Source organism: Desulfosporosinus sp. SYSU MS00001 (assembly GCF_049943955.1).
In the GTDB taxonomy this organism is placed as follows: Bacteria; Bacillota; Desulfitobacteriia; order Desulfitobacteriales; family Desulfitobacteriaceae; genus Desulfosporosinus.
On the sequence record NZ_JBNFTW010000016.1, the window covers coordinates 1 to 44,686 of the forward strand.

Genomic DNA, 44,686 nt, shown 5'->3' on the forward strand with positions numbered 1-44,686 from the left:
GACTGCCAAATATGGCAGTCTATCTGTGTTTCATGAAAGAAATGAAAGATATCTACCGGGGTTACACCCGTTCGGATCCACATTGCAGGAGAATGTTTCACAAGTCGCAATGTGGCGAAAACCTCGTACTTCGCCACAAAGTGATTCTCTGGGGCTGGTGGCTCGGCGAAACCCTCCACCGGAGGCTTTCGTGCTTTTCGTATACCGAACACGGAAGTTAAGGGTCCACACTGCAGGAGAATGCGTAACGGGACGCAGTGTGGCGAAAGGCTCATCAGCCTTTCGTTCCAGGGTCGATAATACTTGGGGCATAGCCCCTGGGAAAGTAGGTCATCGCCAGGTAAAACACAAAAGAGACTGTCTCTGCCGAGGTAGTCTCTTTTGTGTTTTATTATAATCTATCTGAGCTTATTAAAACTAAACGGCTTTGCGAGAACAAGATGAAACGAAATCTAGAGTAACAAAATGCTCTGGATTTTTACTTATATAGGCAATAAAAGGAGACAATGATAATTTTTCAAACAATTTGTTCTGGTACAATGGTATAATTAAATTCGGATGAGATATTAGGCGTAGGTGCAAAAAAAAATAGTACTATAGGAGAAATTCGCAACAACATTGATTAAATTTGGATAGAAGAAAAACGTTAGTGTAATATGTAAAGGCAGAAGAAAGCTATAATCGAAATTTATCTAAGAAAAAGGATCACATTTATGATTTTAAAAATACTATTTCTTATGAACCTGTCGATTTATCTCGTGGTAGCTCTATCAATGCTGATTTATTGGAAGACCCAAAAGACCTACCCTGGTTTTGGCTCCTGGACAGTGTCACACATTCTAGCAGCTGTAATGTGCTTCCTCGTTCTTGCACGTCCTATAATTCCAGTGTTCTTTTCAATCGTTGTAGGAAATTCCTTAGCTGTTTCAGTAATGCTAGTCCGTTATGAAGGAGTAAGACACTTTACAGGCAAGGTAGAATTCGATAAACGAAACCTTATCTCTTTACTAGTTTTTATAGTTATAATTACTTATTACACTTTTGTCGATAACAGTCCGCTTTTTCGTTTATTCTCGCTTTCTTTTTGGCTTACATGCTATGCAGGACTTATTGCCTTTAATCTCATTCAAAAAAGCACTTCTTCTAATAGGTTGACATCGTGGACCATTGGCTTATTACATTTAGTCTATTGTATATTCCTAAATGCTCGTACTTACTTATGGATAATCAATCCTGCTGACCGAGATACTTTAGCCCCGGTGCCTATAAATATCATATTCAGCTTTGCGGAACATATTTTGGTAATAATGATTGCTATTTCCTTCCTGATGTTGAATATTCAGTGCTTGACAAGTGACTTATTTGAATCCCAAAAAGAGTTGGAAAAACTTGCAACCACCGACTCCCTCACAGGAATCAGCAATCGCCGGAAACTCATTGAGCTAGGGAAAAACGAGATGATACGTTCATGTCGTTTTCAGCACCATTTCTCAGTTGTAATGTTTGATATTGATCATTTCAAGAATATAAACGATGCCTTTGGTCATCCTGCAGGGGATAAGGTTTTGATCGAGTTAACCAATATATTACAAGCAAATATCCGTGAAAGTGATTATTTTGGACGCTTAGGGGGGGACGAATTTCTAGTGCTTTTCCCCGAAACAGATATTCACGAATCCTATTTGATTGCTGAACGCTTACGTCTTTCAATAGGAAACCATTCTCTTCAATGGGAAAACAATCAACTCTGGGTTACTATAAGTATTGGCATAGTAGAATTATCCGAGAATGATCTAGATTTCGATCAACTACTTAAACGTGTAGACGCAAACCTTTACAAAGCGAAGCTAAAAGGTCGTAATACCACGTTCGGTGTATATTGAGTCAACATTAGTGACCTAGGACAATGTCAAAATAGAGTTTGGTGCCGGCTGTCATCAGTCCGTACTTTATGCACTAGAGCAAGAGGAGGCAGATGATTCAAAGTGCATTGTAGGATTAACATGCCCCTCGGCACGTAAATTCATTAACTAAGATCTTTCATTCAGTATTCTTTAATAACGTTTTTTAGCTTTAGAAGTGCAAGTCAATGAGAGCTTTTTGACAAAAGAAACGTGGTTACCAATTGCGTTATGGGTTGAATAGTTTTATCTATTGGATATTTCAGGTGCTAACTTAAACTCTTCTGGACAAATTTTGAATTCTTTGACAAGGAATTTAGAGATTTGTGGCGAATTCTTAATTATTAAGGATCGTTGAGGAGTTTGATGGATGAAAAAGAAGTTATTTTTATATAAGTCAGCAGTTGTAACAACAGTCGGTACCTTTTTACTCGTATCTTCAGTTATTCCAGTACAAGCAGATGATTTGCATCAACAGTTAATTCAATCACAGCAGCAAGTTGAGTCATTAAATGGGACCTTGAGTGCACAAAAAGACAAAGTTTCAAAAGCTTCGGCACAAGTCTTAGGCCTCAAACAATCTGTTCAAGTTTTAAATGACAGCATTGCTCAACAACAAAAATTATTGAAGCAAGAGCAGAGTCATCTTCAGGATTTAGAAAATCAACAACAGAAACTTGAAGATCAACGTCAGGAACATGTAAAAGCTTTGGGGCAGTTCGTAAAAAGCAATTATGAAGATGGTGTAACGACTTACATTTCTGTTTTGCTTGATGCTACCAGTTTATCGGATTTCATAGATAGAGCAGAACAGGTTAAAATGATCGTAGGAACATATGGTAAAATCCAAAATGAAATAGCCACTCTGAATAAGTCCTTAGATGGCCAAAAGGACTTAATAAATCAAAAGAAAATGTCTATTCAATCGACAATCCAAGAAAAAACACAGTCTCAACAGTCTGTTCAAGTAGCTTTAGCCAAGCAGCAGCAAATTCTTTCACAGTTAAGTTCAGAGGAAAAAGCAACGCTCACCCAATCTGTAAATGCAAAGGCAAAAGTTAACAGGATTCAACAATTAATACAACAACAAGAGATAGAAGCTGCTAATGCTGCGAGAGACCCAGGGGCTATTGGACGGGGTGATGCTGGTGGGGTATCTGGGACAGTTGCTGTTTCCGGCGGCGCAGGGCAAATCATAAGCTATGCTTCTCAATTCATGGGAATTCCTTACGTCTGGGGAGGGACTTCTCCGTCTCCAGGATTTGATTGTTCGGGATATGTTCAATATGTATATCGTCATTTTGGCATTTCCTTAAGTCGTACTTCTGAAGGACAGTTTACAAATGGAGTAGCCGTTTCCAGATCAGATTTGCGTCCAGGGGATTTAGTGTTTTTCCATACTTATGCCTCTGATGCATCACACGTTGGGATCTATGTTGGAAATAATACAATGCTTAATTCTTCTAACGGCGGTGTTTCTTATGATGATATGACAAATTCATATTGGTCAGTACGTTACTTAGGAGCTCGTCGTGTAATCGCTCAATAAAATTTGAACACGCCTAAAATTTCATGAGATTGTAATTTGCTCATTGAAATTTAATGGCGTGTTATTTTTTTAGGCACTCTGAAATCAAGAGTGCCATTTTAAATACCATATCTCGTATGACGGGAACCACTGACAACAATAGGAAGCATGTCTTTTCGGCGATTTATGTTATAATTAAACGTATACTTAATATTTAGTCAATAATTTATTCGATCATTTTAAGTTGTCAGCTGATATAGGCTGATAGGATTAATTATCGAAGGAGGATACGTTTGAGAGTACTCGTTATAAATCCAGGGTCGACATCGACGAAAATTGCGGCTTTTGAAAACGAAACATGTCTCTGGAAAACGGGAATTGACCATCCGGCTCAAGAAATTGAAGGTTTTGCTCGGGTTGGAGACCAATACGAATATCGAATTACAGCTGTTTTGAAAACTCTGGCCTTAAAAGATGATGCCCTGGAAACTTTTAACGCTATAGCGGGACGAGGTGGCTTGCTTGCTCCCCTGATCGGCGGCACTTATTTTGTAGATGATAACCTTGTCCGCGTTTTACAGGATGCACCGGGCGGAGAACACGCATCGAATCTAGGGGGAATTATTGCCTACCATCTCGGTCGACGGATTAATGTACCTGCTTTTATTGTTGACCCAGTTGCTGTTGATGAAATGGAGCCTCTTGCACGTTTTTCCGGGCTGCCGGAATTACCTCGTATAAGTCTGTCACATGCCTTGAACATGAAGGCTGTTGCCCGTAAGGTTGCTCGTCAGATAGGAAAAACTTATCAGGAAGTCAATTTTATTGTAGTCCATTTAGGTGGAGGGATTTCTGTTGCCGCTCATTATAAAGGCAGGATGATTGATGTTAATAACGCCAATAGTGAAGGCCCATTTTCTGTGGATAGATGCGGTACTTTACCTGCTTATCAACTTGTAAAACTCTGTTATTCAGGTAACTATAGTGAACAGGAAATGCTGAACAAAATTACCAAAGAAGGCGGCATGTTTGCGTATCTTAAGACAAAAGATGCCCGTTTGGCGGAAAAGCGGATGAGCGAAGGTGACTCTCAGGCAAAATTGGTATTAGAAGCACTCTGTTATCAAGTTTCTAAGGAAATCGGCGCTATGGCCGCCGTTATGGCCGGCGACGTGGATCGAATCGTATTGACCGGCGGACTTGCTCATTCACAATTCATCATTGAAGAAATCAGTCGACGAATAGCTTTTATTGCCAAGGTAGAAGTGGCTCCTGGAGAAGAGGAAATGGAAGCTCTGGCTTTAGGGGCTTTAAGAGTTTTAAAAGGTGAAGAACAGGCGCTGGTTTATCAGGCATAAATCTATGGCGTGAACCTTTGGACTGAAAATGGAGTGATAACATTGCGGTATTCCGGGTTTGAGTCCCTGCTCGAAAAAGCAAAAAGTATGGGGCGGACGAAAGTAGCAGTTGCTGCCGCCGCTGATAAAGAAGTTTTAGAAGCAATTAAGCTTGCCGAAATAGAAGGCCTTATTTCTCCTCTTCTGATCGGGGATACAGAAGTCATTAAACAATATGCCGCAGAAATAGAATTTAGGTTAGACCAGACAGAGCTAATCCATGAACCAAATCCTATTCATGCGGCCCATAAAGCGGTAGATGCTGTCATTGACGGACAAGCTAGTTTTTTAATGAAAGGCTTAATTAATAGTTCTGATTTTCTTCGGGCAGTTTTAAGACCGGAAAGGGGGCTAAGAACAGGCCGTCTGCTCAGTCATATGGCTGCCTTTCAAATACCGGGTTATACCCGCTTGCTTTTTGTAACGGATGGCGGAATGAATATTGCTCCGGACTTAAAACAAAAGAAAGAAATTTTAGAAAATAGCCTATTGTATTTAGAAGGAATTGGAATGGAATTGGTCAATGTTATTGTTTTAACTGCCAATGAAGTTGTAAATCCTAAAATGCCGGCAACCGTTGATGCTAAGGCATTAGAAGAAATGAACCTAAACGGAGAGTTTCCCAATGCTGTGGTGGAAGGCCCTCTAGCCCTTGATGGTGCAGTCAGCGCAGTTGCTTTAAAGCATAAAGGAATTTCCAGTAGGATTAATGGAAATGTTGACTTGTTTTTAGTACCTTCGATTGAAGTTGGAAATGTCATGGGGAAGTCTCTGGTTTATTTCGCAGGCGCAACGATGGCCGGAATTATCCTGGGTGCTCAAGTTCCCATAGTTTTAACGTCACGAAATGATACTCCAAGAAGTAAACTAATGGCCTTAACGATGGCTGCCTTAAGTCAAAAAGGACAGAGGTTGCTCTGACTAAGATCAGTCAACTAACTTTTACTGGGGGGGTAAGTGTACGTCAGAAATAAATCTACTTGATCGCAGAATTGTAGTTTTAATGGGAGGATATGGTGCCGGCAAAACCCAGCTGACCATAAATTTAGCGTACCAATGGGCAAAAAAGAATCAACGAGTAGCTTTGGTAGATCTTGATTTGATCAATCCTTATTTTCGTTCGCGGGAAGCTGCAATTCCTTTGGAAAACGCTGGAGTTGAAGTGATCCGTCCACAAGGTGATTTAGCGTTGGCTGAAAATCCCTCGCTAACTCCCCAAATTGAAGGTGCCTTAAGAGATACGAACAAGCGAGTTCTCCTTGATGTTGGAGGGAATGAAACCGGCGCGACTGTAGTTGGACGATATCACACCTTTTTGGAGAGAGAGGATGTTGCAGTTATTCAGGTCCTTAACGTGTTTCGTCCCTTCAGCAGTACTCTGGAGGAAATTGAAAACTTGAGACGAGACATGGAACTTAAATCGCACTTGAAGGTTCAAGGGTGGATTAATAATTCTAACCTGCAAGAGTGGACGACAGTAGGAGATTGGCGTAAATCTGAAGAACTTTTGCATGAACTAGAGGCTCAAACTAAGATACCAAAGGTTGCCTGCGGGATGAATCCGCAATGGGCTGAGAACGTGGGTCTTCCTTGGGAAGCTGATTGGATTCCCGTTCAGCGGTTCTTAAATCTTGGCTGGAAAACTCCGGGGAAACGTTCATCTATCGAGTAAAGGAGGAGAGTTTGATGAAGAATCTTGTTAAAATTAACGTGGAACGCTGCAAGAGTTGTGGCCTCTGTGTCCATACTTGTCCTAAGAAGATCTTAAAGATCGGTGACAAGGCAAACAGTAAGGGCTTTTATGCTGTAGAAATGACCGATCAAAGCTTATGTATAGGTTGCGCTTTTTGTGGTTTAATCTGTCCTGACCTGGCTTTAGAAATTTATCGTGAGGAGAAAGGAGAGTGAGTCTGGTATGGCAATGTTAATGAAGGGAAATGAAGCAATCGCCGAAGCTGCGATTCAAGCGGGCTGCCGCTTATTTTATGGGTACCCGATCACTCCTTCAACTGAAATTCCGGAATATATGTCCAAAAAAATGAAAAACTCAGGTGGAACCTATTTACAAGCGGAGAGTGAAGTGGCTGCCATAAATATGGTCTATGGTGCAGGAGCAGTCGGCGAACGAGTCATGACAGGAACCTCAAGCCCCGGCTTTAGTTTAATGCAAGAAGGACTTTCCTATCTGTTTGCTGCAGAAATTCCTTGTGTCATTGTAGATGTTATGAGAAGCGGGCCGGGATTAGGTGGTTTAGGTCCCACACAAGCAGACTATTTTCAACTAACAAAAGGCGGCGGTCATGGAGATTACCACAGTATCGTTTTAGCCCCCGCATCAGTTCAGGAAATGGTGGATTTAACGAAAGAGGCCTTTGATATCGCAGACTATTATCGGAATTTAGTGATTATCGCTGTCGATGGGATTTTGGGACAAATGATGGAACCGGTGGAGTTTCCCCCTTATCATGGTAGAACGCTAAGTCCGAAAACCTGGGCTGCAAGCGGAGCTGAAGGGCGGCCCAAAAATAATGTAATTAGTTATTATCTCACCCCGGATCTGGGCGAATCGGAAAACCTTCGCTGGGGTCAAAAAATATCCCTAATGAAAGAATCCGAACAACGTTTTTCTGAGTATCTCATGGATGATGCCGAATTTGCATTTGTGGCCTTTGGGACAAGTGCCCGTATCACTGAAACAGCTGTGGACATGCTGCGGGAAGAAGGCATAAAAGTTGGTCTCTTCCGGCCCGTTACATTATGGCCTTTCCCTGAAAAAGGTCTTTCAGCTCGATTACCTCAGATTAAAGGTTGGATGAGTGTAGAGCTCAGTTCTGGGCAAATGGTGGAAGACGTAAAGCTGATCGTAAACGGTCAAGCACCAGTTGGCTTATGTAAACGTCAAGGCGGTATGACTCCCGAGCCGGAAGAGGTTGTAGATGCCTTTAAGAAACAATTATTAGGGAGGGGACAGGGATGAAAACGATTTTCGCTAAGACGTCAGGTCTAACTGAACGACCCTTTCATTATTGTCCAGGATGTACCCATGGGATTATTCATCGCTTGATCGGTGAATTATTGGAAGAAATGAATCTAATTGAAAAGGCGATAGGCGTAGCTCCTGTGGGATGTGCCGGTTTTTGTGAAAACTACTTTTCTTGTGATATGATCGGTGCTGCACACGGACGTGCGGTTGCGGCAGCGACAGGAGCTAAAAGAGCCCGTCCTGATCGTTTTGTTTTTACCTATCAGGGAGACGGTGACGGTGCCTCCATTGGACTTGCTGAAACGGTATCTGCAGCAGCCCGCGGCGAAAAGATAAGTTCCATTTTTGTCAATAATGCCATCTATGGAATGACAGGAGGACAAATGGCCCCAACCTCTCTGGTAGGACAAAGAACATCGACCTCTCCGTACGGTCGAGATGCGGTAACGATGGGTTTCCCATTAGATCTCCCAAAGATTTTGACCCAAGTCGAAGGGGCAGTTTACGTAGCTTCAGTATCTGTCGAAAGTCCACAAGCTATTAAAGAAGCAAAAAAAGCTCTGAGAAAAGCCTTCCAAATTCAGTTGGATGGTTTAGGATACTCTTTCGTCAGTATACTTTCCACCTGTCCTACCAACTGGGGTGTTGATCCGGTTGAAGCATTAGATTGGTTAACGACAAAAATGAAACCCTATTTTGCCTTGGGTGAGCTGAAAACTCCAGCTCTGGAAGGAGGAAGCAATTCATGACTTCTGGAATAACAAAATATTTATTCGCGGGGTTTGGGGGCCAAGGGGTTTTGTTTATCGGCAAAGTTATGGCTCAGGCCGCTATGCTCGCTAAGCGTCAAGTTACCTGGATTCCTGCTTATGGACCAGAAATGCGCGGCGGGACTGCTAACTGTTCGGTAATTATCTCTAATAAACGGATTGGTTCTCCGACCGTGGGTAAACCTGATATCGCTCTGGTTATGAATGAAGCGTCCTATCAAAAATTTATTGCCAGCGTGGTTCCTGGAGGAACATTATACGTAAATTCCTCAATCGTACCGGATTTGCCGGGCAGAGACGATATTCAAATTGTTCGCGTTCCAGTGAATGATATTGCCCATGAAATAGGAGAGTCGAAGGTAGCCAACATTGTGATGCTGGGAGTTATACAAGCCTTGACTCCAACTCTTGAGGATGAGATTCTAATTAAGGCATTGGTTGAATTGGCTGGTAAAAAGCCCGAGCTAGCTGATTTGAATTCCAGAGCTTTCAAAGCTGGGATTGAGTACGCTCAAAAACATTTTTAAATGATCACTTTGTAAAATTAAACAAATAAACAAGTAAACAAAAAGTTTAGTAAGCCTTCCAATTGTATCAGTAGTAAAATTGGAAGGCTTGCTTTTTAATTTGCTTTGTATTTTCTTTCTTTATAAATAATCCAGATCCAATATTTCAAATACGGCCTCGCTATTATCCAGTTTTTAGGGACCCCCACTTCTATAAGTGGGGGTGGGTACTTCGTTAACTTCAGGTGGGGTAGAGTCCTCCTTCGCCGCTAAGTATTCCTATTGGGAAAGGCGACTCGGCAATACTGTCCACTGGACATTATTGTATCTGAAGTCCCGATGTTCAGCTTTTGCGTAAGCGAGTTCACTATGATTCTTGTTCCTTGGGATTGGCAGTAATCTCTTTTAGTCGGCCCGTTTTACGGGCTGCGTCACGGAGCAAATATTCCATATGGGCATTGACACTACGAAATTCATCAGCAGCCCATCGCTCTAGGACGGCATAGAGTTTAGGATCTATGCGAAGCAGAAATTGTTTCTTACTCATGGTTATCCACATCCGATGCTCCTGAATTAATGCGCAAGGATTAAGAATACACTGTTCCGGTATTTACGACGGGTTGAATAGAACGTTCAGATACTATGGATACAAGGAGATTATTAACCATTGATGCTTTGCGCTCATCATCAAGATCTATAACGCCTTCTTTTTCAATTCGCTCGATAGCCAGCTGCACTAAGCCAACTGCCCCTTCAACGATGATTTGGCGAGCTGAAAGAATCGCTGAAGCTTGTTGGCGCTGTAGCATTGCCCCTGCTATTTCTGTGGCATAAGCCAGATGGGTTAGACGAGTTTCGCTGACTTCAACTCCAGCAAGGATGAGCCGCTGTTGAAGTTCTTTCATCAATTCATCGGATACCTCTTCCGGATTCCCGCGTAAGGAGATATCATTACCTTCGAAATTATCATAAGCATAGCGAGTTGCGACATGGCGTAAGGCGGTTTCACTTTGAATTTCTACAAATTGTTCATATTTTTCTACGTCGAAAATGGCCTTTGCAGTGTCAACTACTCGAAAAACAACAACGGCTGCGATTTCAATCGGATTCCCTTCGATATCATTAACTTTTAAGGTTTTACTGTTAAAGTTGCGAACCTTTAAGGAAATCCCTTTACGTGAGGCCAAGGGAATACTTAGCCAAAGCCCCGGTTTACGAATAGTGCCAAGGTAATTTCCAAAAAATACGAGGGCATAGGCTTTATTTGGTTGTACGACAATAATCCCTGTTCCCAATATAAGAGCTGTGATAAGGAGCACAGTCCCAATTAGGTTCTTTTGGATTATTAGGGCGATTCCTCCAATTAAAAGGGCAAGCATACAAATTAGAGCCAGATACCCGTTGACAGCCCAAGCCTTTTTCTCAAACATAGTGATAAACCTCCTTAAACTAGGTATGGATACCTTAGAATTTTTTGCATCGCAAGTCTTTCGATACCAATATGATATCACTTTTATATAACAAGATAAAGCCTTAATTTTATTAAGTTTTTAAGACCCCCACTTCTATAAGGGGGGGGCCCTTGTTAACTTCAGGTGGAGTAGAGTCCTCCTTCGCCGCTAAGTATTCCTATTGGGAAAGGCGGCTCGGCAATAATGTCCACTGGGCATTATTGTTCTGAAGCCCCGATGTTCAGCTTTAGCTGAACGAGTTCACTCTGATAAATGGAAGAATTTAAGCGAGAGATAGTCCATAGAAAGAGGATTAATAATGACCATAATTGGTCATTTTATTATCGTTCAATCAATGGGAAAAACGAACAATAAGAAAGGAGTCATTTAAATGACCCAGGGTAAATTGCCAAAACCGACCTTTCCGGCCCAGCTTCAAGAACAGCAGCCTGGCCTCGAGACGTTAATGAATCCATTACCTTTGGCTGAAGATCCGGCTTATAAAGGCAATGGCAAGTTAAAAGGAAAAGTAGCTATTATTACGGGTGGAGACAGTGGCATTGGAAGAGCTGTCTCTATAGCTTTTGCCAAGGAAGGCGCCGATATTGTCATTGTCTATTACAATGAACATCTGGACGCGAATATAACGAAAGCCCGAATCGAAGAATTAGGAAAACGCTGCTTGCTTATAGCTGGTGATATTGGCGATGAATCGTTCTGTCAAGGGGTTGTAAATACTACTCTTCAGACCTTTGCTCAAATAGACATTTTGGTGAATAATGCCGGAGAACAACATCCTCAAAACAGTTTGCTTGATATATCGAGCAATCAGCTAGAGCGTACATTTCGCACAAATATATTTGGCTGTTTTTATTTAACTAAGGCAGTATTACCTCATCTTAAATCTGGAAGCACTATTATCAATACGACTTCGATTACGGCTTATGAAGGGCATGACCAACTCATTGATTACGCCGCTAGTAAAGGGGCCGTGGTTTCTTTCATCCGTTCGCTTTCCGAGTCTCTGTGCAAATTGGGAATCCGAGTTAATGGCATCGCTCCCGGTCCAATCTGGACTCCTTTAATTCCATCCACGTTTCAAGCGGAACAAGTAGCTGTTTTCGGCAGTACGGCACCGATGCAGCGAGCGGGTCAGCCGAAAGAATTAGCTCCAGCCTATGTTTTTTTGGCATGTGAGGATTCTTCGTATATTTCTGGACAGATTTTACATATTAATGGCGGTACAATAATTAATTCTTAAGTTTAGTATTATTATCATCAGGGCGATTTATCAAATAGTAAGAGAGGCTGTTTCAAAATGCATAAACGCCCCTCATTAAACAAGACCCTGCATAAATTGTGGTTTAAATCCACTTATATGTAGGGTTTTATTATAAAAACCGATAGATAAGTCTATCCTTCAGCGCGATAGCATTTCTTATTGGCCAGGCGCTTTCAGCGAAACTGTACATAGGACACTTTCTATGACAAATGCCCCTTAAAATTGTGACTTGTATCACATACTTTTAAAAACTTATTTGTTATAATAAGCTTTGATTGAATTATATCTTAGAAATGAGGGATTCCATGTTTTCTAAACTTAAAAATCCTATGTCATGGAGACATGGTGTTCAATTGTTCTTTGCGCTTATAGTAGCTTATATTGGTATTGACTTTATCATGTTTGTAAATCAAATAACAAAGCAGTCATCGGCAATTATAAATAGACCCCCCGGAGTTGAAGCCTTTCTGCCTTTAAGTGCTTTGGTTGGTCTGAGGGCATGGTTAGCAACAGGAAGATTCGACCCTGTCCATCCGGCAGGTTTAGTAATTTTTCTGGTAATCCTAGTAACTTCGCTTTTGTTTAAGAGAACATTTTGTTCCTGGATCTGTCCAATAGGAACCCTTTCTGAGGGGCTTGGAAAGATAGGACGAGCTTTATTCGGCCGAAATTTTAAAACACCTGTTTGGCTTGACCTTATTTTGCGTTCTTTGAAATATGTTCTCCTTCTCTTTTTTATGTTAGCCATTTTCTGGGGAATGAGTGGGACAGATGCCGCTTCCTTTGTTCAATCACCGTACAATAGAATATCAGATGTCATGATGCTCGAATTTATAGAACATTTATCTATTATTGGCTTTTCAGTGTTCGGAGTTTTGGCATTGCTTTCGGTCTTAATTGAAAATTTCTGGTGTCGATATCTTTGTCCCTATGGCGCTCTTCTGGGGGTGATTAGTTTTCTAAGTCCTGTTAAAATTACTCGAAATCAAAATACTTGTATCGAATGTGGAAAATGTACGAAGAGTTGTCCAAGCCGCATAGATGTTGCACATGAAAGTCGTGTCTTTTCTCCCGAATGTACGGGTTGCCTCAATTGTGTTCGGCAATGTCCTGTTAAAGATACATTAACATTGAAGGCATCTTGGGGAAAGAAAACACTTTCTATTCCTTTGCTTACAATAGCTATCCTTTCCCTTTGGTTGTTGGGCATTGTTATTGCTAAACTGACAGGTCATTGGAGATCTGATATGACTGTAGAAACCTATAAACAATTGTTGTTGATGCTTTAATCAATCCATGATTGTATTATCTATGCGGATTATAATATAATCATAATAAAGGATTAGGCAATGCTCGACAGTCGCGTACCTTGACTGTTGAGCATTATTTTTTACATAACAGTCATATTTTGGGGAATTCCCGAATAGTATTTTTGTTATAAGACTAGCTGATGACGACGACTTCGACAGAATAAATAGAATGTTATCTAAAGACTGAAAATTAAAGCTTAATTTATTGTCCAAAAAGAGGTATAATAAGATTAAAGTGGCAAGGTATGTACATGAATATCGAGGAAAGGGAGAGGAACTAAGAGATGGAAAACAAGTTCAAAGAATCACTACTCGACAAAAATACATTGTCAGTAACTTGGGAGCTTGTCCCGGGAAGAGGTGCCAATGAAAAACCCCAGGAAGTTGCCATTGCCTCAGCGGAACAAGCTGCTAAGGGAGGGAGAGTGCATGCTCTAACCATTACAGATAATCCAGGGGGTAATCCGGCAATCCTCGCTGATTATTTAGGAATGGATATTCTGAAACTTGGGATAGAGCCTCTTGTACACTTTACTTGCAAGGATAAAAATCGGAACCAAATGGAAAGTCAACTTTATGCTTTAGATAGAGCCAACATCCGTAATCTTTTAGTAATGACAGGTGACTATCCGGTATCCGGATTTAAAGGGCGTCCGAAACCTGTTTTTGACCTTGATCCTATAAATGCGCTTCAACTTATTACGGATATGAATAAGGGCCTAGAAATTCAAGGCATGAAAGGACCAATTTATCACAAAGCAAGTGATTTTTTTGCCGGAGCGGCAGTTTCTCCCTTTAAAGCTGCAGAGGCTGAACAAATGGTTCAATATTATAAAATGAAAAAGAAGATTGCCGGCGGAGCGCAGTTTATTGTCTGTCAACTTGGTTATGATGCACGAAAGTTCCACGAAGTTTTGCAGTTTCTAAAAGTTAACAACTACGATACGCCTGTCGTCGGCAATATCTATATCTTACCCTATGGTGCTGCTCGAATCATGAATCAAAACCAATTACCGGGATGTGTTGTAACCGATAAATTGTTAGCTGAGCTTGAGGCTGAAAAAGGTGCCCCGGATAAAGGGGTTGGAGCACGTATGCTGAGAGCGGCCAAAATGTATGCTCTCATGAAGGGAATGGGCTTTGCCGGTGTGCATATTGGAGGACATAATATCAAATATGAACAGGTTGAGTATATCATTGATCAAGGGGAAGAGCTAAGCAAAAATTGGCAGGATTATATTCGTGAATTCGACTATCCACAAAAGAATGGTTTCTATTGTTTCGAAAAAGATGAGAAGACAGGTTTAAATAGCGATCGTCCAACGAATCGTGCTAACCTGCCGCTGGATGCGCCTGTAAATTTTGGTTATACTATGATGCGCGGTATGCATGCCTTGATGTTTACTCCCAACAAAAAGTTATTCCCTGTCATGCGAAGTTTTTACCATGCTGCAGAAGGAAAGAAAAAGAGAGAAAAACGTCTGCATGCTCTTGAGCATATTGCCAAAGTCGTTATGCTTGATTGCAAGGATTGCGGAGATTGTGCAATGTTTGATATAGCCTATTTGTGTCCAATGTCCCAGTGCCCTAAAAATCAGCGTAATGGTGCATGTGGAGGAAGTTTAAATGGTTGGTGCGAAGTATTCCCAAATGAGAAAAAATGTATTTGGGTAAGAGCTTACGCCAGACTTAAAAAGTATGGGGAAGAAGCCAGTATTGATGTCCCTCCGGTTCCTCCAGCTAATTGGGACCTCTATCAGACGTCTTCTTGGTCTAATTTCTTTTTAGGGAAAGATCACTCTGCACCTATTTTAGGAATAAAGCGCCCAGAAAGTAAAGTTCCTCAGACTAAGAAATAATTCTGACAAAGTAAGGAGGGCATTTATGGCAACGGGAGTTATAAAAAGCGGTATTTGTGGCTTTACAATAACTGTTAAAGCATCGAGCGAGGGCGATGAGCATGTAAAATTGGAAATAACAAGTGATTGCCCAAATTTCCAAAAAATAGCCCCAGAATTAACGGAAGTCGATGCTTATCAAGAAATGTTTCATAAACTTCACACTGGGAAAGTTTATGAAGTGTTTGCCAAATATAGCCCTCACCCCAGTTGCCCTGGGCTTTCTGGGATTCTTAAGACAATTGAGGTTGCTTCTGGTTTAGCTCTTCAACAAACTGCAAGCATTACTATTTCCAAAGAATAATAAAGCGCGCTCCCTACTTGTAGTTGATAATCCTAGTAGGGAGCGCTTTTCTTTTTCAAAGAGTCGAATATAAAAAATGAATAGTGAACTCGTTCAGTTAAATCTGAACATCGGTGCTCCGGTGATGAAAGTGTCCTGTGGAAAGTTTTGCTGTAAGCGCCTAGCCAATAACAAATGCTATCGTGCCGAAGGAAGGATAGATTCTACCTCCACCGAAAAAATCGAAGGAATAGTAACCGTCATTATAGAGGTGAGGGTCTTAGAAGGATAAAAACTGAACTATAACTTTAAGAAACATAAAAAGGAGGGATTATGATGCATCTAAGCAGATAATCCCTCCCTAGAATTTATAGTGTTGTTATAATTAGAGCATGAACAACATTTGAGAATAGGTAGGCATTGGCCAGAGATCTGCATCAATCATAGTTTCAAGAAGGTCTCCGTCTTGACGCAGATCATTCATAGCTTTGAAAACAACATCGCGATAGAAAGAGGCTTGTTTAAAGGCATCTTCATTCTTGTCTGCTGCTTCTTGGGTACTTTTCTCCAGAACGTTCAATTTTGCTTGGAAGGATGCGAGCGTGGAGGAGACATTATTAAGCAGAGATTCTTGGACTGAAACATCGGCGGCACCGGAGGCTGATTTAATCGCATTAATTGAGTTCGCCAATTGAGTGGAGTATTTTACTCCCGCGGGAATAATTTGATGTTTAGCCATGTCAATCATGGTTAGTGCTTCGATATTGATCTGTTTGATATATTGTTCCATATTAATTTCGAAGCGAGATTCAATCTCGGTTTTATTCAGAACCTTGTGTTTTTCGTACAAGTCAATCGTTGATTGACGCTTAAGAACGAGTGAAGCATCAACGGTAGACGTAATATTGGGTAATCCGCGGCGTTTTGCTTCTTCAACCCACTCATCGGAATAACCATTGCCGTCGAAGAGAATCCGTTTGTGGTTTGTAGCTGTCTCACGGAGAATTTGCTTAAGTTCTGCGTTAAAGTCAGAAGCCTTTTCGAGACGATCAGCAAATTGGGAGAGGACTTCAGCTACAATCAAATTAAGAACAACGTTTGGCCCTGAAATTGATTGTGAAGAGGCCACCATACGGAACTCGAATTTGTTTCCGGTGAAAGCGAAAGGTGAAGTGCGGTTGCGGTCGGTAGAATCTTTACGGAAAGAAGGAAGTGTTTCAACACCACTTAATAGTTTATCGCCCTGGAGAGATCTCTTGAGACCGCCGTTTTGCAGCTGATTAAAGATATCGGTGAGTTGATCCCCTAAGAAAATTGAGATAATGGCAGGAGGAGCTTCATTCGCACCAAGCCGATGGTCATTTCCAGGAATTGCAGCAGATAATCTTAAGAGTTCAGCATAATCGTCTACGGCTTTAATGACTGCAGAAACAAAGGTGAGGAATTGGTAATTTTCATGTGGGTTTTTACCTGGGTCAAGAAGGTTGCTTCCATCATTGGTAGACATCGACCAGTTGTTATGTTTGCCTGATCCATTGACACCGGCAAAGGGTTTTTCATGGAGCAAGCAGACCAAGTCATGCTTAAGAGCAATTTTTTTCATGGTATCCATGATGATTTGATTATGGTCGGTGGCAATGTTTGTGGTAGTAAAGAGTGGGGCAATTTCAAACTGTCCAGGAGCAACTTCGTTATGTTGTGTTTTAGCGAGAACACCCAACTTCCAAAGTTCTACATTGACTTCACGCATGAAGGCGGCGACTCGTGTTTTAAGACTGCCAAAGTAGTGATCTTCAAGTTCTTGTCCCTTTGGAGCCATGGCACCAAACAAAGTGCGGCCTGTTAAAATAAGATCAAGTCGTTTATCAAAAAACTTTTTATCAACAAGGAAATACTCTTGCTCCGCACCGACTGTACTGGTGACTTGAGTGGAAGTAGTATTGCCGAAAAGCTTTAACATACGGATAGCTTGTTTTGAAAGTGCTTGCATGGAGCGCAAAAGAGGTGTTTTTTTGTCTAGAGCTTCTCCGGTGTAAGAGCAGAAGGCAGTAGGAATACATAATGTTAATCCACCGCCGTCCTCTTTAAGAAAGGCCGGAGAGGTGCAGTCCCAAGCCGTGTATCCTCTGGCTTCAAAGGTAGCCCGAATTCCGCCGCTGGGAAAGGAGGAAGCATCAGGTTCACCTTGGATGAGTTCCTTACCGGAAAACTCCATTACAACTCGTCCGTCACTTGTTGGAGAAATAAATGAATCATGCTTCTCAGCAGTTATGCCAGTCAGCGGCTGAAACCAGTGGGTAAAATGGGTAGCGCCTTTCTCAATTGCCCAATCTTTCATGGCATTAGCAACAACATCAGCGATGCTAGGGTCCAGAGGGAGTCCTTCTTCAATAGTTTTACGTAAGGATTTATAAGCGGCCTTCGGTAGACGTGCTTTCATAACTGTGTCATTAAAAACGTTTTCCCCAAAAATATCCATGTCTGTCTTTTCCCCTTCCTAAACTAGCAAAATTTCCTCAGATAAACAAAAAGACTCCCCCCTAAAGATTGAATTTCAAATCTTTAAGAAGAGCGTCATTGCTCCATCCAATATAGTCTTAATTTATCACGTTACATAAGATCTGACAAGAGTGAAATCAAAATAATACTGTATCCCTAAACAAAGGGCATGGTTTTATCCGGTTTTTAAGACCCCAACTTTTATAAGTGGGGGTGGGTCCTTCGTTAACTTCAGGTGGGGTAGAGTTCCTATCTGAAGCCCCGATGTTCAGCTTTAGCTGAACGAGTTCACTCTATGTAATAATAAGTGTATTTTAACAATCGTAAGAGGGGTAGAGTCCATCCTTTAGTGCGCGAATAGAATTTGTTATGGGTAAGGCGCTTACGGCGAAAGTATCCAAAGGACGCTTTCGTCACCGAAGCCTCGATGCTCACTTTTTAATAAGAAGAAAGTAGAGGATTTTGTTGATGATGCAAATTTAAGCTAATGTTTTGCACCAAGCTGCACACTTCGTTATAATGAGTGAGTATGATGAGCGAGAGGGGCTGGGTAGATGGCCGCAACGTTTGCCGTCGTAGATGATGATCTGGCGTCCCAACGTATGCTTGCGGATATTTTAAATACCAGAGGGGACGTAATTGCCGAATTTTCTTCAGGCCATGAGGCTCTGAGATTTTTTGAAAGTGGTCGCAGAGTAGATGTTTGTTTTATTGATCTCTTGATGCCGGACCTCTCAGGGATTGAAGTCGTTGAAAAAGTTCTCTCTATGTTTCCGGAGACCTTGTTTGTTATGATCTCCCAGGTTGAAGCAAAGACCTTAATGGCCAAAGCTTATACAGTAGGGATTGAGTTTTTTATTCATAAACCGATTAATCGTAACGAAATATTAGCAATTGCAGAACGTGTATTAGAAAAACAGCGTTTAAAATCCACTCTTGATCAGATCGAGAAATCGCTGGCGGAAATACGAGCTCTTAAACCAGTTAAAAGCTATCAACCGGATGAACAGATAATAAAGAAGAGGTTTCAAGGCATCTTCGCCGATTTAGGGATTGTTGGTGAAACAGGAAGCCGGGAATTACAAGCCATTGTTTTACGCTTCAAAGATCATGAAGAAGAGCTGGTAAATCTGCCCCTAAGATCAATCTATCAAGCAATTGCTGGAAATGAAGAAGAGATACAAAGCATTGAACAAAGGATTCGCAGGGTTATAAAACAAGCACTTGGAAACATTGCTTTACGAGGTCTGGAAGATTTCTATGATGAATATTTTGAACGGTATGCCTCGAAATATTTTGATTATGCTGAAGTCCGCGACCGTGTGCTGGAATTACGTCAGAAGCGAACAAGTTCGGCAAGAATCAATATCCGCAAATTTTTAATAGCTTTATATATGGATGTGCTTCATGATATCTAAATCTTATGCCTCCGGTAATGTTTGTCAGTTCCTGTAGGATTCTGTAGTCCTCATTGTATAGTGTTATCAGAAACTTTCGCAAAATTATTATCAGGGGGGGTTCTGATGACGGAACGAAAAAAAGTGGGACTGGCAACAAAAATCATTATTGGTTTGGCTCTTGGTGTTCTCTATGGATATTTTTTCCGCAACTATTCAGGATGGCTTAAACCCGTTGGAGACATGTTCATTCGCTCTATTAAAATGATCGTAGTCCCGATTGTCTTTTCCACGATTGTTATTGGTATCGCAGGTGTTGGTGACCTGAAGAAGGTGGGAAAGCTTGGAGGCAAAACACTTATTTATTTCGAGATCATCACAACGATTGCTATTTTACTTGGAGTAACCGTAGCCAACGTAACGAAACCCGGAGTCGGTATTAACTTAAGCAGCATCACAAAGGTTGATATTAGTGCTTACACCAGCACGGCAACTCATCACACGACAACGGACTTATTTGTAAACCTGATCCCTACAAACATCGTAGATTCCTTAGCCCGTGCTGATTTGCTGCAAGTTATCTTTTTCGCCGTTCTTTTTGGTGTGGCTTTGGCTGGAGTTGGGGAAATCGGTAAACCTGTCCTTCATTTCTTCCAGGGTGTTGCCGAAACGATGTTTAAATTGACAAATATCATTATGGCTGCTGCACCCTACGGAGTCTTTGCCTTAATGGGATTCACCGTCTCCCAGTTTGGTTTAGCAGTGCTTCTTCCTTTAGCAAAATTAGTAGGAATTCTCTATCTGACCATGGCATTTTTCGTGGTGGTGGTTTTCGGACTGGTCGCCAAGCTTGCAGGTATAAATTTATTCACAATGCTTAGAAACCTTAGTGCCGAGATGTTGATCGCTTTCTCAACGGACAGCTCTGAATCTGTTTTTCCAAGAATCCTGAAAAAAATGGAGCAGTTTGGAGTTCCTAAATCCATCGTTACATTTGTTGTTCCAACCGGTTATACCTTTAATTTAGATGGCAGTGCTCTTTATCAAGGGTTGGCCGTACCTTTTATTGCACAAATGTATGGAATTCATTTGACCTTTGTTCATACTTTAACGATTATTGCCGTATTGATGATTACTTCAAAAGGAATGGCTGGAGTTCCCGGAGTATCCTTCGTCGTTTTAGCATCGACATTGGCATCTACAGGTCTCCCGGTGGAAGGGTTAGCACTAATTGCCGGAGTTGACAGAATTATGGACATGGGGCGTACTGTAGTGAATGTCATCGGAGTTTCTCTTGCCTCAGTCGTTATGGCGAGACTTGAAGGAGTCTTTGATCGCTCAAGAGCAACTTATCCGTTACAACCATTACCAGAAGACATAGAAAGTAATCTTGGAGATCTTGATCAGCTTAATGAAAAATCATCGATGACAGAATCCTTTGCCAAGTGATCGCCAAAATAGTATAAAGTTATAAACTGCGCATTAAATTTGTCTTCAAAGCGTATACTAGAAACTATTTGAATATTGTTGTTCTTTTAGGGGATGTAGACTGGGGTTTCCGGCTCTGCATCCTCTTGCATCTGGAGGGTGTTACATGAATCTGGAGAAATGGGTGAACTGGTTAGCTAACTTGCAAAAAAAAATGCCGTTTGATACTCTGCGAGCAGCTCTAATCGCGGGAACGTATATTTTGGGTGAAATAGGCTTTTTCCCTTTTGGATCAACATTTCGTTTAGGATTAGGCAGTGTATTTTATGTTTTATGCCTCTACTCTTTCCCAAGATTAGCAACTCTCGCCAACGGTTGTTCAACAGGTATTGCAGTTGTATTTATCAGAGTTATCGTCGATCGTCTCATCTATGTTCGCCCATTATCCTGGCAAATTCTTCTCATGGAAAATGCGCCCGCTCTGATTTACTATCTAGCTTTGACAGGTGGAATTCTTGTTTCAAAAGTGAAGTATTGGAAAACCAATACCATAAAAACGAGTTTATATTTTATGGCCTTTGATTTTATTGCTAATCTATTAGAACTCGCTTTTACGGCGAATGTTCACACGACTTGGCATAGTATTTATGTCTTACTCCTGGGGGCAGGCGTAAAAGGACTATTTTTTCTAGCCTTTATTGCTACTACTGAGTTGTTTCGCCAAAGAATTTTGCAGGAAAAAGAAAGAGAAAAGTTTCAAGGGCAGCTTCTTATGGGAGCAACTCTTTATGCTGAAGGATTCTTTTTAAAAAAAATCATGAGAGAAATTGAAGAAGCAACGGAAAAAAGCTTTCAGCTTTACCAAGATTACTTACCGGAATCGGTTGGCCTTAGTCAGCAGAACGAGCTATTGAAATTAGCCGAGAAAATACATGAAATAAAAAAGGATACGCAACGCGTTTTTAGCAGTTTAGAATCGTTGATAGAACCTAACGATTACACAAGAATAGACCTCGGAGAGGCCCTGGACCTTGTAGTTGAGAGTCAGCAGCGTTATGCTCTTGCTCATCATAAAGAGGTACAGTGGCTGCGTTCATCGGGCTCCAATCATTACTTTGTTGAAAATTTCTTTCCTATATTAGTAGTCGTTAACAATATCCTGGCTAATGGGATAGATGCAATTGCAAGCTCGGGAGAAATTGCTGTCGTGTGGCATGTACGAAAGGGGACCTTGTATCTGCATCTTGGCAATACGGGAACACCAATTTCGCCGGACGTTCAAGAATTAATTTATTTGCCGGGATTTACTACGAAATACTCAGATTCGGGAACTGCATCGACAGGAATTGGACTTACCCATGTGCTTCATGTTTTGGGTGAAGTAAAGGGTACAGTAAGCATCAGTGAAACTGAAGGCAGACTAATCTGGACTTGGTTTCATGTTCAGCTGCCAATGGTTTAGAACGTTCGGAAAATAATTATTTGTATTCCAGCAATTTATGCGGATATAATTATAGTAAGCTAAAAAGGTACACAAGGTTGTTAATAGTTTACAACCTTGTGTACTCATGTAAAGGAGTATATATTGTGCTGGAAATCGGTAGGTACTATCAACTTAAAATTTATAATTTTACAGCCTTTGGGGCTTATTTGGATGCCGGAACAGGAGAAAGGAAGGATAATATCCTTCTGCCGCTGAAGCAGGTTCCTGAGGGGGCCAAAGAGGGTGATGTTCTTGAAGTTTTTATTTATAGGGATTCTGAAGACCGGATGATAGCAACACGTCAAAAACCTTATGCTCAATTAGGAGATCTAGCTTATCTTAGAGTCAGCGCTAGAACAAAAATTGGAGCGTTTCTTGATATTGGGCTGGAACGAGGATTGTTTTTACCCTTTCACGAGCAGAAATTTCCGGTCCAAGTCGATAAATACTATTTAGTTAAGGTATACTTGGATAAAAGTCAGCGTCTATGTGCTACAACGGAAATTTACGAGAATTTATCTGCAGATTCTCCCTATCAAAAAAATGACAAGGTCACAGGGATTGTTTACGGAATCAATCTTCCAATTGGTATCTTTGTAGCCGTAGACAACAAATATTATGGCTTGATACCAAGTTCAGAGTGTTATATTGACATAAAAGAGGGGGATCAAGTAGAAGCACGTGTGATTAGAGTTCGCGACGATGGAAAATTGGATCTTTCTCTCCGGGACCTCTCCCATCTGCAAATTGATAAAGATGGAATGAAAATATTAGAACAAATTCGTCAAGACGATGGTTTTTTGCCTCTGCATGATAAAAGCAGTCCCTTAGAAATAGAGAGTAAGCTTCAGATGAGTAAAGCTGCCTTTAAGAGGGCTGTGGGCAGGCTTCTTAAAGAAAATAAGGTGGTAAAGGTTGAGGACGGTATAAAGGAGAAACTGCTTGAGTCCCAACCGTGAAGAAGGAATACCAGTGAAAATACTTGTCGATGCTGATGCTTGTCCAAAGCCCGTCTTGCAGATCTGTCTCAGGCTTGCTAAAAAATATTCTATTCAGGTCTGGACCATTGCTAGTTTTAACCATAAGATTGAATCAGATTTTCACGTTGTTGTAGGTAATGCTTCTCAAGAAGCAGATATACGCCTGATGAATCTTGCCCATGCTGGTGATGTCGCTGTAACTCAAGACTGGGGGTTAGCAGCTATGTTATTAGGCAAAGGGGTACGGTGTCTGAACCCTTCGGGCAGAGAATTCAACAATGACACAATAGAGTTTTTGCTTGAAGAGCGTGAAGCTAAAGCAAAGTTTCGCAGGGGGGGCGGGAGGACAAAAGGCCCTAAAAAAAGGAAATCAGAAGACGATCAGTTCTTTGAAGACAGTTTACAACGACTATTACAGGAGATAGAAGGATTAACAAGTGGTCACGAAGAGATATAATTGTTGACCACAGAGAACGGGGACTCCCCCACATATAAGAGTGGGAGTCTCACAATTGGATGAATTAATAATTCAAAGAAATCATGTGAAGACAAGAGAGATTTCTATAAAAAAGGATGTAAAAACACCTAAAAGGCTTTGCACTTTTGGACAAAGTTGATTACACTATTGAAGGAGACTGCAAATCAATCTTAGTCTGCCTTATTTAATGAATTTCATTTTAATTGGAGGGTTTGTAGTGAGCGCGGCAGTAGAAACCAAGGAATTTCAAACGGAAATTCGACAGTTATTAGACATTGTCATTCATTCTCTTTACACTGAAAGAGAAATTTTTTTGCGGGAACTTATCTCAAACTCCGCAGATGCTATGGAGAAACTCAGGTATACCCAGCTGACGGGGCAAGACGTTTATCAAAAAGACTTGCCGTTAGAAATTAATATTGATACTTCCGAAGAGGCACATACACTCACAATTACGGATAACGGTGTCGGTTTGACCCGCGAAGAACTAGCAGAGAACCTCGGAACCATTGCTCATTCGGGTTCCAAAGAATTTATTAAACATTTAAGCGAAAAAGGGAATCAAAAAGATTTAAATCTCATTGGTCAATTTGGAGTTGGGTTTTATTCTGCCTTTATGGTTGCGGAACGGGTAACAATTTATACTCGGACCTTTTTGCCGGAAGGAGAAAGTCTGATTTGGGAATCAGACGGGGCAGGCAGTTATACTATAAAACCCGGCGATGACTATCAGCGCGGTACGAAGATGGTCCTCCATTTAAAAGAGGACGCTTATGATTTTGCTAAAGTTGAAACGATACAGCGAATTATTAAGCAATATTCCAGTTTTGTTCCTTATCCTGTAACCGTTAACGGGCAAAAGGTCAATACCGTCGATGCCTTATGGACCAAAAACAAGAGTGAAATTACTGATGAACAGTATAATGAGTTTTATAAGTTTATCGCTAATGCTCATGATGAGCCTCTTTATCGCTTACATTTTTCCTCGGATGCTCCTTTAAATATCAATACGTTGCTTTTTGTTCCTCAAGAGAACTTTGAACAATTTGGTTTTGGACGTATGGAACCGGGTGTTAATTTATATTGTAAAAAAGTCTTAATTCAAGAAAAAGCCACTGCAATTTTACCTGAATGGCTGCGATTTTTGAGAGGCGTCATCGACAGCGAAGAGCTTCCTTTAAATATTTCCCGGGAAACTATGCAAGATAGTGCCTTGGTCGGAAAACTTAATAAAGTAGTCACGACCCGATTTATAAAATTCCTGGAAGGTCAGATTACTTCAGAACCGGAAAAATATAAAATGTTTTGGGAGAAATTCAACTTATTTCTTAAAGAAGGGGCTGCCAATGACTTTACACATCGCAACGACCTTCTTAAGCTCTTACAATTTGAATCCTCGAATACCCAAGCAGGTGAACTCATTACCCTTAGCCAATATGTTTCACGGATGAAAGAAGATCAAACTGCAATCTATTATGTAAATGGACCTTCCCGCGAGACCATCGAAACTGGTCCATATTTAGAAATATTCCGGGACAAGGGCTTAGAAGTTATCTACACCTATGCAGCCATTGACGATTATATCTTTGGAACGATCGGGGAATTCGAAGGTAAACGGCTTGTGTCCGCTGATGAAGCCAATCTGGATCTTATTGACAAAGAACCGAAAGATCGCAGCAAAGAAGCTTTACCTGAAGAACAGGTCGCATTTCTGACAGGATGGCTTAAAGAAGTGTTAGGTGCAAAGGTTACTGACGTAAGGGAATCGAAACGTCTTGTTGATAGTCCTGCCGTCGTCTTAAGCCCTTATGGAACGAACAGTATGCAAAGAATGATGCAGCTTATGAATAAGGACTTCGACAGTGTCGGTCCTAGTGTTCTGGAAATTAACGCCGCTCATCCAATGATTAAACAATTAGAAACAGCTCGGATTAATGAGGATCCTTTTGCCAGAGTCGCTGCAGAACAGATTTTTGAAAATGCTCAGATTGCTGCAGGGCTGATCCTGGATCCTCGAGGTATGGTCAACAGGCTTAATCAAATTATTGAACGAGCCCTCGCTAAGTGAACTCGTTCAGCATAAGCTGAACATCGGGGCTTCGGTGGCGAAAGTGTCTTGTGGACACTTTCGCCTAAAGCGCCTAGCCCATAAGAAATGCTATCGTGTTGAAGGACGAATTCAATCCCCACCGAAGCAAGGTAAGGGAACCACTCCCACTTGTAGAATTGTGAGTTTTACGATTGGATAAACATTTATTTTCTAGCTTGGTTTGAAGGAATTGGAGGAAGTAGAGTAATTATATTTGTTCTTTCGTTACGGGTAATAAAAAAATTATATGGAAAGCGACCTTGTAACTGTAAAATATTGTTGGAATTTCGAATTAATCCTTAGTTTATGCACTGGTTAAACTTATATTGCTATGGGATTATCTAATAGTACAATTAGGAATAAGAATTTTACAAGCAGGCCAAAAATCCTTAAACTGAAAGTGATAATAAGAACAAACACAATCCGAATAATTGAAAATCTCCAAATATTAATGGCAAAGTCGCTATTTACCCCTGGTAATTGCCTGGAGAATCAAATAATCTGAAAAATAGTTAAGGGGGAAAGTCGGTGTTGAATGGAGAACATGACGCCATTCGGCATCGACTCAATTGTCTTAACGAAATTATTGGCAAGGAGTGGTCACTGTGGACTCAAAGTTAAAAGACCTTCTCGAGGGAAAGAGATCAGAACTTGTCTCAAAATGGTTCGATGCAATAATCAGCACCTATCCTAATGATCCGTCAGGCATGTTGAAAAATAAAAAAGACAAATTCGAAAATCCCATAGGGCATACGATCACAAATGTAACGCAGAATCTGTATCAAGCTCTTTTAGACGAAAAAAGTTGTACTGAATGCAAGCAGCTTTTGGATGACATTATACGAGTAAGAGCTGTACAAGATTTTGCCCCTTCAAAAGCAGTAAGCTTTATTTTTATGCTTAAAAATGTGGTTAGGGAAGAACTCGGTAAAGAAATCAGGCAGAACCAGATCTATGAAGAATTCTTAAATTTTGAATCTCAAATCGATGATCTGGCTCTTTTTGCCTTTGATATATATTCAGGTTGTCGGGAACAACTCAACCAAATCAAAACCGACGAACTTAAACGAATGACATTCACACTACTCAAAAAGGCGAATTTGATGTCTGAGATCCCAGCTCAAGAGTTTGAGCACAAAGAATTAAAATTTAATTTGTAAAGGAAGGAGGTCGTAGAGTGAAAGCCTTTTATTCTTTCCTCGCAGTAATCGTTCTTATCCTTGTTGCCGTTATTGGCGGCAGTATCGCAAATTTACATTTCTTTTTTGGTATCATAATACCGTATTTGGCCTTTGTGTTGTTTGTGGGTGGGTTTATTTATCGTGTCATTAAGTGGGGGCGTTCGCCGGTTCCTTTCCGCATTCCAACAACTTGTGGTCAGCAAAAATCCTTACCTTGGATCAAACAGGCTAAGATCGAAAATCCGACATCAGCCCTTGGTGTAATAGTGAGAATGGCTTTAGAAGTACTCTTGTTTCGCTCGTTGTTCCGAAACACTAAGACCGAATTAAGGGAAGGGGAAAATGGGCCGCAATTAGCGTACGGTTCGGCAAAATGGCTCTGGTTAGGAAGTCTGGCGTTTCACTGGTCGTTTCTGATTATCGTCATAAGACATCTAAGATTCTTCTTAGAACCTATCCCGGTTGCTTTGCAAATGGTTGACAGTGTTGACAGCATGCTGCAAATTGGATTGCCGCAAATTTATATCACAGATTTATTATTCCTTGTTGCGATTACATTCCTTTTCTTAAGAAGGGTTTGTATTCCCAGAATCAAATATATTTCTCTTCCAGCCGATTATTTCCCTCTCTTGTTGATTTTCAGTATAGCAGTTTCTGGAATTCTTATGCGTTATTTCTATAAAGTAGATTTGATTTCGGTTAAGGAATTAGCTTTGGGGATAGCCACCTTACATCCTGTATTGCCTCCGGATATCGGTGCGATTTTCTATGTGCATTTATTCTTAATTTGTTGTCTTTTTGTTTATTTCCCAACCAGCAAACTAATGCACATGGGTGGAATTTTTATGAGTCCGACTCGTAATATGATCAGCAATAATCGTATGGTTCGGCATATTAATCCTTGGAACCCAATAGTAGAATTTCATAGCTATGCTGAGTACGAGGATGAATTCAGAGAGAAAATGAAAAAAGCTGGTATACCGGTGGAAAAGGAGTGATCACGGATGGCGAAATATAAACTTCCAAAACCTGGAGAACTATCATCAAGCATCAGTTATAATCCTCCGGCAAAGGATTGGATGGATATTCCGGTCGAATTTAAACCAGCTACCTACCCTGCGGCTGCAAAAGAAAAGGATATCTTAGCAGTAGGCTTTCCCAATGCTCATCAGTGGACGCCGGAAGATGAAGATTGGAATCTGCCGGATGGTTGGGAAGATACCGTCATAAAAGGTATAGAAGAAAGACTCAGCAAATATCGTTCGTTTAAGTTATTTATGGATGTTTGCGTACGATGCGGCGCTTGTGCCGATAAATGTCATTTCTATATCGGCACAGGCGATCCTAAAAACATGCCGGTTGTTCGAGCTGAATTATTAAGATCTGTCTACAAACGATATTTCACGAAAGCTGGGAAAGTTTTAGGACGATTGGCTGGGGCGCGTGATCTCAACGCTGATGTTCTAAAAGAATGGTGGTATTACTTCTATCAATGTACTGAGTGCCGCCGTTGTTCAGTCTTTTGCCCTTATGGGATTGACACAGCTGAATTAACGATCATGGGCAGAGAACTGCTTAATTTGTTAGGGTTGAATATTAACTGGATTGCCGGACCTGTAGCGGCTTGTTATAACAAGGGAAATCACTTAGGTATCGAGCCTCATGCTCTAAAAGGTAATATTGAACTCATGATTGATGACATTGAGGATTTAACAGGAATCAGAGTTAATCCAACCTTCAATAGAAAAGGTGCTGAGATTCTGTTTGTTACTCCTTCAGGTGACTACATGGGTGAGCCGGGGATTTATACCTGTATGGGCTATCTGATGCTATTCCACGAGCTTGGCTTGGATTATACCTGGAGCACGTATGCTTCTGAAGGCGGAAATTTCGGTTTCTTTACTTCTAATGATATGGCCAAGAGATTGAATTCAAAAATTTATGCCGAGGCCAAACGACTGGGAGTTAAATGGATTCTGGGCGGAGAATGCGGCCATATGTGGCGTGTTTTAAATCAATATATGGACACCTGGAACGGTCCTGCCGATTTCCTTGAAGTGCCTGTTTCCCCAATCACCGGTACGAGATTTGAAAACGCAAAATCTACTAAAATGGTGCATATCACTGAATTTACTGCTGATTTAATAAAACACAATAAGCTAAAATTAGATCCAAGCAGAAATGATCATTTAAGAGTCACGTTCCATGATTCATGTAACCCTGCTCGTGGGATGGGCCTATTTGATGAGCCGAGGTATGTTATTAAATCAGTTTGCAACAATTTCTTTGAGATGCCGGAAAACACGATTCGTGAAAAAACTTTCTGCTGCGGCAGTGGTTCAGGTTTGAATGCTACGGAAAATATGGAAGAACGTATGAGGGGTGGATTCCCTCGCGCCAATGCAGTTAAATATGTTCACGATAAACATGGCGTGAACATGCTGGCTAATATATGTGCTGTTGATAGAGCTGCTTTCCCGGCATTGATGGATTATTGGGTTCCGGGTGTAGGAGTTACAGGTACTCATGAGTTAGTAGCCAACGCATTAGTTATGACGGGTGAAAAAGAACGGACTACTAACTTGCGCGGTGAGGATTTACCGGGAAAGGAGGGCAATGAATAATGTATAAAGGCGGAAGAATTATTGCTTCGCTGGTAATTTTTGTTGCTGTTCTCGCATTTCCTTTCTTCTATAATTTAGGTAAAGCAAACGCTGGTCCAGTTATCAATGTTCCATCCGGCACTCAGTGTGTAGAACCAGTAGCATATATGAGAGCCAATCATATGCAGCTGCTTAATCAATGGAGAGATGAATATGTACGTCAAGGCAAGACAGTGTATGTAAACAGTCAAGGCAAATCCTTTAACATTAATATCGACACCTGTCTGCAGTGTCACTATTCTAATTCATCAACGACTAGTGCAACAGCTGCAAGTCATCCTGCGGTGAGTACGACTGGCGCAAGTAACCCTGCGGCTAACACTGAAGCGAGTAACTCCGTAGTAAATCCGTCTGATCAATTCTGCGTCACATGTCACAATTATGCATCAGTAGAGCCGACCTGCTGGAGTTGCCACAATCTACCAGAGGGGGCGAATCAATGAGCATCAATAGACGACAATTCTTAAAAAGAGCCGGGGTTGTGACTGCCCTCGGACTTGGAGGTTCATTTGCAACCATAGGAATCGGTGATCGTTTGGCTTCAGCTGCTTCTGAGTATGAGTCAGCTCCTAGCGCTGATAAAATCAAACATTGGGCCATGGTCGTCGATATGAGTAAGTTTAAAACCGAGGAAGACATTAATCGAGTTATCCAATCATGTGACAAGATTCATAATATGCCACAGATGGACAATTCTAAGGATGAAATCAAATGGATTTGGTCCGATGATTACGAACACACCTTCGCAGATTCAGAGAATGAATATCTTGATGAAGCTATGAAAAAAATGCCTTTTATTGTGATGTGTAATCATTGTGAAAATCCGGCATGTGTTCGTGCATGCCCGACAGGTGCAACCTTTAAGCGGGAAGATGGTATTGTTACGATGGATTTCCACCGCTGCATCGGCTGTCGTTTCTGTATGGGTGCTTGTCCCTTTGGTGCCAGAAGCTTTAACTTTAGAGATCCCAGACCTTTCATCAAAGATTTCAACCCGGATTTTCCAACCAGGACGCAAGGGGTTGTAGAAAAATGTTTGGGCTGTTATGAAAGATTGGAAAAAGGTCAGCAACCTGCTTGTGCTGAGGCTTCGAATGGCGGGTTAATTTTCGGCGATTTAAGTGATCAAAATTCTGATGTTTATAAAATTGTTAGTACAAAATTTACAATTCGCCGTAAGACCCAATTTGGAACCCAACCGAGTGTCTATTACCTGGTAGGAGGTGGGGACCATGCTTGAAAAAGCTTTATCAGGCAGTAAAAAATATTGGGCTTGGATTATTTTTCTGCTAGCAGTCATCGCCGTAGGGTTCTTCTCCTATATGAGACAGTTCAATTACGGTCTCGGACTCACTGGTATGAGTCGTGATGTCTCCTGGGGTTTGTATATTGCCCAGTTTACCTTTCTGGTTGGTGTAGCAGCAGCAGCTGTTATGCTGGTCACGCCTTATTATCTGCACGATTTCAAACGTTTTGGCAAAATGGTTATCTTAGCCGAGTTCCTGGCTATTGGTGCCGTGATCATGTGTATCTTATTCATCTTTGTTGATGTCGGTCAGCCAATGCGTATCCTTAATGTACTGTTGTACCCACAGTTGCACTCAGTTATGTTTTATGATATGTGTGTATTGTGTGGTTACCTGGCAATTAACTTAATCGTAGGTTGGACTACTCTAGGTGCAGAACGCAAAGGAGTACATTATCCAAACTGGGTTAAACCGATTATTTATCTTTCAATCCCATGGGCCTTCAGCATTCACACGGTAACAGCGTTCTTATATGCTGGTTTACCCGGCAGAAGCTTTTGGATGACTGCAATTATGGCCGCCCGCTTCTTAGCCTCCGCTTTTGCAGCCGGTCCGTCTCTCTTAATTATTTTGGCGCTAATTGTGCGTAAAGTTAGTAAATTTGATCCTGATCCGGATCGTAACGCAATACCCTCACTGGTTAAAATTATTCGCTATGCGATGATTGCCAACGTGTTTTTCTATCTTTGCGAAGTATTTACAGCATTTTATAGTAATGTTCCGGAGGAAATGGCTTCATTCAAGTATATATTCGTCGGAATTGACGGACATGCTACACTAGTGCCTTGGATGTGGACAGCAGCATTTCTTGCATTCCTCGGTATTGCTTTGCTGGTCTTCCCAACCAGGAAAAATCCGGTTTTATTACCAATTGCCCTATTATCCATCTACTTCGCTAACTGGATCGATAAAGGCGTTGTTCTGATTCTTGCTGGATTTGTTCCTAATTCGTTTGATAGAGTTGTAGATTATATTCCTACAGCTAATGAAATATCAATTGTCCTTGCTGTTTATGCGATAGGAGCATTGATTGTAACAGTTCTTTATAAAGTTGCTATCTCTGTTCGTGAACAACAGCAGGCATAAGATTTAGTTATTTGTTTATGTTATTTTTGTTGATAATGATTGAGTTAAACATTAAAATAAACTCATCAATATCAATTTTATAAACTCATAAAAGGAGGATATTTAAAATGTCACAAATTACTGTGGGGGATTTAGTCGTAGAATTGGATGAAGACGGTTTCTTAGAGGATCATAAACAATGGACCGTTGACGTAGCAAATTTCCTTGCCAAAACCGAAGAAATCGAAGAATTAGGTGAAGAGCACTGGAAAATGATCAATTATCTCAGAGAATATTATGATCAATTCGGTGTTGCACCAATGGTTCGTAAAATGTGCAAAGACACAGGTTTTGACCAAAAGAAAATCTATGAATTATTCCCAGCTGGCCCTGGAAAGGGAGCTTGCAAAATTGCTGGCTTACCGAAACCGACTGGTTGCGTGTAAAAACTGCTTAAGACAGTTTCTCTGCCCTAGGGTTATAATGAATTCAGGAGTTTGGAGTCGATCGTTAATGATCGGCTCCTTTCCATTTTTGAACCCAAAACATAGGCAGGAATTTGAAAATTTGACGTAGAACACATACAATGGTAAAAGGAATTCCTGCTTATTACACATTTCAGTAAAATAATTTTCTATAAGACATATCCTAATTTAAAATAAATAAAAGTGCAGACACAGAAGAAATATAAGAAATAGATGTCAATCTGTTTCTGAAGTCAGTAAAGGGGAAGGAATTATATATGGAAAATAAACGGTTAGAAGACCAAATTAAGTTTATTGTGGAGATAGATCGTTTAAAAAGGATTTTTAGGCAGAATGTTGTAATAGGAACGATAGAACAGGAAAATGATGCAGAGCATTCTTGGCATATGGCAGTTATGGCTATACTATTGTCTGAATATGCCTCTGAGGAAATTAATATCTTAAGAGTTCTAAAAATGATTCTTATCCACGATCTCGTTGAGATACATGCTGGTGATACATTTTGCTACGATGAAAAAGGAAATGTTGATAAGTTTGTGCGTGAACAAAAGTCTGCGAATCAATTGTTTAGTCTCCTGCCTTCTGACCAGGCTGAAGAGATTATGGATTTATGGCATGAATTTGAGGCTATGGAAACACCTGAGTCAAAATTTGCTGCCAGTTTGGACCGACTTCAACCCTTGCTATTGAACTATAATACGAACGGACATACCTGGAAAAAACCTGGTGTAACGAGTGAAAAAGTGCTGAAACGAAATTCCGTTCTCGAGAATCCGGTTCCACAACTATGGGACTTGGCAAAAGAAATTATCGAAGACTCTATCAATAAAGGCTATTTAAAGAAAGAATAGGATGATTTCCATTTTCGTAACTTAATGGAGGAAAACATGGACATGATAAACGAATGGGTAATGGAGCAAATATCAATAGCCCGTCAGAACGTTGTTGCTAAAGGGAAAGAAATCCTTGCTTCAAAACTTACCATTGGAACATGGGGAAATATTAGTTGTCGCGTACCGGAAACAGATTGGTTTGCGATTACACCTACGGGAATGAGCTATGACACATTGGTTCCTGATGATATTGTCGTTCTTGACTATCATGGAGTATGCGTTAATGGAGCACGCTTACCATCTATTGAATTACCGCTTCATTTAGCGGTCTATGGTGGTCGGCAGGATGTACAAGCTATCATCCACACCCATAGTACTTATGCCACTGCCATGGCTGCCGCGCGCAAAGAAATTCCGGGCGCTGTTGAAGACCTGGTTCAGATCGTGGGAGGAAATGTTCGGGTAAACGAGTACGCCCTGCCAGGAACCCAGCAATTGGGCCTTAATACCTTAAAGGCACTTGAAGATCGAAATGCCGTATTGCTGGCTAATCATGGCATGTTGGGTGTAGGAAGTTCCTTAGATGAGGCACTTAAAGTCTGTCAGATTGTTGAGAAAGCCGCTGAAATAACAATTGTTGCTCAGCTCATGGGTGGAGTCGTAGAATTGTCGCCAACGGACGTAGAGGGAATGCGGAATTTCTATCTTCACGGCTATGGGCAGAGATAATTTACGATTATAGATCAGCTATGGAGAAAAGTTCAGGAATTAGTGTATAATTAAACTCTAGAATGAGAAAGAAGGTATCAGTTTATGAAATCAACGATTCGTGATATATCCTTAGCACCTTTAGGACAGAGCAAAATTGATTGGGTCGCACCAAGAATGCAAGTCCTTAATATTGTTCGTCAGGAGTTTGAAAAAACGCAGCCTTTTGCCGGTAAGAATGTTGTTATTTGTCTGCATTTAGAAGCTAAAACCGCCTATCTTGCTCATGTGGTTAGAGCAGGTGGCGCTAATGTAACAGTAGTTGCCAGCAATCCACTTTCTACGCAGGATGATGTTGTTGCGGCCCTCGTTCAACAAGGTATCCAAGCTCATGCCTGGTATAATGCCACCGATGAGGAATATAAACATCATCTCCAGTTGGCTCTTGATACAGAGCCTGATTTTATCATAGATGATGGCGGGGATCTTGTCTCAACCATTCATACTACCCGGCCAGAATTATTAAAAAAAGTCAAAGGCGGAGCAGAAGAAACAACGACTGGCGTTTTACGGCTGCATTCAATGGCGAAGGACGGAGTGCTCAAGTTTCCAATGATCGCTGTCAATGACGCTCAATGTAAGTATTTATTTGATAATCGCTATGGGACTGGTCAATCGGTTTGGGATGGTATTATGCGGACAACAAATTTAGTCGTGGCCGGAAAGACTGCTGTAATTGCAGGATATGGTTGGTGTGGCAAGGGTGTTGCTATGAGGGCTAAAGGGCTGGGCGCGAAGGTTATTATCTGTGAAATAAATCCTATCAAAGCCAATGAAGCATTAATGGATGGTTTTGAGGTTATGCCTATGGCCGAGGCAGCTAAGTTTGGGGACTTTTTCATTACGGTTACCGGAAATACCAATATCATTAACAAAGAACATTTTGGGAATATGAAGTCTGGAGCTATTCTTTGCAATGCCGGTCACTTTGACGTGGAGGTTAATGTTGCCCAGCTTAAAGAGATTGCGCTCTCAGAAAGAACTGCCCGCAATAATATAACAGAATACACGCTGCCGACGGGCCAAAAGCTCTATGTGTTAGCAGAAGGGCGTCTTGTAAATTTGGCTGCCGGAGATGGACATCCTGCAGAGGTTATGGATATGACGTTTGCTCTCCAAGCTTTGTCTCTGGCATATGTGGCTGCTAATCATGATAAATTGACACCTGGGGTTTACCAAGTGAATTCTGAGATTGATGAAAAGGTGGCTCAGTTAAAGCTTCAGTCTTTAGGTTTATCCATTGATACTTTGACCCAAGAACAACGGACATATCTCGCTTCTTGGAGTCCTGAAGCCGATTAACTTGAAATAATTGCCCAGCGTCTAAACGAAAACACCGTTTACGAAACGGTGTTTTTTTAAAATCATTTAGTAGGAGGCTAAGGTGTGGGAAGAAGACTCATTATTGCGGAAAAACCTTCTCAAGCTCGTGAATATGCTAATGCCTTAGGTGTTAAAAGCAGAGCAGATGGTTATCTGGAAAATGAGGAGTATATAATTACTTGGTGTTATGGCCATTTATTAGAATTAGAACGACCTGAGACCTATATGGATTTAGCTCGTGTTGGTAAACGGTGGAGCCTAAAACGTTTACCTGTACTTCCCAAGGCGGCGGAATTTCGGAGAGTTGTGAAAGCGGGGGCCGAAAAACAGTACCAGATTGTCTTGCATTTGCTCAGATCCTCAGAGATTACAGAGGTGATTTGTGGTACAGACGCTGATCGAGAAGGACAGCTGCTTTTCCAGGAAGTTTGGGAGGCTTCCAAATGCCAAAAACCTTTAAAACGACTTTGGATCTCATCTTTAACTGTGGCCTCAATTCTTGAAGGCATGAATAACCTTCAACCGGCTCAAGCCGTGGCAGGTTTAGCAGCAGCTGGTCATGGAAGGGCTTATGCTGATTGGGATTTTGGTATGAATTTAACCGAAGGATTTACGTCTCTTTTTGGAAGTTATGATACATTAAGAAAAAAGCCAAATGTTATATCTATTGGACGAGTCCAAACCCCGACTCTAGCTCTCATCGTTGAGAGGGAATGGGAAATACATTCCTTTATCCCTCAGCCGTTCTTTGAAATACGGGCCGAATTTGCAACAAGCAAGGGGAACTATATTGGTAAATGGTACGATATAACCAATGAAACTAAACGAATAGCAAAGCGCGAAGAGGCTGAGGAAATTATTAAAAGAATTCAGGGAAAACCCGCTTTTATTGAGAAACTTACTAAAAAGGGCCTTCAAGAACCGCCGCCTTTGCTCTTTGATTTAACCTCTCTAACCGTTGCTGCATCGAAAAAATATGGATTTAGTGCTGAGAAGGTATTAAAGATTGCCCAATCCCTTTATGAAAAAAAGGGGATTACCTATCCTCGTACTGATTGTCCATACCTTTCCAAAGATCTGACCCCTAAGCTGGCGCTTCATTTGGAGGCGGTCAACCAAGAACCCTACCGAAAATTAGTGGCTGAAGCGATTGGTTTCGGAGTACCTAAAGGAAAAAGGGTGATCAATACAATTACCGCGCACCATGCCATAATCCCCACAACCGAAAAGACCGCCCAAGATAAACTTACACGAGATGAACAAAATCTTTATGATTTGATCGTACGACGTTTCATCGCCGTATGGTATCCTCCGGCGAAGTATAGCCAGACAGACGTGGACACAGTAATCGAACGAGAGCATTTTGCTGCCAAAGGAAAGGTACTGGAGAACTCTGGCTGGAAAGTTGTTTACAATTACGATAAGGAAGAAATCGAGGATGGAACGACAACTGTCTTACCACCTCTGAAGCAGGGTCAAGAGGTTGAAACGAAGACTCTTTCAATTGAGGAAAAAACAACGAAACCACCTAAACGCTATTCTCAGGGAGACTTACTCAAAGCAATGGAAGGGGCAGGAAAACAAGTTGACGATGAGGTACTTCGGCAGCAATTAAAAGGGAAAGGGTTGGGTACTGTTGCCACCCGGCCGGCAATTATCGAAAGCTTAATTGATCGTGGGTATATTTATCAGGAACAGAAGGTGTTGAAACCTACTGTCAAGGGAACCGAACTTATCCAACTTATTAAGAAACGACTTGCCAAAGCTCAGCTTCTGATAAGCGCCGAAATGACAGGACAAATGGAATTCAATCTTTCTAAAGTAGAAAAAGGGAAATTAACGTTGGAAGCTTATATTTCGGATGTCGAAATAGCTATCCGTCAGATCATTGAGGAGCTGCGTACATTTGAAAAAACTAATGGGAAGATGCCTATAGCAGTAGGTTCTAAACCATTGGCGCCGAAATCTCCACAGGGAGTTGACCATAGATCACTTGATAAGACCGATAAATCAGGACCTAAAAAGGCGGACGAAGGATTGACGTTACTTGGCATATGCCCAAGCTGCGGTCACGAGGTGATCGAGGGCCAGAAAGGGTTCGGCTGTTCAAATTGGAAAAATGGATGTCACTTTGTAATTTGGAAGAAACAGCTCTGTGGGAAAACCATAACACCTAATCAAGTCAAAAGCCTGCTGAAAAAGGGCAGGACTCCACTCATCAAAGGTTTTAAATCAAATACCGGTAAAAAGTTTTCAGCCTATTTGGTTTGGGACAAACCCGAAGAGGGTAAATTGAAATTTGAGTTTGAACAGTGAACTCGTTACCTAAAAAATATTAGCGGACAGGACGGAGAACAAAATGCCAACATCCTTTGCCCAACTCGGATTAGAAGAAAGGTTAGTTTTTGCCCTGAATCAACAAGGAATCAATGAGCCAACTGCTATTCAAGAACAAGCAATCCCTTTAGTTTTAGATCGCCGTGATGTTGTAGGACAATCTGAAACAGGAACAGGTAAAACCTTGGCCTATTTGCTGCCGATTTTTCAGAAAATAGATCGTGTAAAAAGAGAGAATCAAGCCTTAATTCTCACTCCGACTCATGAATTAGCATTGCAAATTAACAGCGAGATAGGGATACTTGCTAAAAATTCAGGTCTGCCAGTTACTGCGGCTGCTATAATTGGGAATGTGAATATCACTAGGCAAATTGAAAAGTTAAAAGAAAAACCACATATTCTTGTAGGTTCAAGTGGCCGAATTTTGGAGCTCATTAAAAAAAGAAAAATATCAGCTCAAAGTATTAAAACAATTGTTCTTGATGAAGCTGATCGTTTATTGGATGATGATAATGTCCGTGATGTTACGGCCGTTATTAAAACTGCTTTGAGGGATACCCAACTTTCTTTATTTTCGGCAACGCTTCCTGAAACAACGATCCGGCGAGCTATGGAGTTTTTAAAAAATCCTCAAGTTTTGCGAGTTACTAAGACAATAAAGATTAACCCGACAATTTCTCATGACTATATTATTGCAGAACAAAGGGATAAATTTGAAGTTTTAAGAAAGATCATCCGTATGATATCTCCAACAAAAGCCTTAATCTTTGTCAATAAAAGCGAGGAAATTGAAAAAACCGTTGAGAAACTTAACTATCATGGAATAGAAGCAGAAGGAATTTATGGGGGAGCAAGCAAAATAAATCGTCACAAAGCAATGGATGAATTTAAGTCGGGGAAAATACGCATCTTGGTAGCTTCCGATTTAGCATCTCGGGGGTTAGACATACAAGGTATAAGTCATATTTTTAATCTTGATTTGCCGGAAGATCATCAAATTTACCTTCATAGGGTGGGGCGTGCCGGCAGAGCAGGGGAAGGCGGGAAAGCCATATCTCTTGTTACAAAATCTGAAATTTCCTACTTGAAAAAGTTAGAAAATGTTTATGGAATTACCATTAATCCTAAAGAGATGGCGTTTGGGAAAATTGTTGATCCGCAGAAAAGGCAGTTTTATGGGAGAGCAAAAACCCGAACCAAAAATCCAAGATAAACTATAGACTATTTTTGTTTGGGTCTGAGATCTACTTCGGTTTTATAAAGGTCTTTGTACATATAAATGACGATTGATATAATTTTCTGCGATCATAGAGAGTTCTCAATAGTTATAAATTATATGGGACAATGGCAAGACTTTTATTTAGGAGGTAAGTAATGCATACATCTCCATGTGAATTAGCCCAGGCTTTAAAACAAGAAGGATATTTGCTTGATGAAGAAACAGCAACAACGTTATTCTTAGGCCTTTATTTAAAAAAACCTTGCCTTATTGAAGGACCGGCTGGTGTTGGAAAAACGCATCTAGCTATAGCCTTAGCAAAGGCAGAACGTCGAAAATTGATACGGCTGCAATGCTATGAAGGATTGGATATCACAAAAGCACTTTATGATTGGAATTATGCGAAGCAGCTTTTACGTCTTCAGCTTGCTAAAACAGATGATTGGGAAGAAATTAAGCTGGATTTGTTTTCTGAGGAATTTTTACTGGCCCGTCCGCTTCTGGAATCTATTCGTTCTGAAGAACCTGTCCTGTTATTAATTGATGAACTGGATAAAAGTGATGAAGAATTCGAAAGCTTTCTTTTAGAGCTGCTTGCTGAGCAGCAAGTTACAATTCCGGAATTAGGGACCATAACTTCGAAAGCCAATCCTATTGTGATTTTAACAAGTAACAATAGTCGGGATTTCAGCGATGCTTTAAGAAGGCGATGTATCCATATCTATCTGACATATCCAACTCTTGAACGAGAAATCTCCATCTTATGCTCACAGGTTCCTGAGCTTTCTGAGCAACTCGTTCAAGAGGTCTGCGAATTTGTTGCTAAAGTTCGCAAGCTTCCCCTGCAAAAGTTACCGAGTGTTTCAGAATCCATTGATTTTGCCTGTGCATTAAAAGCACTTCAGAAAAACCAGGTTAATTATGGTGACTTAATGGGATTACTTAATGTATTGTTGAAATACCCTAAGGACATTGTCAAGTTGGAGGAACGCCTAAAAAAATGGGATTCTGAGCTTAAGGTTAGGATGGAGTAAACGATGAACGGGTGGGATTTTCTTAGGGTAATTAATGGCCTGAGACAAGCTTCGATTATGGTATCTTCTGAAGACGTTTGTGATGTTCAAATTTGTTTTGATCGATTTACGATGATAGCGGAAAAACAGATAATGAAGGCACTTTTAATTCGCAGACCCCAAGACCTAATTATGTTTGAAAGTGTTTGGAGAATCATATTTGATTCAAAGTTGTTGGGTACGGCTGATGATGCTGAACGTTCAACGAGGACTATTAACGTTGAGGATAGGAACAGCCCCGGTATAGGCGGACAAGGAATCGGGCGGGGGTTCGGCGGAATTAGTCTATCGAATTCAGAGGGGCATGATGCTTCTAAAGACCTTACTCTAAAAATTAATCTAGCGAAACTTGAAGCATTAATGAACAAGAGAGAGGAATTCGACGATATAGTTAAAGCCGTTTTAGCGGATATGAACTATTATTCTTGGATTAATTCTTATGATTTGGCTAACCAACGAGGAACACTCACGGAAGAGGAATGGTACGCTCATTTAAACCTTCGCTCATCGATAATTGCTGAAATCAGACATCAGATATTAGCACTTCAAGTGCATCAAGAAAATTGCTGGCAGCCTTTAGCTCGGCAACATTTTCTTTTTAAACCCTTGAGCAATCTTACGGATCTAGAAAAGAATTTGGTTAAATCGAGTATTCGAAAATGGACGCGAAAATTAGCCGTACGACCTGGACAACGCTGGAAGTCAAGTATGAGGAGAGGGCAAATTGACATTGCCCAAATTGTACGTCAAAGCGTTCAGTGTAACGGACTGATTTTTAAGTTAAGTTATCACCAGCGGATCCCTTATGCTCCTGAGTTAATCGTTCTCTGTGACGTTTCAAATTCAATGGCACCTTTTGTAGAATTTCTTATCTTTTTAATTTCTTGTTTTAAACGGCGTTATCGAAAAATCCGAGTTTATTTTTTTGTTGAAACGGTTTGGGATGTTTCGGATTTCATTTGGGATGAAGACTTTGAGAATATCAGGCAAAAGATAACTAGTTGGGGACATAAGATTAGTCTTGGGTTCTCAGATTATGGAGCGGCTTTTAAAGAACTCGCCGAAAATTATTTAAGCAACATGTCTGCCAGAGGGACGATTGTTATACTTGGTGATGGTAAGAATAATTATCGTTCATCACAAAAAGAGTATGTCGCGCAAATTTCTGAACGAGTTAAACAGATCTTCTGGTTGAATCCTTTAAATGTTGAGGAGTGGAATGATCCGGATAATATCATGAAAGATTATCAACCTTTCTATAGAAAAGCTTATCGTTGCCGTTCAGCAGATGACTTGCAAAAAATTGCTAAAGATGTTTTTTAAGGAGGGTTCTGCCTATTTCCATCCTAGTAATAACCATAGCCTTAATTACCATAGCCCAATTGATTATTCTCGGATCCGTTGTATTTTTAGAAAACAGAGATCCGACAAAAACCATTATCTGGTTATTAATTCTTGGTGCTTTACCTATTTTAGGTGCACTAATCTATCTCATGCTCGGCAGATTGGTACGCAAACATCAACTTTCTCATCATACTCAGCTTTTGCAGGGACCCACGGAAGAAATCTTAATGGAACGACAGGCAAAACAAGCTGAGGACGACGATGACCAGACCACAAACATTCCGATCAATCGCAAACTTGCCAATATTTTAATGAATGATGCTTCAGCCCCAATAACCTTTAATAATCGTTCACAAGTGCTTACCAATGGTATCGACACCTTCAAGGCAATCTTTGACGCCATCGAAGGTGCCAAGAATCATATTCATCTGGAATTTTTTATATTTCACAATGATAGCATTGGACGGGATTTCCTGAATTTACTAATGCGCAAAGTATCTGAAGGTGTCAAAGTCCGAGTTCTGGTCGATGGTTTAGTTAATCGTTCTTTGCGAAAACATTTTGGCGAATTACGAGCAGCAGGTGTTGAGGCAGAAGTGTTTTATCCGGTCCGCTTTCCTTTTTTATCGCGGCGTCTAAATTTGCGCAATCACCGTAAAATTGTTGTTATTGATGGGCGAATTGGTTTTCTGGGAGGATTAAACGTCGGAGATGAATATCTATCACTTAATCAACGAATTGGTTTTTGGCGGGACACTTTTCTAAAACTTGAGGGGGATTCCGTTAATTTTCTGCAAGCAGTATTTTTAAATGACTGGAACGGAACCACCCGACAGAAACTATTTGATGTGGAGCACTTTCCTGAGGCGGAACCAATGAATGTTCAAATGACGCAAATCGCTGCAACCGGTCCCGATTCTGATTGGGGTTCGATGCTGGAAATTTTCTTTGTAGCTTTAACCAGTGCTGAACAAACGATTTTTATTGAAACACCTTATTTTATACCCGATGAAGGTTCAATAATGGCTTTAAAAACGGCAGCTTTAAGTGGCTTAGATGTGCGGGTTATCCTGCAAGGAGTGCCTGATCATAAAATTACGTATTGGGCCTCTCTTTCCTACGTTGAAGAGTTATTAGAAGCTGGAGTCCGGATATATCAATATAAAAAAGGAGTTCTTCACGCCAAAATCTTAATTCTGGATGGAGAAATTGGAGTCGTTGGTTCGACAAATTTTGATATTCGAAGTTTTAGTTTGAATTTTGAAATTAGTGCTTTTATCTATGATGAACCTCTGGCTCTCCGCTTAGAAAAGGACTTTTATCAAGATCTTCAGGATAGCAAGGAAATAGTTCTTGAGGACTATAAAAATCGTCCTATCTCCAATCGCCTGAAAGAATCAAGTGCTCGTTTGTTTTCTCCGCTTTTATAGAGTTGTCTATCAAGGCCCCAATGTTCAGATTTGGCTGAACAAGTTTAGTGTTTAAAGGATTCTAAAGAATAAAGGAGATACTATTTTAGAGGAGGAAATTCCCGATTTTTAGAGAATACTGTATAACGAGGTAGGTTATGTCTAATCAACCTCTTTTACAAGTGGGAGTGGTTCCCAAACGTGTTGACTTGCTTAACGCTCTGCAGAAAGATTAAGGCTTGGAAATAGGAAGGAGTATGAAGATCTTGTTAACATTAAAACGAAATTCAAAGATTGGCTTTGTTGGCACAGGGGTTATGGGCAAAAGCATGGCAGGACACTTATTAACAGCAGGCTATGAAGTGAATATTTACACCAGAACTAAAAGTAAAGCAGAATCACTCCTATCTGCAGGAGCCGTTTGGCAAGAAACCGTTGAAAAGCTAGCTCAAAATAGCGATATAATCATTACTATGGTGGGCTATCCTAAAGATGTTGAAGAAATCTATCTAGGAGAACATGGAATTATTAATCATGCTCAAAGCGGGAGTTATCTAATAGATATGACAACTTCGTCGCCATCATTAGCGAATAAACTATATAAAGAAGCGCATGCCAAGGGAATGTTTGCTTTAGATGCTCCGGTTTCCGGAGGAGATGTGGGTGCTAAGGAAGCACGTCTGGCTATTATGGTCGGCGGTGATGAAGAAGTCTTTAACGTTTTACTTCCTATTTTGAGTTATTTGGGGAAGAATATTGTCTATCAGGGAAAAGCTGGAGCGGGTCAACATACGAAAATGTGCAATCAAATTGCTATTGCGTCCAATATGATTGGCGTGTGTGAAGCAATGGCCTATGCTACTAAATCTGGCTTAGATCCTGATACGGTTCTTAAAAGCATCGCTTCAGGTGCCGCCGGAAGCTGGTCATTAAGTAACTTAGCGCCTCGTATGCTTGCGAATGATTTTGCTCCCGGATTTTATGTCAAGCATTTTATTAAGGACATGACAATTGCCTTGAATGCAGCTGATGATATGGGGTTATTGACTCCGGGCCTGAAGCTTGCAAAATCCTTATATGACAAATTGGCTGCAGCTGGTGAAGAAAACAGCGGCACACAAAGTCTCTACAAGTTATATACTTCTTTGTCATCAGTCGTTAACCAATAATATTAGATGTTGCTAAAGCGGGCAAACTAGTTATTAAGAACTATTGATATGGACCATGGAGGAATTCAAATCTTACCTTCCTTCGTGGTCTTTTATCTTTCACAACATGGGTTTGTTAATTCCATAATTCATTATTTGTATGGCCATTTAAGACGTGTAAATTTGTGCGCAGATACATGTGAATAATAATCCCCGAATGCAACCCTATTATTTTAATACATCTAGGATTCGATCCAACTCGACAAATAATTTTGGACATTAATTTATTTTAGAAATTTGCTATTTGAATTCCCAATAGAATTATCTATTTAATTAATTCACTATATAATATATTAATTATAGTAATATTGACTTCTAGTAACCTCAGTGCTAATCTTAAATATGTAAACAAACAGGTAAAACATTAAAAATTGTATATTAATTTTTGAACTTATAGTATTCTGCTTAGAAGAGGGGCCTTACTGGTCTACTTATTTTTTTTAGTTCTATATGTGAAAGTATTCATATTCCCTGTGGTTGATATTAACCGTCCAGGGGATTAGATTTAACGCGTAAATAATCTTAATAATCTAAATTTATAATATATTTACAATATAAACCGAATTCGCTATAGAAGAAAGCAAATACCTCCATAATCATCTTGGAGGAGTGCTATATGGTTGGTCCGGGAAACCAGACTGACTAGCTCGACGTTCGTCGAGATTTTACTGGCATATAAGGGAGGTAAAAGGATGGCTTATAAGAGTATTCTGGTGGTTGGAGGGGGAATCAGCGGACTTACCGCCGCTGTAGAAGCTTCCGAAGCGGGAAGTGAGGTCTATCTGGTCGAAGAGAAATCCTATCTCGG

Annotated in this window: 41 protein-coding genes and 1 pseudogene; 39 read left to right on the plus strand and 3 right to left on the minus strand. The window is 40.7% G+C overall.

The window, feature by feature from the left end:
• From ACPUYX_RS19980 to ACPUYX_RS20030, 11 genes and pseudogenes are all read left to right on the plus strand, one after another.
• A partial coding sequence (locus ACPUYX_RS19980) for a hypothetical protein (RefSeq protein WP_426381368.1) occupies nucleotides 1-397 on the plus strand: 397 nt, incomplete at its 5' end.
• Nucleotides 398-713: 316 nt separating this feature from the next.
• Nucleotides 714-1,883 (plus strand): GGDEF domain-containing protein, encoded by a 1,170-nt coding sequence (locus tag ACPUYX_RS19985; RefSeq protein ID WP_426381369.1) that lies wholly within the window; start codon nucleotides 714-716, stop codon nucleotides 1,881-1,883.
• 19 nt (nucleotides 1,884-1,902) lie between these two features.
• Nucleotides 1,903-2,145 (plus strand): annotated as a pseudogene (locus tag ACPUYX_RS19990) (DUF169 domain-containing protein); the annotation flags it as partial.
• 126 nt (nucleotides 2,146-2,271) lie between these two features.
• A complete protein-coding gene (locus ACPUYX_RS19995) occupies nucleotides 2,272-3,450 on the plus strand; it encodes an NlpC/P60 family protein (protein WP_426381370.1) in 1,179 nt (392 codons plus the stop codon).
• A gap of 272 nt (nucleotides 3,451-3,722) precedes the next feature.
• On the plus strand, nucleotides 3,723-4,787 hold the full coding sequence (gene buk, locus ACPUYX_RS20000) for a butyrate kinase (protein WP_426381371.1): 1,065 nt from the start codon (nucleotides 3,723-3,725) through the stop codon (nucleotides 4,785-4,787).
• 42 nt (nucleotides 4,788-4,829) lie between these two features.
• The gene (locus tag ACPUYX_RS20005; protein ID WP_426381372.1) at nucleotides 4,830-5,747 is read left to right on the plus strand and encodes a bifunctional enoyl-CoA hydratase/phosphate acetyltransferase; all 918 of its coding nucleotides are present in this window, start codon (nucleotides 4,830-4,832) and stop codon (nucleotides 5,745-5,747) included.
• Between the two features lie 82 nt (nucleotides 5,748-5,829).
• Nucleotides 5,830-6,498 (plus strand): hypothetical protein, encoded by a 669-nt coding sequence (locus ACPUYX_RS20010; protein WP_426381373.1) that lies wholly within the window; start codon nucleotides 5,830-5,832, stop codon nucleotides 6,496-6,498.
• Between the two features lie 14 nt (nucleotides 6,499-6,512).
• Nucleotides 6,513-6,734, plus strand: coding sequence for a 4Fe-4S dicluster domain-containing protein (locus ACPUYX_RS20015; RefSeq protein ID WP_426381374.1), 222 nt, complete (start codon nucleotides 6,513-6,515; stop codon nucleotides 6,732-6,734).
• 7 nt (nucleotides 6,735-6,741) lie between these two features.
• Nucleotides 6,742-7,803 (plus strand): 3-methyl-2-oxobutanoate dehydrogenase subunit VorB, encoded by a 1,062-nt coding sequence (vorB, locus tag ACPUYX_RS20020; protein ID WP_426381375.1) that lies wholly within the window; start codon nucleotides 6,742-6,744, stop codon nucleotides 7,801-7,803.
• Nucleotides 7,800-8,558, plus strand: a complete 759-nt coding sequence (locus ACPUYX_RS20025; RefSeq protein WP_426381376.1) for a thiamine pyrophosphate-dependent enzyme — start codon at nucleotides 7,800-7,802, stop codon at nucleotides 8,556-8,558. Before vorB ends, ACPUYX_RS20025 begins: the two co-directional genes overlap by 4 nt.
• Nucleotides 8,555-9,106: a 2-oxoacid:acceptor oxidoreductase family protein gene (locus ACPUYX_RS20030; RefSeq protein ID WP_426381377.1), complete on the plus strand. Its 552-nt coding sequence runs from the start codon at nucleotides 8,555-8,557 to the stop codon at nucleotides 9,104-9,106. The genes ACPUYX_RS20025 and ACPUYX_RS20030 overlap by 4 nt, the downstream gene beginning before the upstream one ends.
• A 346-nt stretch (nucleotides 9,107-9,452) precedes the next feature.
• Here ACPUYX_RS20030 and ACPUYX_RS20035 read toward each other — a convergent pair whose 3' ends face one another.
• Together ACPUYX_RS20035 and ACPUYX_RS20040 are read right to left on the minus strand one after the other, a co-directional pair.
• Entirely contained in the window at nucleotides 9,453-9,632 is a 180-nt protein-coding gene (locus ACPUYX_RS20035; RefSeq protein WP_200903134.1) for a hypothetical protein, read from the minus strand.
• Nucleotides 9,633-9,672: 40 nt separating this feature from the next.
• Nucleotides 9,673-10,515, minus strand: a complete 843-nt coding sequence (locus tag ACPUYX_RS20040) for an SPFH domain-containing protein (protein ID WP_426381378.1) — start codon at nucleotides 10,513-10,515, stop codon at nucleotides 9,673-9,675.
• Nucleotides 10,516-10,927: 412 nt separating this feature from the next.
• Between ACPUYX_RS20040 and ACPUYX_RS20045 the strand changes: the two genes are divergently transcribed.
• The 5 genes from ACPUYX_RS20045 (at nucleotide 10,928) to ACPUYX_RS20065 (ending at nucleotide 15,601) form a co-directional block, all read left to right on the plus strand.
• Nucleotides 10,928-11,797, plus strand: a complete 870-nt coding sequence (locus ACPUYX_RS20045; protein WP_426381379.1) for an SDR family oxidoreductase — start codon at nucleotides 10,928-10,930, stop codon at nucleotides 11,795-11,797.
• Nucleotides 11,798-12,123: 326 nt separating this feature from the next.
• A complete protein-coding gene (locus ACPUYX_RS20050) occupies nucleotides 12,124-13,107 on the plus strand; it encodes a 4Fe-4S binding protein (RefSeq protein ID WP_426381380.1) in 984 nt (327 codons plus the stop codon).
• A gap of 305 nt (nucleotides 13,108-13,412) precedes the next feature.
• Complete coding sequence (locus tag ACPUYX_RS20055) at nucleotides 13,413-14,987, plus strand: methylenetetrahydrofolate reductase C-terminal domain-containing protein (protein ID WP_426381381.1); 1,575 nt, start codon at nucleotides 13,413-13,415, stop codon at nucleotides 14,985-14,987.
• A 25-nt stretch (nucleotides 14,988-15,012) separates the two neighbouring features.
• Entirely contained in the window at nucleotides 15,013-15,330 is a 318-nt protein-coding gene (locus ACPUYX_RS20060) for a DUF6951 family protein (protein WP_426381382.1), read from the plus strand.
• 76 nt (nucleotides 15,331-15,406) lie between these two features.
• Nucleotides 15,407-15,601, plus strand: coding sequence for a hypothetical protein (locus ACPUYX_RS20065; RefSeq protein WP_426381383.1), 195 nt, complete (start codon nucleotides 15,407-15,409; stop codon nucleotides 15,599-15,601).
• 93 nt (nucleotides 15,602-15,694) lie between these two features.
• Here ACPUYX_RS20065 and ACPUYX_RS20070 read toward each other — a convergent pair whose 3' ends face one another.
• Complete coding sequence (locus ACPUYX_RS20070; RefSeq protein WP_426381384.1) at nucleotides 15,695-17,788, minus strand: glutamine synthetase III; 2,094 nt, start codon at nucleotides 17,786-17,788, stop codon at nucleotides 15,695-15,697.
• 574 nt (nucleotides 17,789-18,362) lie between these two features.
• On the opposite strand from ACPUYX_RS20070, the gene ACPUYX_RS20075 reads away from it, so the two are divergent.
• The 23 genes from ACPUYX_RS20075 to ACPUYX_RS20185 form a co-directional block, all read left to right on the plus strand.
• Nucleotides 18,363-19,226 carry a response regulator gene (locus tag ACPUYX_RS20075; protein ID WP_426381385.1) on the plus strand — a complete coding sequence of 288 codons (864 nt, stop codon included), beginning with the start codon at nucleotides 18,363-18,365 and terminating at the stop codon, nucleotides 19,224-19,226.
• Nucleotides 19,227-19,331: 105 nt separating this feature from the next.
• Nucleotides 19,332-20,654, plus strand: a complete 1,323-nt coding sequence (locus ACPUYX_RS20080; protein ID WP_426381386.1) for a dicarboxylate/amino acid:cation symporter — start codon at nucleotides 19,332-19,334, stop codon at nucleotides 20,652-20,654.
• 145 nt (nucleotides 20,655-20,799) lie between these two features.
• Nucleotides 20,800-22,095 carry an ATP-binding protein gene (locus ACPUYX_RS20085; RefSeq protein ID WP_426381387.1) on the plus strand — a complete coding sequence of 432 codons (1,296 nt, stop codon included), beginning with the start codon at nucleotides 20,800-20,802 and terminating at the stop codon, nucleotides 22,093-22,095.
• A 125-nt stretch (nucleotides 22,096-22,220) separates the two neighbouring features.
• On the plus strand, nucleotides 22,221-23,075 hold the full coding sequence (locus ACPUYX_RS20090; RefSeq protein WP_426381388.1) for a CvfB family protein: 855 nt from the start codon (nucleotides 22,221-22,223) through the stop codon (nucleotides 23,073-23,075).
• 13 nt (nucleotides 23,076-23,088) lie between these two features.
• On the plus strand, nucleotides 23,089-23,553 hold the full coding sequence (locus tag ACPUYX_RS20095; protein ID WP_426381404.1) for a YaiI/YqxD family protein: 465 nt from the start codon (nucleotides 23,089-23,091) through the stop codon (nucleotides 23,551-23,553).
• A 208-nt stretch (nucleotides 23,554-23,761) separates the two neighbouring features.
• Nucleotides 23,762-25,642, plus strand: coding sequence for a molecular chaperone HtpG (gene htpG / locus ACPUYX_RS20100; protein ID WP_426381389.1), 1,881 nt, complete (start codon nucleotides 23,762-23,764; stop codon nucleotides 25,640-25,642).
• A 626-nt stretch (nucleotides 25,643-26,268) separates the two neighbouring features.
• Nucleotides 26,269-26,823, plus strand: coding sequence for an RsbRD N-terminal domain-containing protein (locus ACPUYX_RS20105; RefSeq protein WP_426381390.1), 555 nt, complete (start codon nucleotides 26,269-26,271; stop codon nucleotides 26,821-26,823).
• A 17-nt stretch (nucleotides 26,824-26,840) separates the two neighbouring features.
• Nucleotides 26,841-27,842, plus strand: a complete 1,002-nt coding sequence (dsrM, locus tag ACPUYX_RS20110) for a sulfate reduction electron transfer complex DsrMKJOP subunit DsrM (RefSeq protein WP_426381391.1) — start codon at nucleotides 26,841-26,843, stop codon at nucleotides 27,840-27,842.
• Nucleotides 27,843-27,848: 6 nt separating this feature from the next.
• Entirely contained in the window at nucleotides 27,849-29,468 is a 1,620-nt protein-coding gene (dsrK, locus tag ACPUYX_RS20115) for a sulfate reduction electron transfer complex DsrMKJOP subunit DsrK (protein WP_426381392.1), read from the plus strand.
• Nucleotides 29,468-29,950 (plus strand): sulfate reduction electron transfer complex DsrMKJOP subunit DsrJ, encoded by a 483-nt coding sequence (dsrJ, locus tag ACPUYX_RS20120; protein ID WP_426381393.1) that lies wholly within the window; start codon nucleotides 29,468-29,470, stop codon nucleotides 29,948-29,950. The genes dsrK and dsrJ overlap by 1 nt, the downstream gene beginning before the upstream one ends.
• Nucleotides 29,947-30,747, plus strand: coding sequence for a sulfate reduction electron transfer complex DsrMKJOP subunit DsrO (dsrO, locus tag ACPUYX_RS20125; protein ID WP_426381394.1), 801 nt, complete (start codon nucleotides 29,947-29,949; stop codon nucleotides 30,745-30,747). Before dsrJ ends, dsrO begins: the two co-directional genes overlap by 4 nt.
• On the plus strand, nucleotides 30,740-31,900 hold the full coding sequence (dsrP, locus tag ACPUYX_RS20130; RefSeq protein ID WP_426381395.1) for a sulfate reduction electron transfer complex DsrMKJOP subunit DsrP: 1,161 nt from the start codon (nucleotides 30,740-30,742) through the stop codon (nucleotides 31,898-31,900). The genes dsrO and dsrP overlap by 8 nt, the downstream gene beginning before the upstream one ends.
• Nucleotides 31,901-32,007: 107 nt before the next feature.
• Nucleotides 32,008-32,325 carry a TusE/DsrC/DsvC family sulfur relay protein gene (locus ACPUYX_RS20135; RefSeq protein ID WP_088224676.1) on the plus strand — a complete coding sequence of 106 codons (318 nt, stop codon included), beginning with the start codon at nucleotides 32,008-32,010 and terminating at the stop codon, nucleotides 32,323-32,325.
• A gap of 296 nt (nucleotides 32,326-32,621) precedes the next feature.
• Nucleotides 32,622-33,215 carry an HD domain-containing protein gene (locus ACPUYX_RS20140; RefSeq protein ID WP_426381396.1) on the plus strand — a complete coding sequence of 198 codons (594 nt, stop codon included), beginning with the start codon at nucleotides 32,622-32,624 and terminating at the stop codon, nucleotides 33,213-33,215.
• Nucleotides 33,216-33,257: 42 nt separating this feature from the next.
• Nucleotides 33,258-33,926, plus strand: a complete 669-nt coding sequence (locus ACPUYX_RS20145) for a class II aldolase/adducin family protein (RefSeq protein WP_426381397.1) — start codon at nucleotides 33,258-33,260, stop codon at nucleotides 33,924-33,926.
• An 84-nt stretch (nucleotides 33,927-34,010) separates the two neighbouring features.
• Complete coding sequence (locus ACPUYX_RS20150; RefSeq protein ID WP_426381398.1) at nucleotides 34,011-35,267, plus strand: adenosylhomocysteinase; 1,257 nt, start codon at nucleotides 34,011-34,013, stop codon at nucleotides 35,265-35,267.
• An 84-nt stretch (nucleotides 35,268-35,351) separates the two neighbouring features.
• Complete coding sequence (locus ACPUYX_RS20155; RefSeq protein ID WP_426381399.1) at nucleotides 35,352-37,604, plus strand: DNA topoisomerase 3; 2,253 nt, start codon at nucleotides 35,352-35,354, stop codon at nucleotides 37,602-37,604.
• A gap of 43 nt (nucleotides 37,605-37,647) precedes the next feature.
• Nucleotides 37,648-38,838: a DEAD/DEAH box helicase gene (locus tag ACPUYX_RS20160; protein WP_426381400.1), complete on the plus strand. Its 1,191-nt coding sequence runs from the start codon at nucleotides 37,648-37,650 to the stop codon at nucleotides 38,836-38,838.
• Between the two features lie 161 nt (nucleotides 38,839-38,999).
• Nucleotides 39,000-39,878, plus strand: coding sequence for an AAA family ATPase (locus ACPUYX_RS20165; protein WP_426381401.1), 879 nt, complete (start codon nucleotides 39,000-39,002; stop codon nucleotides 39,876-39,878).
• Nucleotides 39,879-39,881: 3 nt separating this feature from the next.
• Nucleotides 39,882-41,240: a VWA domain-containing protein gene (locus ACPUYX_RS20170; protein ID WP_426381402.1), complete on the plus strand. Its 1,359-nt coding sequence runs from the start codon at nucleotides 39,882-39,884 to the stop codon at nucleotides 41,238-41,240.
• Between the two features lie 29 nt (nucleotides 41,241-41,269).
• On the plus strand, nucleotides 41,270-42,691 hold the full coding sequence (cls, locus tag ACPUYX_RS20175) for a cardiolipin synthase (RefSeq protein ID WP_426381405.1): 1,422 nt from the start codon (nucleotides 41,270-41,272) through the stop codon (nucleotides 42,689-42,691).
• Nucleotides 42,692-42,927: 236 nt separating this feature from the next.
• On the plus strand, nucleotides 42,928-43,839 hold the full coding sequence (locus tag ACPUYX_RS20180; RefSeq protein WP_426381403.1) for an NAD(P)-dependent oxidoreductase: 912 nt from the start codon (nucleotides 42,928-42,930) through the stop codon (nucleotides 43,837-43,839).
• Nucleotides 43,840-44,570: 731 nt separating this feature from the next.
• A partial coding sequence (locus tag ACPUYX_RS20185; protein WP_140419028.1) for an FAD-dependent oxidoreductase occupies nucleotides 44,571-44,686 on the plus strand: 116 nt, incomplete at its 3' end.

Bases quoted from the DNA above. Each gene is read 5' to 3' on its own strand.
- ACPUYX_RS19985 (WP_426381369.1), top strand. From the start codon at position 714: ATGATTTTAAAAATACTATTTCTTATGAACCTGTCGATTTATCTCGTG.
- ACPUYX_RS19995 (WP_426381370.1), top strand. From the start codon at position 2,272: ATGAAAAAGAAGTTATTTTTATATAAGTCAGCAGTTGTAACAACAGTC.
- ACPUYX_RS20010 (WP_426381373.1), top strand. From the start codon at position 5,830: ATGGGAGGATATGGTGCCGGCAAAACCCAGCTGACCATAAATTTAGCG.
- ACPUYX_RS20015 (WP_426381374.1), top strand. From the start codon at position 6,513: ATGAAGAATCTTGTTAAAATTAACGTGGAACGCTGCAAGAGTTGTGGC.
- vorB (WP_426381375.1), top strand. From the start codon at position 6,742: ATGGCAATGTTAATGAAGGGAAATGAAGCAATCGCCGAAGCTGCGATT.
- ACPUYX_RS20025 (WP_426381376.1), top strand. From the start codon at position 7,800: ATGAAAACGATTTTCGCTAAGACGTCAGGTCTAACTGAACGACCCTTT.
- ACPUYX_RS20030 (WP_426381377.1), top strand. From the start codon at position 8,555: ATGACTTCTGGAATAACAAAATATTTATTCGCGGGGTTTGGGGGCCAA.
- ACPUYX_RS20035 (WP_200903134.1), bottom strand. From the start codon at position 9,632: ATGAGTAAGAAACAATTTCTGCTTCGCATAGATCCTAAACTCTATGCC.
- ACPUYX_RS20040 (WP_426381378.1), bottom strand. From the start codon at position 10,515: ATGTTTGAGAAAAAGGCTTGGGCTGTCAACGGGTATCTGGCTCTAATT.
- ACPUYX_RS20045 (WP_426381379.1), top strand. From the start codon at position 10,928: ATGACCCAGGGTAAATTGCCAAAACCGACCTTTCCGGCCCAGCTTCAA.
- ACPUYX_RS20050 (WP_426381380.1), top strand. From the start codon at position 12,124: ATGTTTTCTAAACTTAAAAATCCTATGTCATGGAGACATGGTGTTCAA.
- ACPUYX_RS20055 (WP_426381381.1), top strand. From the start codon at position 13,413: ATGGAAAACAAGTTCAAAGAATCACTACTCGACAAAAATACATTGTCA.
- ACPUYX_RS20060 (WP_426381382.1), top strand. From the start codon at position 15,013: ATGGCAACGGGAGTTATAAAAAGCGGTATTTGTGGCTTTACAATAACT.
- ACPUYX_RS20065 (WP_426381383.1), top strand. From the start codon at position 15,407: ATGAATAGTGAACTCGTTCAGTTAAATCTGAACATCGGTGCTCCGGTG.
- ACPUYX_RS20070 (WP_426381384.1), bottom strand. From the start codon at position 17,788: ATGGATATTTTTGGGGAAAACGTTTTTAATGACACAGTTATGAAAGCA.
- ACPUYX_RS20075 (WP_426381385.1), top strand. From the start codon at position 18,363: ATGGCCGCAACGTTTGCCGTCGTAGATGATGATCTGGCGTCCCAACGT.
- ACPUYX_RS20080 (WP_426381386.1), top strand. From the start codon at position 19,332: ATGACGGAACGAAAAAAAGTGGGACTGGCAACAAAAATCATTATTGGT.
- ACPUYX_RS20085 (WP_426381387.1), top strand. From the start codon at position 20,800: ATGAATCTGGAGAAATGGGTGAACTGGTTAGCTAACTTGCAAAAAAAA.
- htpG (WP_426381389.1), top strand. From the start codon at position 23,762: ATGAATTTCATTTTAATTGGAGGGTTTGTAGTGAGCGCGGCAGTAGAA.
- dsrK (WP_426381392.1), top strand. From the start codon at position 27,849: ATGGCGAAATATAAACTTCCAAAACCTGGAGAACTATCATCAAGCATC.
- dsrJ (WP_426381393.1), top strand. From the start codon at position 29,468: ATGTATAAAGGCGGAAGAATTATTGCTTCGCTGGTAATTTTTGTTGCT.
- dsrO (WP_426381394.1), top strand. From the start codon at position 29,947: ATGAGCATCAATAGACGACAATTCTTAAAAAGAGCCGGGGTTGTGACT.
- dsrP (WP_426381395.1), top strand. From the start codon at position 30,740: ATGCTTGAAAAAGCTTTATCAGGCAGTAAAAAATATTGGGCTTGGATT.
- ACPUYX_RS20135 (WP_088224676.1), top strand. From the start codon at position 32,008: ATGTCACAAATTACTGTGGGGGATTTAGTCGTAGAATTGGATGAAGAC.
- ACPUYX_RS20140 (WP_426381396.1), top strand. From the start codon at position 32,622: ATGGAAAATAAACGGTTAGAAGACCAAATTAAGTTTATTGTGGAGATA.
- ACPUYX_RS20145 (WP_426381397.1), top strand. From the start codon at position 33,258: ATGATAAACGAATGGGTAATGGAGCAAATATCAATAGCCCGTCAGAAC.
- ACPUYX_RS20150 (WP_426381398.1), top strand. From the start codon at position 34,011: ATGAAATCAACGATTCGTGATATATCCTTAGCACCTTTAGGACAGAGC.
- ACPUYX_RS20160 (WP_426381400.1), top strand. From the start codon at position 37,648: ATGCCAACATCCTTTGCCCAACTCGGATTAGAAGAAAGGTTAGTTTTT.
- ACPUYX_RS20165 (WP_426381401.1), top strand. From the start codon at position 39,000: ATGCATACATCTCCATGTGAATTAGCCCAGGCTTTAAAACAAGAAGGA.
- ACPUYX_RS20170 (WP_426381402.1), top strand. From the start codon at position 39,882: ATGAACGGGTGGGATTTTCTTAGGGTAATTAATGGCCTGAGACAAGCT.
- ACPUYX_RS20180 (WP_426381403.1), top strand. From the start codon at position 42,928: ATGAAGATCTTGTTAACATTAAAACGAAATTCAAAGATTGGCTTTGTT.